This window comes from Tepidibacter formicigenes DSM 15518, from assembly GCF_900142235.1.
Taxonomy (GTDB): domain Bacteria; phylum Bacillota; class Clostridia; order Peptostreptococcales; family Peptostreptococcaceae; genus Tepidibacter; species Tepidibacter formicigenes.
The window spans coordinates 1-42,836 of sequence record NZ_FRAE01000018.1 but is presented as its reverse complement, the minus strand read 5'-3'; the positions used below and the strand labels follow the sequence as shown (position 1 = coordinate 42,836).

The window sequence follows — 42,836 nt, the reverse complement described above, 5'->3', positions numbered from 1 at the left end:
AATACAATGCAGCACTAAAAACAGCTATAGACAAAGCTAAAGCAAATAATATGCCTAATGATAATATAGAAAGAGCTATTAAAAAAGGTACAGGAGGGCTTGATGGAGATAATTATGAAGCTGTTGTATATGAAGGATATGGACCTGGTGGAGTTGCAGTTATTGTAGAAGCTTTAACTGATAATAAAAATAGAACAGCTGGAAATGTAAGATACTATTTTGATAAGAATGGTGGAAATCTAGGAACTTCAGGTTGTGTAGGATTTATGTTTGATAGAAAAGGTCAAATAATGATTGGAAATGAAGGTGTAGATGAAGAAGAATTAATGGATGTAGCACTTGAAGCTGGAGCAGAAGATTTTATAACAGAAGAAGATGGTTTTGAAATAATAACAGCTCCAGAAGATTTTAATGCAGTAAGAGATGCGTTAGCTGAAAAAGGATATGAATTTATATCAGCAGATGTAAAAATGCTTCCTCAAACTACAACTAAACTTGAATCTGAAGAGCAAGTTAAGGCTATGAATAAAATGATAGATATGATGGAAGATGACGATGATATACAAGAAGTGTATCACAACTGGGAAATGGAGTAGAAAATAAAAAATCACCTTTTTGTATAGACATATATTAAATATGACTATATAGGAGGGTGATTTTTTGTTAAAGTGATATTAAATATATAAATAATTAAAATGTATAATATAATAAAATATTTATAAAAGGGAGATATTTATATGGAATTAAACAAAAGGGAATTAGAATTAATATCACTTAGTTTATTTAGATTAACAATAGAGAAAAGAGCATTGCTAGGAGATAGAAAAGATGAATATTTAATAAAAATGATAGAAGAATTAGAAAAGCTAAATGTTAAAATTGATACAGAAAGACTTTCTAAATAATAAGAAAAAATATTATCAAGAATTATGTAAATAAGAGGTGTATCATGGAATTAGTATTATATTTACTAGGGATAATTATGTTAATATGGAGTTTTATTTATTATCAAAAGAAAATAAATTTAATTATAGAGAATAATGATATATTTTTTATAAATTATAAATTGAATAATATACATAAAATTATATATATTATTTTGGAGATTTTGTATATTACGATTCCTTTTTTATTTGGTTCAATAGATTGTATGAGAATACTAAGTATGTTTATTATTAACTACATATGTTTTTATAACAATAGATATATAGTTCATTCTAATGGCATTTTTATAGAAGGAAAAAATTATGAATATAAATATATAAAATTATATGATATTGTAAGATATTCTCAAAAATATTTCAAAGTTAGAATATTAATAAATGAAAACAATAAAAGAATATACAAAACTAAGATTTTTAATAATAAGCATCAAGATAAAGTAAGAAAAGCTCTTAAAGAAGGCATAAAGAATAAAGGAAACTATAGTGGTTTACAATGAAAATATATTTATTATAATAAAGATTATACAAGGATAATATAGTAATAAATTTTATTAAAAAGAAAATAATATATATCATAAGAGAGTTTAACATTAAACTTTCATTTTTCTTTTAGGAGGAAAAATTATGGATATATATATTTATTCAAAACTTTGGGCAAAATTTACAGAACTAAATAATAATTTGGGAAAATGTATTATTAAACTAATAGATAGTAAGTGGGAAAGTGAAGTGGTAGAAAAATTATTAGAATATGTTTTAGAATATTTTGAAGTAAAAAAACAAATTGATAATATTATACCAACTGAACCAAAAGATAATGTTGAAAAAATGTTTAGAAGCTATGTAGATGTTAACTTAGGTATACTAGCAATTGAGTTTAATAAAATGAAAGAAAATAATAATGAGTTATATAAACATATTATACGAGGGGTGGAAAATGAAGGTTATTTTAGAATAGAAGAATTATTAGAAAAATATCACGAAAAGCTTTTGGAAAATTATACTCCTCGTGATATTTATATAATGTCGGGAGGAAAGGAAGAAGATTATGATGGTTGGTATTAAAACTTATATCATTTCAAATACTGCTGTTACTTGAGCTTTTATTTCTATTAATCCACCTAGTATTGGAGTTTGAGAATCTTTAGCCATATAAGTTGTTAGATACTCTGCTTTTCCTTGAGAAAAAGTGGTTTCTTTAATACTGCTAGGGAGTTTTTTTACGTTGGTTTCTAATGTATTTGCAACCTTATTTGCCTTATCTATAGCATTTTCTACAGCTAATTCTAAAGCTTGATTATAATATTTTTCTGCGCTAGAAATGCTAAACTCAATCCCACCTTCAATATTAGCACCATTTTCAACAGCTATGTCATAAACATTACCTGCTTGATTTATATCTCTTACAGTAACCTGTAGAATATGTCTTACTTCATAATTTCTAAATTCTTGTTTTCCATCTATATAATCATAGTTTTTTCTTACTGTATAATTTATAGTTTGTATATCTTTTTCTTTTATTCCTATACCGGCAAGTGATTTTATAATTTGGTTTACTTTTAATGAATTTTCCCTTTGTGCTTTTTTAAGATCTTTATCCTCTGTAACAACTCCTATTGTAAGTGTTGCTGTATCAGGTTGTGTTTTTATAATACCTATTCCATTAACAGATATTATTCCTTTATTTTTATTGTTTTTTTCTTCATTTCTGTAGTTATTAAATTTATTTTTGTATGGAGTCATATAAGGAATCATTTTCTACCTCCTTGAATTTAGGTAATAAGTACATTAATAATAATATATGAATTTTTAAAAAATTTGTGTTCTAGATATATTTTACTATTAAAAATAAATATCTTTAAAAAATTAAGTTGTAAATATTTGCTATGCATGATATAATAAACAAGTTAGTGTATTATTTAGATGGATATGAGTAGTATATAACTAAATAATTTTTTACAATAATCTTATCATTATTTTCAAAATTATTATTAAAGATGCTTTTCATCCAGTATCTAAGTATTGCAAGTACTTAGATATCTTTCTTATTTATATAGTAGAAATTCTCAAAAATATTTATATGATTTAATAAAAGTAGATTTATTCTATTCTTAAATTCCCTATAAAAAATATTTAAATTAATAATTGTGTAATTTAAAATAACTGATGTTTACTAACTATAGTTGATATATTAGTTTTTTATAACGAATAGGAAATTATATTCCTATTTAAATTGTGGATAAATATAAATTCCGTTATGAGTTTTAAGCAACGGAATTCGTTAGAATTCGTTGGCGCTATGAAATTTTAAAAAAGTCTACATTGTAAAATCTTTAGAATAAAGACTTTTTTATTTTGCAATATATAATATAAATAGTATAGAGCGTCAAGGTAGATAATACACAAATAAATAAAGAATTTTAAAGGAGAGTGTTTTGATGACACAAAGTATAATATTTGCAGTTGTAGGTGTATTTCTAATAACGGCGTTTACTAATGTTTTAGCAACATTAAAAACTATATTGATATCAAAAAAAATTATGAATCCTGTTTATTTTTTAGTATTTGTAGATGCTATGATTTTTGCAACAATAGTTGCGAAAATGACGAATTCAAAGGGAATTCATTTTACAATTGCATATGCATTAGGAAAGGCAATGGGCGTTTTTATCGGTGGTAAAATAGAAGAACATTTAGCACTTGGTATTTTTGAAGTAGACATATTTTTAAACAATAAAAATAAGATGATTCAAGTAGCAGAAAAACTTAGAGAAACAGGCTATACTGTTAATAATTTTATAGCACGAGGAAATAATGGAGACAAAAGGTATAAAATTGAAGTTGTAATTAAGAGAAAAGAATTTAAAGTACTTGAGAAAATTATGGATGAATGTGGAGTTCATAATCCAACTTTAAAAGTTAAAAATCTCAATAAAGTAAATGGTAAAATCACTACAACAAAAATTAAAACAGTTTAATTTAGAGAAGGGGTTAAGCTTGAAGGAATTATTTTTTCAAAACTAGCTCCTTTTTGCATATAAATAACAAAGATAATTATATGGTTTTGTTATATTATTAGATTATGTTATAATTTGATTTTATGAAAAAGTGAACTTTTTTAATAAAAATTAGTCTAATAATTGAACTCTTTTTTCAATTTAGACAAAGGAGGATAGAATGTGGACTTTAATGAAAAAGAATTGATAAAAAAATGTATAAATGGAGATATTGATGCTTTTGAAGAGCTTATAAAAAAACATAAGCAAAAGGCATATAATATAGCTTTAGGTATGCTTAAAAATCCAGAAGATGCCATGGATGTCTCACAAGAAGCATTTATTAAAGTTTATAAATACATTAAAAATTTTAATCAAAAATCTTCTTTTTCAACATGGCTTTATAGAATTGTTATGAATACTTGTTTGGACTTTATAAAGAAAAATGAAAAGAACAAAGTTTACTCAATTAATGAAGCTATTAATAATAGAGAAAAAGAAATTAAAGATGATTATAATAATCCAGAATATGTGTTAGATAGAAAAATTCAGTCAGAAGAAATACATAAAGCTATAGAGCAGTTATCGCCTGTCCTTAAAACAGCTATTACTTTAAGAGATATACAAGGATTTAGTTATGATGAAATTGCAAATATAACAAATTGCTCTTTGGGAACCGTAAAATCAAGGATTAAAAGAGCGCGGGATAATCTAAAAAAAATAATTAAAGAAAGTATAAATATGAGCTACTTATAGAAAGGAGGGTAAAAATGGATTGTAATAAATTTAATGAAAATATTTCATATTATGTAGATGGAATATTAAATGATTCTGAAAAAAAAGAATTTGAAATACATTTAACTAATTGCATAGATTGTAAAAATAAATACAATGAAATGATTAATATTATACAAAGTTTAAATGATATAGAAGAAGTTCCTTTGCCTGATAATTACGATAAAATACTGCGAGAGAAATTAGAAAAAGAAAGAGATCAGAACAATAAAAAATCAAATTGGACAAAATATTTATTTATAGTAGCTTCTGTAACTATTATAGCATTTAGTGTGCATGTTTTTAATAATGCCCAAAAAATAGATAATATTGCACAAGAAAATATAGATATCAAAGAAGAAATAAGCATTGCAAGTAATGATGAATCTGAAGTAGTTGAAGATAAAAACCTAAATACAGAGCAGAAAATTGTAAAAAAATCTAATGTAAAGCAAAATAAAGATTATAAAAGAAATGAACAAGAGGTAAATAAAGATAAAAATGATATAAATATAGCTACATTTGAAGCTAAAGAATCTAAAATTAAAAATGAAAAAATTGAAAAGAATGTTAATCAAATAGGTTTACTACCAAATAATGTGGAACCAGCTGTATTTAGATTAAATACTAATTTAATTACAAGTGAAGAGAAAGTTGTAACTATTGGTGATATTATAACAGTAGATTTACCTCAAGCTAAAGGAACAGAATATAGTTTAATTTGTAATGATGAAAATAATATTGTTGAATTAATATCAGAAAGTATAGAAAAAAGGGATAATGATGAGATTCATACATGGAAATTTAAAACATTAAAAGAAGGAAAATTAACTATAGAATTTAAACAGTATAAAAAAGATAGTGCTGATGAAATATATAAAGTATATAGATACGATATAATTACTAAATAGATTTTATAAAAATTCTAAAGGATAAACATAACTATAGATATAATATATAAAAAAGAGGTGACAATAATGGGAAATCATTTTGGAAACTTACAAAAAATAATAGATGGGAAAAGAAGATTTGCAATAACCCCTCATATACCAGGAGGATTTGTAACTCCTGAAATATTAAAAAAAATAGCTGATGTTGCACAAAAGTATAATGGGGTATTAAAAATAACATCAGGTCAAAGAATAATGATAACTAATTTGAAGCAAGAAGATTTATCTAATATATGGGAAGAATTAGGGATGGAGCCAGCTGTTAAAAATCAGTATTCAGTTAAAAATGTAGAAATGTGTCCAGCAGGGTTTTGTAAAAGGTCAAAATATAATACAATAGGGATAGGAATGAAAATAAGTAAAAATTTCCATGGAGCTAGTATGCCAAACAGAACCAAAATAGGTGTTGCTGGATGTAGAAATGCTTGTACTAGTGTTTACTCAAAAGATGTGGGAGTAATAGCCGATACAGATGGATTTATAGTTACAGCAGGAGGAAGTGCTGGATTTCACCAGAGAATGTCTGATATAATCGCTAGTAAATTAAGTGAAGAAGATGCTTTTAATTTAGTAAAATGTATTTTAGAATACTATACAGAAAATGCAGAAATGGGAGAAAAACTGGGCTTTTTTATAGACAGAATAGGAATAGATAAGTTTAGAAATGATGTTTTAGATAAAGTAGATTTATCATTAAAGTAACATTTGTTACTGATAAATATATATAAATATGATAATATAATATTAGATAATAAAAAAGGAGGTTTTTAATTATGAAAATAACAAAGGATACGTTAATTTCTGAAGTTTTAAGAATTAACCCAAATGCAGCACCTATACTAATGGGATTTGGAATGGGATGTTTAGGATGCCCATCTGCTCAAATGGAAAGTTTAGAACAAGCTGCAGCAGTTCATGGAATAGATTTAGATGAACTATTAAATAAATTAAATGAGGGAATAGAATAATATTTCTTAGAAAATTTTGTATAAATAAAAAAATGTTGGATAAAATAACCTCTAAAAGGAGGTTATTTTTATGTTTGAGAAAAAAAGATCTTCTAAGATTCCTATTTTAATCATTGCTTTTATTATGCTTGTTGGAGGATTTTACATAGGAAAATTTCTTGAAAATAGAGAAAATGAGGATAAGCAGGTTATAAAACCTATTGTGGCAGATACTGACAGCAAAGAAAATGAAGTTATATTAAAGAAGGATTCTAAATTAAAGTTCACAATAAAATACACTAAATGTGAACATGTAAATGTAAAAGAAGAAAAAGTACCTGACGCTGTAGTTGGATTTAATGAAAAGAAATTAAAGGAGTATATAAAATTTAATTATCCTGATTGGAGATTAATAAGCTTTAGTGAAAAAGGAGTAGAGCTTGTTAAGGAAATAGACAGCTATTGTGATAAACATTACGAGATGATAGAAGAAAATGGATATATAATTATTTATAAGTATGACGAAAATGGAAATAAAAATCTTGTTGAAAAAACTGAGTTTACTGTAACGTCTCTGCCTTCAATAGATCAAGAACAAATTAAAGCAGGTTTGGTATTAGATTCTCTAGAAGAAGTAAATCAAAGGCTAGAGGATTTTGGAAGTTAATATTATTTTAATTATAAAAGTCTAATATTGTTTTTACTCTAATGAGACAAAAACAATATTAGACTTTTTAATTTTATAAATAAACTGTTGTTTAATTTAACTAGAACAAATGATTAAAGTATTATATAATTATGTGGAATATATGTTTGGGAGATGAGATAATGATAGTACTAGGAATTGACCCAGGAATTGCAATATTAGGTTATGGTATTGTAGAATATAAAGGAAATAAATTTAGAGTTATTGACTATGGCTCTGTGCAAACATCTTCAAAACTAAGCACTCTTCAAAGGCTAGAAAGAATTTATAAGGGAGTAGATACTTTAATTAAACAGTATAATGTAGATGAAATTGGAATAGAAGAATTGTTTTTTAACAAAAATGTAAAAACAGCTATAACTGTAGCACAAGCAAGAGGAGTTGCAATGCTTGCATGTGCTCATAATAATATTAAAACATATGAATACACCCCTCTTCAAGTAAAGCAAGGTGTTGTTGGCTATGGAAGAGCAGAGAAGTTTCAAGTTCAGAGTATGGTAAAATCATTACTTAATTTAGATAAAATTCCAAAGCCTGATGATGTTGCTGATGCTTTGGCTGTTGCAATATGCCATTGTCATTCAAATAAATTTGAAAAAATGATATTTTAGGAGGAACATATGTATAAGTATATAAAGGGTATATTAGAAGAAATTAATATAGATTATATTGTTGTAGAATGCTCTGGAATAGGATATAAAATAAATACTTCTCAAAATACTATATGTGATATAAAAAAAGGAGAAGAAGTGAAGGTATATACAAAGCTAGTAGTAAGAGAAGATGATATGAGTATTTATGGATTTAAGACTAAAGAAGAACTTAAAATGTATGAACTTTTAAATTCTGTTTCAAAAATTGGACCAAAAGTGGCTTTAGGAATTTTATCATTTGCAGAGCCTAAAAAATTAGGAGCTTATATATTAAGCGAGGATGTAAGTGCACTTTCTAAGGCACCTGGTGTTGGTAAAAAAACTGCAGAAAGATTGGTTCTTGAGTTAAAAGATAAAATAGATAAAAATAATGTTGAGTTTGAACCTACATTACTTACTAATATAAACAAAGTTCCTTTAAAAACTGAAGAAGCTGTACAGGCTTTAGTAGCTTTAGGCTATTCATTAGCAGAATCTAAGGAAGCAGTAAATAAGTGTAAGAAAAATTGCTTTGAAACAGAAGAACTTATTAAAAAATGTCTTGCATATTTGATGAAATAATTGGAAAGAGGGATATAGATGTTTATTGAAGAAGATAGAATTATAACATCTGGAATGAAAAATGAAGATATAGATATAGAAAGTAGTTTAAGGCCTAAAAATCTTGATGAATACTTAGGGCAAGAAAAAGCAAAGGAAAAGCTCAAAATATTCATTGAAGCTGCAAAAGTTAGAAATGAACAGCTTGATCATGTTCTTTTATATGGACCTCCTGGACTTGGAAAAACAACATTATCTACTATAATAGCAAATGAGATGGGAGTAAATGTTAGAATAACTTCAGGTCCTGCAATAGAGAGAGCTGGGGATTTAGCTGCTATTTTAACTAATTTAAATGAAAATGATGTTTTATTTATAGATGAGATTCATAGAATAAATAGAACTGTAGAGGAAGTGCTTTATCCTGCCATGGAGGATTTTTGTCTTGACATAATAATAGGGAAAGGCCCTTCTGCAAGATCTATAAGGTTAGATCTTCCTAAATTCACTTTAATTGGAGCTACAACAAGAGCGGGAATGTTAACATCTCCTTTAAGAGATAGGTTTGGAGTTATATGTAAATTAGACTTATATAAAATTGAGGAACTTTCTAGTATAGTAAAAAGATCTGCAAAAATATTAAATGCTCCTATAGATGAAAATGCAGCAATTGAAATAGGAAGAAGGTCTAGGGGAACCCCTAGAATTGCAAATAGACTACTAAAAAGGGTTAGAGATTACGCTCAGGTTAAAGGAGATGGAGTAATTACTAGTGAAATAGCAAAATCAGCACTTGAACTTTTAGAAATAGATAAGCTTGGGCTTGATTATGTAGATAAAAAGCTAATGCTAACTATTATACAAAAATTTAATGGTGGTCCTGTTGGGCTTGATACACTAGCTGCTGCAACAGGGGAAGATAGAAATACTATAGAGGATGTGTATGAACCTTATTTAATACAGCTTGGATTTATTAACAGAAGTCCAAGAGGAAGAGTAGCAACACCTAGTGCATATAAACACTTTGATATTCCTTATGAGAGGTAGGGAGTAAATATTTTTTCTAGATGATGGGGGACATAAAATGTGGAAATATAAACCTAAATTTGTTAATATAGTTATTGTGTTCTTTTTAACTACTTTATTTCCTTTTAATTCATTTGCAAGTGTTAGTATACCTGAGTATATAAAAATAGGACTTAAATATGGGAATTCAGCTCCTTCAAGTGTTGATTTAAAGTCTAGTAGTGGTTTTAAAATAGGTCTTATAATGGATGAACATATATACGATTTGATTCATATTAATGATAATTCTATTGAAATCAAAAATGAACAGGCTTTATATTACATAAAAATTGAAGATGAGTTTGATACAATAGAAGAGGCTTTAAACTTAAAAAATGATTTAGAAAATGAAGATTTAAATACATATATATTTTATGATGGTAAATTTAAAATATATTTAGGAAGTTATTTGGAAGAGGAAGAATGTTTAGAGGGAAAAGAAGAGCTTGAGGAAAGTTTTTCACACTACACCTTTGAAATAGTTAGTTCGGATGATAATTTAATTCAAATTTTAAATGAAGGTGGAGATACAATATTTTTGTATGATTCAAGTGAAGATATAGGTATATATAGTTTAGAAGATAATCCTATTTCTGTTGATGGAAAAAAATATAGAGGAAGTATTATATTTAAAAGAATAAATAACAGCAATATGACGGTTATTAATAGATTGAAGCTTGATGAGTATTTATATGGAGTTGTACCAAAGGAAATGTCAGGAAGTTGGCATATAGAAGCTCTAAAAGCTCAGGCGGTTGCTGCTAGAAATTATGCAATAATGAATATGGGAAAATATAAGAATTATGGTTTTGACTTAACTAATGATACATATAGTCAGGTTTATGGAGGATATGATGCAGAGCATCCTAACAGCAATAAAGCAGTAGATGAAACTAAAAATAAAATTATGGTTTATAATGGTAAAATCGTAGATGCTCTTTATCATTCAAATAGTGGAGGAAGAACTGAAAACTCTGAAAATATATGGTCTAATAAAGTACCATATTTAAGAGGCGTTGAGGATTCTTACTCTATAGGATATCCAAATGATAACTGGAGCGTATCGTTTACTAAAAACGATATACAAAATAAACTATCTCAAAATAAAGTAGATATAGGAGAACTTTTAGACATTAAGATAGAAAAATTATCTGAAAATGGAAGAGTTTTAAGCTTGAAATTCATAGGAACTGAAGGAGAAAAAGAGTATACTAAATCTTCTGCTAGAAGTATATTAGGGCTTAAAAGTAATTGGTTTGAGATTGTAAAAGAAGGAGATTCTAATGGAGGTAATAGTTTCTTTATATATTCATCTAAAGGAAGTGAAGAAATAAAAGATATATCAAATGCAAAAATTATAACTTCTGATGGAATAAAAGATATAGATGAAAATACTAATATATACTTAAAAGGATATAATAAGATTAAAGAAATTATTTTCTCTGAACAAAGTGTAAAAAGATATATTTTAAATGGACATGGGTGGGGCCATGGCCTTGGCATGAGCCAATGGGGTGCAAAAAAAATGGCTGAAAGTGGATTTTCCTATGAAGATATTTTAAGGCATTATTATACAGGTATTGAAATTCAAGATTAGAAAGGAAGTTTAATTTGAAGACAAGTGATTTTTATTTTAATTTGCCAGAAGAACTAATAGCTCAAAAACCTTTAGAAAAAAGAGATGAATCAAGACTTATGGTACTTGATAAGAATACAGGAGAAATTGAGCATAAAATATTTAAGGATGTACTTGATTATTTAAAAGAAGGAGATTGTTTAGTTTTAAACAATACAAGAGTACTTCCAGCAAGACTTATAGGTGAAAAGTTAGAGACAAAGGGTAAAATGGAATTTTTACTTTTAAAAAGAATAGATATAGATACTTGGGAGGTTCTTGTTAAACCTGGTAAAAGAGCCAAAATAGGTGCTAAATTTTCGTTTGGAAATAAATTAATTGCCCAAGTAATAGATATAGGAGAAGAAGGTGCAAGAATTGTAAAATTTAGTTATGATGGAGTGTTTGAAGAAATACTAGATGAACTTGGAAGTATGCCTCTTCCACCATATATAACTGAAAAGCTAGAAGATAAAGAACGATATCAAACAGTTTATTCTAAGCACGAAGGTTCAGCAGCGGCTCCTACTGCGGGGCTTCATTTTACAAAAGAACTTTTAGAGAAAATAAAGCAAAAAGGAGTAGAAATTGCTTTTGTTACACTTCATGTAGGGCTTGGAACATTTAGACCTGTGAAGGTAGAAAATATATTAGAGCATAAAATGCATTCTGAATTTTATACTATAGAGAAAGAAGAGGCAGATAAAATAAATAACTGCAAAAAGCAAGGTGGAAGAATAATACCAGTTGGAACTACAAGCTGTAGAACTTTAGAGTCAGTTGCTAATGAAGATGGAGTATTACAAGCAAAAAGTGGATGGACAGATATATTTATATATCCTGGATATGAATTTAAAGTAGTAGATGCATTAATAACTAACTTTCATCTTCCAGAATCAACTCTTATAATGCTTGTAGGAGCTTTAACTGGGAAAGAAAATATATTAAATGCTTATAATACAGCAGTTGATGAAAAGTATAGATTTTTTAGCTTTGGAGATGCAATGTTTATAAAATAAGATTTAAAGAGGTAAGTAGATGAATAAAAGCAAAATGAAAAATTTTATTTTAAAATTAAGTCATATTTTTGAAATAGCTTTAGCTATGGTAATATTATTAAAGGTTTTATTAGGAGCTTTTGATTTGTTTAGAGTTATATGGGATTCTTATGTAAGTAATATATCAAGTCCTGTTGCTTATTATGAATTTGAGGCATCATTAGGACATGCTCTTTTATTAGTCATAGGAGTAGAACTTGTTATAATGCTTACCCTACATACTCCAGAAAGTCTAATAGATGTTCTTTTATATGCTATAGCTAGAAAACTTTTATTAATACCTAAAGATAAAGGTATGATAGAAGTTTTAATAGGAATAACAGCTATAGCTGGATTATTTGCTATTAAAAAATATTTATTTATTAAAAAAGATTAACGAAAGGAAGAGAATTTTTATGTCAGCTATAAGATATGAACATATAAAAACTTGTAAACAAAGTGGAGCAAGACTTGGAAGAATACATACTCCACATGGTGTGATAGATACACCTATATTTATGCCTGTTGGAACTCAAGCAACAGTAAAGTCTATGACTCCAGAGGAGCTTAAAGAAATTAATGCTAAAATTATATTAAGTAATACATATCATTTATATATGAGACCAGGACATGAATTAGTTGAAAAAGCAGGTGGACTTCATAAATTCATGAATTGGGACAGAGCAATACTTACAGATAGTGGTGGATTTCAAGTATTTAGCTTAGGGCCACTTAGAAAAATTACAGAAGAAGGTGTTGAATTTAGATCACATTTAGATGGATCAAAACATTTTATAAGTCCTGAAAAGGCTATAGAAATAGAAAATGCTTTAGGTGCAGATATTATAATGGCCTTTGATGAATGTGCTCCTTATCCTGCTAGTAGAGATTATGTAAAAAATTCATTAGAGAGAACTACTAGATGGGCTAAAAGGTGTAAAGATGCTCATAAGTATCCAGATAGACAAGGACTATTTGGTATTGTTCAAGGTGGAATGTATAAAGATTTAAGAGAGCAGTCTGCATATGAGATAATGGAGCTTGATTTTCCTGGATATGCTGTAGGAGGTCTTAGTGTTGGAGAGCCAAAACCTCTCATGTATGAAGTATTAGAGTATACAACTCCGCTTCTTCCAAAGGATAAGCCAAGATATTTAATGGGAGTTGGAAGTCCAGACGCATTAATTGAAGGAGTTATAAGAGGGATAGATATGTTTGATTGTGTACTTCCTACAAGAATTGCTAGAAATGGTACAGCAATGACTAGCCATGGGAAAGTAGTAGTTAGAAATGCAAAGTATGCAGAAGATTTCTTACCACTTGATCCAGAATGTTCTTGCTATACTTGTAGAAATTATTCTAGAGCATATATAAGACATTTAGTTAAGGCAAATGAAATATTAGGCGCAAGACTTATAACTTATCATAATTTATATTTCTTACTTAAATTAATGGAAAATGTTAGACAAGCAATAAGAGAAGATAGACTTTTAGATTTTAGAAGAGAATTCTTTACAAAGTATGGATATGAGCTTTAAAAGAAGGAATTTAAAAATAAAAGTTGAATTTAATGTTGAATTTAATATTAAAAAATATATAGAGGAGGATTTGATATGCAGCAGTATGCAGGGTTAATAATGTCTATTGCCTTTATAGGGATATTTTATTTCTTGCTTATAAGACCTCAGCAAAAAAGAGATAAAGAGCTTAAAGAAATGAGAGCCAACTTAAAAGTTGGGGATGAAGTAGTTACAATAGGTGGACTTGTTGGAAAGATATTTAACGTAACAGAAGATATGGTTACAGTTGAAGTTGGAGGAGATAAAACAAGACTTCATGTTGAAAAATGGGCTATAGGAAAAATGAAAAATAAGTAATTTAAAAACCTTCCTGTGAATATAATTTTATAAAAACAGGGAGGTGTTTTTTATGAGTAAAGCTACTAAGCTATTAAAGGCTTTGGGATATTCTTACTTTGTCACAATAGTTCTTATATTAATCTATAATTTATTTTTAACGTATACTCCTTTAAAATCTTCAACTATACCAATTGTAACATCGTTAATAATTACACTAGGAGCTGCATGTGCTGGATTTTATATGGCATATAAAAATTCTTCAAAGGGATTTTTATATGGTATATTATCTGGTGCATTATATATTTTTTTCATAATAATTATATATTTTTTAGCTCAAGATAATTTTAAATTTGAAGGTAATATAATTTATAAAATTTTATTAGACATTATAGCAGGGGGAATAGGTGGAATTATTGGAGTAAATATGAAAAAAGATTGATTTATGCTAAATTTGTGGTATAATCAATAAGGAATCTTTTTATAGGAGGGAATACTTATGAAGCACGTAAAAACATTATCAAAAGCTACTTTAAAGAAAAGTGCAGAAAAAGGTGGATGTGGAGAATGTCAAACTTCATGCCAATCAGCTTGTAAAACTTCTTGTACAGTAGCTAATCAAGAGTGTGAAAGATAATTATACATATTTTAGCAGCATAACTTAAAAAGTTATGCTGCTTTTTCCTTTTATGTTTAATATTTGTAAGGTTTGATTATTTTTGAAAAATTTGATATTATGAAAAATGGACGTATTTGACTTAGGAGGTTTACATAGATGGAAATGATACATAAATTTTCTTTAAATGGAATTAATATAGTTGTGGATGTAAATAGTGGTGCAGTACATGTTGTTGATAATGAAGCATATGACTTATTAGATTATTACAAAGAGAAAAGCATAGATGAAATAACTAATATTTTAAAAGATAAGTATTCTAAAGAAAAAATAATAGAAGCTTATAATGAAATGAAAAAATTAGAAGAAGAAGGGCTTTTATATTCAAATGATGAATATGAATATCATCCAAGTTTTGTAAATAGAAAGCCAGTTGTTAAAGCTTTATGTTTGCATGTTGCTCATGATTGCAATTTAAAATGTAAATATTGTTTTGCATCTCAAGGAGATTTTGGTGGGGAAAGAAAGTTAATGAGCTATGAAGTAGGTAAAAAATCTTTAGATTTTTTAATTGAAAACTCAGGCAATAGAAGAAATTTAGAAGTAGATTTCTTTGGTGGAGAACCTTTAATGAACTGGGATGTTGTTAAAAAACTTGTAGAGTATGGAAATGAAAAAGCAAAAGATAAAGGTAAAAATTTTAGATTCACAATAACAACTAATGGAGTTTTATTAGATGATGAAAAAATTGAATATATAAATAAGAATATGCACAACGTAGTATTAAGCTTAGATGGAAGAAAAAAAGTACATAATGATATGAGACCTACATTAAATGATAAAGGAAGTTATGATTTGATAGTTCCTAAATTCAAAAAACTGGTAGATAATAGAAGTAAAAACAAGTATTATTATGTTAGAGGAACATTTACTAGGGAAAATTTAGATTTTTCAAAAGATGTGCTTCATTTTGCGGATTTAGGATTTGATATTACTTCAGTTGAACCGGTTGTAGATAGTGAAGAAAATCCTTATGCACTAAGAGAAGAAGATATTCCTAAAATATTTGAGGAATATGAAAAATTGGCAGTAGAGTATGTTAACAGAAAATTAAAAGGAGATAAATTTACGTTTTTCCACTTTATGATTGATTTAAACCAAGGACCTTGTGTAATAAAAAGACTTACTGGATGTGGAGCTGGATCTGAATATGTAGCTATAACTCCAGAAGGAGATTTATATCCTTGCCATCAGTTTGTTGGAAATGAAGAATTTAAACTAGGAAATATACTTGATGAAAATTTAATTATACCAAGGGATTTACAATTGAAATTCCAAAATGCTCATGTATATGCTAAAGAAGAATGTAGAAATTGCTGGGCAAAGTTTTATTGCTCAGGTGGTTGTCATGCAAACGCACATAATTTTAACAATGATATATTAAAGCCTTATGAACTTGGATGTCAGATGCAAAGAAAACGTACAGAATGCGCTCTTATGATTAAAGCAAAACTTATGTTGGAGGGAATGGAAGATGATTAAGGAGTATGATGGAAAAAAACCTCAAATTCATGATAGTTGTTTTATAGCTTATAGTGCAGACGTAATAGGAAAAGTTAAAATGGGGGAAAATACAAATATATGGTATAATTGTGTATTAAGAGGAGATGAAAATGAAATAATAATAGGTAGTAATACTAACATTCAAGATGGAACCGTGGTTCATATAAGCAAAGAAAATAAAACTGAAATAGGAAATTATGTGACAATAGGACATAAAGCTACAATACATGCTTGTAAAATAGGGAATTACAGCTTGATGGGTATGGGTGCAATAATACTTGATGGAGCAGAAATAGGAGATTATACTTTAATAGGAGCTGGAAGTTTGGTTCCTCCTAATAAAAAAATTCCGTCTGGAGTACTTGCTTATGGTAATCCTATCAAAATAATAAGAGAACTTACAGAAGAAGAAAAAAAATCTCTAGAAAAGTCTGCTATAGACTATGTTGAATATGCTAAAAAGCATAAATAGATTGGGGGGGAATTTATGAAATTTAAGAATTTATCAATATTCATGATTTTATTAATTGTTATCGTTTTTTTCTCTTATTCAGCGATTAATGGAGTTAATATTGGAAATTTTAAAATTGAACCTGTAAAAAATTCAGTAAAGCAAGGTTTAGACTTAAAAGGTGGAGTGTTTGTAGTTTATGAAGCTCAAACTAATGAAACAGGACAAGAACTAAATAAAATATTAGATCAAACTATAGAAGTTTTTAGAAAACGTATAGATAGTATGGGGGTTTCTGAGCCTGTTATAGTAAAAGAAGGAGAAAAAAGAATAAGAATTGAGCTACCAGGTGTAAAAGATGCTAAGGAAGCTATTGATACTATAGGTAAAACTGCACAACTTAAATTTATGAAAGAAGATGGAACTGTTGTAGTTACAGGAAAAGAAGTAAAAAAATCTGAAGTTGTATTTGATAAAAGAACTAATCAACCTATAGTTTCACTTGAATTTAACTCTAAGGGAGCTAAAAAATTTGCAGAGGCAACTAGAGAACTTGCACCTACTCATTCACCTATAGTAATAATACTTGATAATGAAGTTATTTCAAGTCCTAGAGTTAATGATGAGATTCCAGATGGACATGCTACAATAAGTGGTAATTTCACAGTGGAAAGTGCATCAGAGCTTGCTAACTTAATAAGAGCAGGAGCTCTTCCAGTTGAATTTAAAGAAGTTCAAACATCAACTGTTACTGCAACACTTGGAGTAAATGCTCTTAATAAGAGTATACAAGGAGCCGTAATAGGTATAGCTTTAGTAATGCTGTATATGCTTATATATTATAGATTGCCAGGATTTGTTGCAGATATAGCATTAATTTCATATATTCTTATAATAATGTATACTTATGTACAAATGAAAATTACATTAACACTTCCAGGTATTGCAGCTCTTATATTATCAGTTGGTATGGCTGTGGATGCTAATGTAATTATTTTTGAAAGAATAAAAGAGGAACTTAAAAATGGAAAATCTTTAAGAGCTTCTATAGATGCAGGTTTTTCAAAGGCATTAGGAACTATAATGGATTCAAATATAACAACATTCATAGCGGGGGCTGTTTTATTTAATTTTGGGACAGGTCCTATAAAAGGATTCTCCATTACTTTAATGATAGGTATATTGGCATCACTGTTTACAGCTATTGTAATTACTAAAACACTATTAAAATCATTAGTTCATGCTAATATAGTTAGAAATAAAAAGTTTTTTGGAGCTTAAGGGGGGGAAGAAATATGAAGATAATAGAAAAAACAAAATTATGGTTTGGACTATCCCTTGCAATTATAGCTATAGGACTTGTAATAATACTCACATCTGGGCTTAACTTTGGAATAGATTTTACTGGTGGAACATTAATGGAAATTGAACTACATAAAAGTGTTCCAACAGAAGAAATAAGAACAATAACTGATTCTGTTGATAAAGATATGGCTATAAATTTTTTAGGAGAAGAAAAAAGCATAGTTCAAATAAAAACTAAAAAAGATTTTAATTCTGATAAAAGACAAGAAGTATTTATAAAATTTAAAGAAAAATATAATTTAAAAAATGAGGACTTGCAAAAAGCAGAACAATTTGGAGCTACAGTAGGTAAAGAAATAAGAAACAAGGCTATAATTGCCACAGTTATTGCTGCAATAGGTATGCTTATTTATGTAAGTTTTAGATTTGAATTATCTTATGGTATAGCGGCAATAATTGCTCTTATTCACGATGTTTTAATTTTAATATGTGCATATGCGGTATTTAGAGTTCCTGTAGATAGCCCATTTGTAGCAGCTGTACTTACAGTAGTGGGTTATTCTATAAATGATACTATAGTAGTTTTTGATAGAATAAGAGAAAATATGAAGCATGCTAAAAAGAAAGATTATGCAAATGTAGCAAATCAAAGTATAAAACAAACTATTTCAAGATCTATTAATACATCTTTAACTACTTTAACTGCAATAGTAGCACTTTATGTACTTGGAGTAGAATCTATAAAAGATTTTACACTTCCTCTTATAGTAGGTATGGCAGCGGGAACTTACTCGTCCATATTTATAGCCAGTCCTACATGGGTATTACTTAAAAATAAGAGTAGTATATAATTATTGTTAAGTAATTTAAAGTCCCATACTATTTTTATTAGAATGAAAATAGTATCGGGACTTTTTAAAATATTATTTGAATATAAAATAGAGGTGCTAATATGATTAAAGTAACTTATAATAATTTAAGGAGATATAAGGAGATAGTACAAATTTTAATAAAATATGGTTTTAGTTTTTTAGTAGAAAAACTCAAAATAGATGGAATTGCTCATAAAATACCCTTAACTCCAAGTAAAGATATACAAGATATGTCAACTGGAGAAAGAATAAGAAGAGCATTAGAGGATTTGGGACCAACTTTTATTAAATTAGGACAAATATTAAGCACCAGAAATGATATATTAGAGCCTTCTATTATAGAAGAATTATCTAAGCTTCAAAATAATGTAACCCCTTTTGAATTTAAAGAAGCTAAAAAAATATTTAAAGAGGAAATAGGACTTGAATTTAATGAGATTTTTAAAGAACTCAATACAGTTCCTGTTGCTGCTGCATCAATAGGACAAGTATATGAAGGAAAATTAAAAGATGGTAAAAATGTAATTGTAAAAATACAAAGACCAAATATTGAAAATACTATTAAATCTGATTTAGAGTTATTATACAGGTTTGCTAAAGTAATAGATGAGTATTATAAGGATACTATAGTTGACTTTTCAGAAGTTGTTGAAGATTTTGCTGTGTCCATAATTAGAGAGCTTGATTATAATTTTGAAGCTAGAAACTGTGAAAAATTTAGAGAAATATTCAGTAAAGATAAAAATGTATATATACCAAAAGTACATTGGGATTTTACTTCTAAGAAAGTATTAACATTAGAAAAAATAAATGGAATTAATGTTTCTAGTATTGACGAAATAAAAAAAAGAAATTGGAATCCTAAAAATATTGCACGTATTGGTGCCATGGCATTTATGAAGCAAGTTTTTTTTCATGGATTTTTTCATGCTGATCCTCATCCAGGAAATATATTTGCTACAGGTAATAATGAAATAGCTTTTATAGATTTTGGAATAGTAGGACTTATAGATAATCAAACATTAGATTTTATAACAGAAATATTCTTTTCTAGTGTTAATAAAGATGTAGATAAAATTATAAATTCATTAATTGAGCTTGATGCCATAGACAAAAATACCAATCTAAGGAAATTAAGAGAAGAGATGGCGTTTTTCATACATTATTACTATGATATGCCAATTAAAAGAATAAACATATCTGAACTTTTAAATGAATTTATGAGATTTTGTAGAAAAAATAAAGTAAAACTTCCTTCTCAATTTGCACCACTTGCAAAAGCTATAATTACAATAGAAGGATGTGGAAAAATGCTAGATCCAGAATTTTCAGTATCTGTTATAGTTAAAGAATTTATAAAAGAATTTTATTTAAATAAATTTAAACCTGAAAATTTAATTTTTAAATCTAAAAATTATTTAGATCAAGTTTTTACTGACTTTAAAGTAATACCTAGACAAATTAAGCTCCTTCTTAGAAATTTTCAAAAAAATGAAATTAAATTTACTATAGATGAGATAAGATTTACAAATTTAGAAAAAGAAATAAGTAATATGACTAACAAGTTATCTGTAAGCTTAATCATATCTTCAACTATAGTAGGTTCATCGCTTATTATTACTACTACTAAAACTGGACCTAGCTTTAAAGGTTATCCCCTTCTTGGAATAGTAGGATTTATTATAGCAACTATTATGGGAATGTACTTAATAGTATCTATACTTATTTCAAATAGAAATAAGAGGTGAAAAAATGATTAATTATGATAAAAAATGGACTTTAAAACATTACTCAGATTTAAAAGAAGATGAATTTTGTAAAGAATTAAATATTTCCAAGGCAATAAGTCAAGTTATTAGAAATAGAGGAATTATAAATTTAGATGATATTAAAACATTTATAAATCCATCGCTTGAATATTTACATGACCCTTTTTTATTAAAAGATATGGATAAAGCAGTTAATAGAATTAAAAAAGCTATAAAAAACAATGAAAATATATGGATATACGGAGATTATGATGTAGATGGAGTCTCATCAACATCAATACTTTTAATATATTTTAAATCTATAGGTTATGAGGTTAATTACTATATACCTAATAGGTTAGAAGAGGGATATGGACTAAATATTGAAGCAATAGATTATATAAAAGAAAAAGATGCTAATCTTATAATAACTGTAGACTGTGGGATTACATCTGTTGATGAAGTGAATTATATAAATTCTTTAGGAATTGATGTAATAATTACAGATCATCATGAATGTAAAGAAGAGATTCCGAGTGCACTTGCAGTAGTTAATCCAAAAAGAGAAGATTGCAATTATCCTTTTGAAGTTTTATGTGGATGCGGAGTAGCTCTTAAATTAATACAGGCATTAACTCCAAAGGATGAATTTGAATATAGTATATACAATTACTTAGAAATAGTAACATTGGCAACTATATGCGATATAGTTCCCTTAATAGGAGAAAACAGAATATTAGTTAAAAATGGTCTAAAGGTTATGGAGAATAGTAGAAATATTGGGATTAAAAGCCTCATAAAAGTATGTGGTCTTGATGAAAAGAAAATAAATTCATCTCATATAGGATTTGGATTAGGGCCTAGAATTAATGCATCAGGAAGAATGGGATATTCAGATTTAGGTGTAAAGCTATTTACAGAAGAAGATGAAGATAAAGCTTTTGAAATAGCAAAAGTGTTAGAAGAAAAAAATATAGAAAGACAGCTTATTGAAAGTAAAATTTATAAAGAAGCTGAAGATATGATATTAAGTGATGAAAGGTATAAAAATGAAAAAGTATTAGTATTAGCTTCTCCTAAATGGCATCATGGAATAATAGGAATTGTTGCATCTAAAATTACGGAAAAATATTACAAGCCTACAATATTATTAGCTATAGAAGATGGTGAAGCTAAGGGTTCAGCAAGATCAATTGAAGGGTTTAATATTTTTGAGGCACTTCTTTTGAATGAAGATATATTAAATAAATTTGGAGGACACGAACAAGCAGCAGGTCTTTCTCTTGATGAAAACAAGATACCTATTTTAAGAGAAAAAATTAATAGCTGTGCAGATTTTAAATTATCGAGTGAAGATATGATAGAAAATATAAAAGTTGAATTTGAACTTCCTCAAGAAGATATAGATTTTAATTTAATAAATGAGCTTGATAATTTAGAGCCTTTTGGAATGAATAACCCTAGTCCTAAATTCTTAATTAGAAATTTAGAAATTATTGATATTAGAACTGTAGGAAGAGAAAGAGAACATTTGAAGTTAACATTAAGAGGAAAAACAAATTACGATTGTATAGGATTTAACATGGGACATTTTATAAATAAATTTATTAGTGGGGATAAAGTTGATGTTGTATTTGCATTAGATGAAAATGAATATAAGGGCAATAAGAAAATACAATTTATTTTGAAGGATACTAGACTTTTTTATCCTAAAAATATAACAAAAAATAATAATTTTATAAAGTTATTTAAATATATAAATCCTATAAATTTAGATTATTATAAAAATGAAAATATAAATATAATTCCTAAAAAAGAAATTAATTCATTAGAATATATAAAAGATAATACTCTAATACTAGTTAATTCTATACAGAATTTAGCAAAAGCAGTATCGGATATTTCTTTATTAGATATTGATTATAATATAAATTTTAATTATGAAATGGAAAAAGATAAAAGTACTCAAATTATATTGTTTCCCCATATTGATAAAATTAATTTTAAAAGATATAATAGTATTGTTCTTTATGACTTCTTATATACATTAGATGATTATTCTTTTATATATAAAAATGTAGATGAAAATACAAAAATAATAAAGAACTATAAAAAAGAAGATATTAACAATTTAGATTATATAGTAAATAATCTAATACCGAGTAGACAAGAGCTTGTAAATATATATAAGATTTTAAAGACACATAAACATTTAGATATAACTTTTGAAGATATAGAGTTTATATTTGGTTTAAATATAATTAAGGTTTTAAATGGATTAAAAATATTTAAAGATGTTAATCTTTTAGATTTCAAAATGGAAGATAAAATTAATATAACTCTTTTACCACAGCCTAAAGAGAAGGTTGATTTAAATACTAGTTTAACTTTAAATAATTTAAATAAATTTAAATCTAAATATTTAAAAATTAAAGAAATTATAGCTTTTAGGGAGGAATAAATAATGGATTTGAAGTCAAAAATAAGAGAAATCAATGATTTTCCAAAAGAAGGAATTAGTTTCAAGGATATAACTACTCTTTTAAAAGATGGAGAAGCTTTTAAATGTGCTGTAGATAAAATTATAGAAGATTTGAAAGAAAAAGATGTAGACATAATTGTTGGACCTGAGGCTAGAGGATTCTTAATGGGAACTCCTGTAGCTTATGGATTAGGAGTTGGCTTTGTTCCAGTTAGAAAACCAGGAAAGCTTCCAGGTGAAACTGCAAAATTCGAATATGATTTAGAGTATGGAACGGATTCTCTTGAAATACATAAAGATGCAATAAAGCCAGGACAAAGAGTTGCAATAGTAGATGATCTTCTTGCTACAGGAGGAACTATGGGAGCTACTGCAAAGCTTATTGAAAAATTAGGTGGAGAAGTAGTTGCTATGGAATTTTTAATAGAGCTTGAATTTTTGAATGGAAGAGAAAAATTAAACGATTATCATGTTAACTCTTTAATCAAATATTAATACACTCAGAATAGTTGGTAGTATTGCCAACTATTTTCATATATATAAAATATATAATTAAAATAGGGTGATTTTATGCTAGAAAAGTTATTGCTAAAAATACAAGAATATAGCCCAGATAGTGATTTGGATTTAATAATAAAATCTTATAATTTTGCTGAAAGTGCTCATGAAGGACAATATAGAAAATCTGGAGAAAAATACTTTATACATCCTGTAGAGGTTGCAAATATTTTAGCGGATTTAGAGCTTGATATATATACAATAGCGGCAGGGCTTATGCATGATGTTGTTGAAGACACTAAATATACTTATGAAGATATAGCTAATAAATTTGGAATCGAAATAGCAGATCTTGTTGAAGGAGTAACAAAGCTTGGACAAATAGAATATAAGTCAAAAGAAGAAACTCAAGCTGAAAACCTTAGAAAAATGTTCATGGCCATGGCAAAGGACATAAGGGTTATACTTATAAAACTTGCAGATAGACTTCATAATATGAGAACTTTAAAATTTATGACTCCCGAAAAAGCAAAAGAAAAGGCAAAAGAAACTGTCGAAATATATGCCCCAATTGCTCATAGATTAGGGATATCTAAAGTTAAGTGGGAACTTGAAGATATAGCACTTAGGTATTTAGATCCAGAAGGATATTATGAGCTTGTTGAAAAGGTATCTAAAAAGCGTAAAGAAAGAGAAGCGGATATAAAGAATGTTATAAATATACTAAAAGAAAAATTTGAAGGATCTAATATTGAATGTGATATATATGGAAGACCAAAGCACTTTTATAGCATATATAGAAAAATGAACTATCAAAATAAAAGTTTTGAAGAAATATATGATTTGATGGCAGTAAGAGCCATTGTTAATACTGTGAAAGATTGTTATGCTGTATTAGGAATAGTTCATACTATATGGAAGCCTATGCCAGGTAGATTTAAGGATTATATAGCAATGCCTAAGCCTAATATGTATCAATCTCTTCATACCACAGTAGTAGGTCCAGATGGTGAACCCCTTGAAATACAAATAAGAACTTGGGATATGCATAAAATTGCCGAATACGGGATTGCAGCCCATTGGAAATATAAAGAAGGAAATACGAGCACCAGTGAAGATGATATGGATATAAAGTTATCTTGGCTTAGACAAATGATGGAATGGCAAAAGGATTTAAATGATCCTAGAGAGTTTATGGAAGCTTTAAAAATAGATTTATTTACAAATCAAGTGTTTGTATTTACACCTAAAGGAGATGTAATAGAGCTTCCGGCTGGTTCAACTCCATTAGATTTTGCATATAGAGTTCATACTGGTGTTGGAAATAGTTGTATTGGAGCTAAAGTAGATGGAAGGATAGTTCCGCTTGATTATAAACTAAAGAATGGAAATATAGTTGAAGTTATAAGATCATCACAAAGTAATGGTCCAAGTAGAGATTGGATTAACGTAGTAAAAACATCTCATGCTAAAAACAAAATTAGACAATGGTTTAAAAAAGAAAGAAGAGAAGAAAATATTCAAAGAGGAAAAGATATTCTTGAAAAAGAATTAAAAAGACAAGGTTATAATATAAATGAAAAATTAAAACATAAATATGTAAGTGCTATATCTAAGAAATTAAATCAGTCTAGTGAAGAAGATTTATATGCAACACTTGGATATGGTGGTATAACTTTAGCTCAAGTTGTTCCAAAATTAAAAGAATTATATGAAAAAGATAATCAAAAACAAAAAATAGAAGTTAAAATTGAAGATTCAATACTTGATAAAGATTACAGAAGTAAGAGAAAAACTAGTAGTCAGGGGGTAGTTGTAAAAGGAGTGGACAATATACTAGTTAGATTTGCAAAATGCTGTAATCCTCTTCCAGGAGATGATATAACGGGGTATATAACTAAAGGTAGAGGTGTTTCTATTCATAGAAAAGATTGTCCTAATGTAACTGGAAATGATCCTGAAATATTAAATAGATTGCTTCAAGTTGAATGGGATGTAAATAAAAAGGGAAGATTTGAAGCGGAAATAAATATAAAAGCACATGATAGAAAGGGAATTCTTAGTGAAATAACTCATGTTTTTGCTGTAGAAAAGACTTCTTTAAATGGAATAAATGCTAGAACTAATAAAGAAAAAATTGTTAATATGAATTTATTACTAGAAGTAGACAGTATTAATGAGCTTAATAATTTGATGAATAAATTAAGAAGTATACCTGGTGTTATTGATGTATATAGGGTTATAAATTAAAGGAGATGTTAATATGAGAGCTGTAGTTCAAAGGGTATTATCTTCAAGTGTAACAGTAGATGAAAATGTAGTGGGAAATGTTCAAAAAGGTCTTATGGTGCTTTTAGGAGTAACTCATGATGATGACATAAAAGATGTTGAATATATGGTAGAAAAAATAGTAAATTTAAGAATATTTGAAGATGAAAACGATAAGATGAACTTATCTTTATTAGACATTAAAGGAGAACTTTTAGTAGTATCTCAATTTACTCTTTATGGAGATTGTAGAAAGGGAAGAAGACCTAATTTTACAGAAGCAGCAAAGCCTGATAAGGCTATACCGTTATATGAAGAATTTATAAATAAAGCTAAAGAACATGGTATAAAAGTAGAAAAAGGACAGTTTGGTGCTCATATGGCAGTTGATATAGTAAATGACGGGCCTGTTACTATTTTATTAGATTCTAAGAAAAATTTTTAAGGGGTGTTTTTATGTTTTTACAAAAAATTGTAGCTGGAGTATACGGTGTAAACTGTTATATATTAGGAGATGATGAAACTAAAAAATGTGCAGTTTTAGATCCAGGTGGAAGCTTAGATGAAATACTTGATACTATAAAGGATAATGGATTTGAAATTGATTATATAATATTAACTCATGGACATGCAGATCATATAGGGGCTGTTAAAGATTTAAAAGAAAAAACAAATGCAAAAATATTAGCACATGAAGAGGAAAAATTCATATTAAATAGCAGTGAAAATAATTTAAGTTATATGATGGGTGGAGCTGTAGAAATAGAAGCTGATGAATATTTAAAAGATGGACAAACTATAAAACTTGGAAATTTAGAATTAAAAATAATTCACACTCCAGGACATACTCCAGGGTGTGTATGTATAAAAGTAGATGACATATTATTTACAGGAGATACTTTGTTTGCAGGATCTATTGGAAGAACAGACCTTGTAGGAGGAAATTATGATACGATTTTAAGTTCCATTAAGAAGCTATCAAATTTTAATGATGAACTTAAAGTACTTCCAGGTCATGGCCCAGCAAGTAAAATTGGTATAGAAAAATCTAAAAATCCATTTATGTAAAAGTTAAGGAGAAGTGGTTAATGATTAATGTGTTTTTAAAAAATCACGACTATAAGTATGAGGTCGGAGAACTTTTGAAATTATTTACTTCACAATTCAATTTTGTAGATAATGACTTAAATAAAGGTAAGCTTTTAATAAATGATATCAGTATAGAAAATGATTTAGTAACATCTAAAACTTACTTTTATGAAAATAATAATTTAAAATTTACCTTAGAAGAAAGAGATACAATAGAAGGTTTAGATGAAAAAAAGATAAAAAAGGAAAGTAAAATTGTTATAAAAAGAAGTATTTTTAAAGTTTTAACTAAAATATATAAATCATACGTTCCTTGGGGAATATTAACAGGAATTAGACCAACTAAAATAGTTCATGAGCTTTTGGATGAAAATAAAAGTAAGAAAGAAATAGATAATATATTAAATAATAAGTATCAAATGGATGAGAGTAAAATAAATTTAGCTTATGATATAGCAAATGTAGAAAGAAAATTCATATATCCACCAGATAAAAATAAAATAGCACTTTATGTTAGTATACCCTTTTGCCCAACTAGATGTGTATACTGTTCTTTTCCATCAAATACAATAAAGCAGTGGGGACATCTTAAAGGGGATTATTTAAATGCATTGATAAAAGAGATAAAAGGTGTAGGAACTTTAGTTAAAAAACTTAATAAAGAAATAGAAAGTGTATATATAGGAGGAGGAACTCCTACAACTCTTGATGAAAAAGAGCTTAATATATTAATAGATAGTTTATACGAAAATTTTGATTTAACTAATATAAAAGAATTTACAGTAGAAGCAGGAAGGCCGGATACTATAACTAAAGAAAAATTGAAAGTGTTAAAAGATAAAAACATATCTAGAATAAGTATAAATCCTCAAACTATGAATGAAAGTACGTTACTAGAGATAGGAAGAAGTCATAAAGTGGAGGATATTGTAAACTGTTTTAATATGGCAAGAGCTTTAGGTTTTGATAATATAAATATGGATATAATACTAGGACTTCCAAAAGAAACTCCAAATATGGTTGAAAATACACTAAAACAAATATCAAAACTATCGCCTGAAAGCCTAACAGTTCATACCATGGCTATAAAAAGAGCATCAAAACTTAAGGAAAATATTCAAGAATACGAACTTAGTCAGTACATGGATATGGTTAAGATGATAGATATTTCCATGGATTATGCTCAAAAAATGGGTTTAAATCCATACTACATGTATAGACAAAAGCATATGTTAGGAAATCTTGAAAATATAGGATATTCCAAAAAAGGATTTGAATGTATATATAATATTCAAATAATGGAAGAAAAACAAAGTATATTTGCATTAGGAGCAGGAGCGAATTCTAAGATAGTATATTTAGATGAAAACAGAATAGAAAGAGTTCCTAACGTTAAGAATATAGAACATTATATAAAAAGAGTAGATGAAATGATTAAAAAGAAAGAAGAGGAGGTTTTATAATGGCTATTAAAGCCCCAAGGGGAACTAAAGATATATTACCAGGTGAGTCCTATAAATGGATTTATGTAGAAAATTTATTTAGAAAAGTATGCAGTTTATTTGGATATGAAGAAATTAGAACTCCAGTATTTGAGCACACAGAGCTTTTTAAAAGAGGAGTAGGTGAAACTACAGATATAGTTCAAAAGGAAATGTATTCTTTTGAAGATAATGGAGGAAGAGAAATTACTTTAAAGCCAGAAGGAACAGCAGGTGCTGTTAGAGCTTTTATTGAAAATAAACTATATGCTAATACTCAACCTACAAAGCTTTACTATATAACTCCTTGCTTTAGATATGAAAGACCTCAGGCAGGAAGACTTAGACAATTTCACCAATTTGGTATAGAAGCATTTGGAAGTGAATTACCATCAATAGATGCAGAGGTTATGGCTCTTGCCATGGAGTTTTTTAAAAGAGTAGGACTACAAAAATTAGAACTTAGAATAAATTCTATAGGATGTCCTAAGTGTAGAAGTGAATATAATAATAAATTAAGAGCTTATTTAGGTGAAAAGCTAGATAAATTATGCAAAACATGTCAGGGTAGATATGAAAAAAATCCTCTTAGAATATTAGATTGTAAAAATGAAGATTGTCAAAATGAAATAACAGACGCTCCTTTAATGATAGATAATATTTGTGGAGAATGTAAAGATCACTTTGAAAAGGTTAAAGTTTACTTAGAAAATATGGGAGTAGAGTATACTGTTGATCCTAAAATAGTTAGAGGGCTTGATTACTATACTAAAACTGCATTTGAAATAATTTCTAATGATATAGGGGCTCAAAGTACAGTATGTGGCGGAGGAAGATATGATGGTTTAGTTGAAGAACTTGGAGGACCTAAAACTTCTGGTATAGGTTTCGGTATGGGAATTGAAAGACTTCTTTTAACTATTGAAAACAATAATATAGAAATACCTAAAGATGATGGACTTGATATATTCATAGTTACAATTGGAGAAAAAGCAGAGAATGAAAGTTTTAAAATACTTAAAAGTTTAAGAGAAAATAATATATCTTGTGATAAAGATCATATAGGAAGAAGTGTTAAAGCTCAATTTAAGTACTCTAATAAAGTAAATGCTAAATTTACTATAGTACTTGGAGATGATGAAATAGATAAGGATGCAGCTGCACTTAAAAATATGGAAACATCAAATCAAATAGAAATAAAATTAAGTGAAATAGTAGATGTATTAAAAAATATGCTTTAAGGAGGAACGATATGGAAAAGTTAAATGGACTAAAAAGAACACATTATTGTGGAGATTTAAGAGAAGCTAATATAGGTGAAGAAGTAGTATTAATGGGATGGGTTCAAAAGAAGAGAAACTTAGGAGGATTAGTATTCGTCGATTTAAGAGATATAAAAGGAATATGCCAGATAGTATTTGATACAGAAGTATCTAAAGAAGCTTTTGAAAAAGCAGAAAAATTAGGATCTGAATATGTAATAGCTATAAAGGGAAAGGTATTTGAAAGACAATCTAAAAATCCAAATATTCCAACAGGAAATATAGAAGTTTTTGCAAATCAAATTAAAGTTTTAAATAAATCAGAAACTCCTCCTATTTACATAAAAGATGACGATGAAGTTTCAGAAAACTTAAGACTTAAATATAGATACTTAGACTTAAGAAAACCATCTATGCAAAAGAACTTGATTTTAAGACATAAAGTATCTAATATTGTTAGAAATTATCTTTCAGAAAATAACTTTTTAGAAATAGAAACTCCATTTTTAACAAAGCCAACACCAGAAGGAGCAAGAGATTATTTAGTTCCAAGTAGAGTTAATGAAGGAAAATTCTATGCACTTCCTCAATCTCCTCAATTATTTAAGCAGCTTTTAATGGTTTCTGGAATGGATAGATATTTCCAAATAGTAAAATGTTTTAGAGACGAAGATTTAAGAGCTGATAGACAGCCAGAGTTTACTCAAATAGACTGTGAAATGTCATTCGTTGAAATTGATGATGTTATAGATATAATGGAGAAAATGCTTCAAAGAATATTTAAAGAAACTTTAAATGTTGATATATCTCTTCCGTTCCCTAGAATGCCTTATAAAGAGGCTATGGAAAGATATGGATCTGACAAACCTGATATAAGATTTGGATTTGAACTTAAAAATATTTCTGAAATAGTTAAGGAATGTGACTTTAAAGTATTCAGCTCTACAGTAGAAAATGGTGGAAGCGTTAGAGGTATAAATGTAAAAGGTTATGCAGATAAATTCACTAGAAAAAATATAACATCACTTGAAGAATATGTTAAAACTTATGGAGCAAAAGGTCTTGCTTGGATGAAAGTAACAAATGAAGGAGTAACATCACCTATTGCTAAATTCTTTGGTGAAGAAAAGCTAAATCAAATTCTAGACAGAATGGATGCAAAAGAAGGAGATTTACTATTATTTGTAGCAGATAAAGATAAAGTAGTATTTGATTCATTAGGAAACTTAAGAAATGAAGTAGCTAAAAGACTTGAAATCCTTGATAAAAATGAATTTAAACTTTTATGGGTTACAGAATTTCCTTTATTTGAATATGATGAAGAAGAAGACAGATATGTAGCAATGCACCATCCATTTACATCACCAATGGATGAAGATATAGAAAAACTTGATAGTGATAAAGAAAATGTTAGAGCTAAAGCATATGATATAGTATTAAATGGATTTGAAATAGGTGGAGGAAGTATAAGAATATACAATGAAGAAATTCAAAAGAAAATGTTTAAAGCATTAGGATTTAGTGAAGAAGAAGCTTATGATAAATTTGGATTTTTACTTGATGCATTTAAATATGGAACTCCACCACATGGAGGAATTGCATTTGGATTTGATAGACTTATAATGCTTCTTGCAGGAGAAGATAACATAAGACAAGTAATAGCATTCCCTAAAACTCAAAATGCATCTTGTCCTATGACTAATGCTCCTGCAATAGCAGATGAAAAACAACTTGAAGAACTTAATATAAAACTTGATTTAAGTGAATAATAAAAATAGGCTGCTAAATTAGCAGTCTATTTTATTTGACATTATACTACATATAAAAGTATAATTAAAATTAATGATAAATATACATGTATAAGGTATCTTAAGGGGAGATGATTTTGAAAAGAATAATAGATGAATTCATAATATTTACAGTCGTTTTTCCTGGAATTCTATTAATAGCAAAATTCTTTTTTAAGGATTTAGAAATGCTATCTTATCATAATATATTATTAATATTTATATTGAGCTTTATAAATATTGTATTAAGACATGTATTAATTTATTTAAAGGATAAGTATAGAATAAGTCCTAGAAACTTTGAACTTATAAGAAGATTAGGATTACTTGCAATACTATCTGCTTACTTTTATTTTAAAAATTAATGAAAGGAAGTTTGTTTATGAATGAATTATCAGATAAAAGTAAACATGACAAAGAAGCTATAATTAAAAGGCTTAGAAGAATAGAAGGACAAGTAAAAGGAATTCAGAAAATGGTAAATGAAGAAAAGTATTGTGTAGATATACTGATACAAATAGCAGCTATACGTTCAGCAATAGACAAAGTTGGTGGAATAATACTTGAAAATCATGTAAAGAGATGTGTCAAGAAAACTATAGATAATTCAAATGGGGAAGAAACTGATAGAGTAATTGATGAATTAATAAAGACGATGCTTAAATTTATGAAGTAGGTGATAAATATGAGACAAACAGGTGTAATTATAGATAAAAATGAAAATATGGCTACTTTAAAAATGCAAAGACACTCTGCATGTGCAAGCTGTGGAGCATGTGAAATGGGAGATGAAAGCAAAGATATAACAATAGATGCATTAAATAAAGTAAATGCTCAGGTTGGAGATTTTGTTGAAGTAGATATTGAGACTACTAATGTCCTTAAAGCTGCTGCTATAGCTTATGTAATTCCACTATTTATGCTTTTGATGGGAATTATGTTTGGAAATAAAATTCTTAAAGTTATAAATTATAATGGAAATATAGAAACGATGAGTGCTATTATAGGACTTGGTTTAATGGTTATAACTTTTGTAATAATTAAGATAAATGAACCAAAATTTAAGAAAAGCGAAGAATATACTCCGGTTATAACTAATATTTTAAATCAAAAGTAATACAAAAGGTTGCTAAAATTTATTTAGCAACCTTTTGTATTTTTCTTTTTTTGATAACTTTAGCAATTGAAGATACAAGGATTATACCCATGGCTATAGCTCCTGCTACAAATATTGTATCACTACCAATTTTAGCTGCTTTATAAAAATCATTATTTATAATATTAATCATAGTTAAGTACATTCCATAACCTGGAACTAGTGGGACTATTCCAGGAATAACAAATACTGTAACAGGTTTTTTATCGATTCTTGCAAATATTTCTCCTAAAACTCCTACTATTGTTGCTGCTATAAAGTTTGCTAGAGGAGGAGAAGTGGTAATATAATTCATGTAAGTATACAAAGTCCAACCTATACTTCCTGTAATACTTGCATAAAATAGAGCTTTTTTAGGTACATTAAAAAGTATAGAAAAACCAATTGTAGCAATAAAAGAATATACAAAATGAAGATATAAAGGCATTTATAATACACCTCCAAATACATTTATCCATAATTTGAATATAACTCCTATTCCAACAGCTATACATATAGCAATAAAAACCGCTTCAAATATTTTTGCAAGCCCGGCAATTAAATCTCCAGATATAAAATCTCTAAGTCCATTAGTTAAAGATACACCAGGAACTAATGGCATAATAGCACCTACTATTATCATATCCAGACTTTTTCCAAAGCCTATTTTAGTAAATAGTATAGCAAGAAATCCTACTATTGAAGATGAAGCAATTGTTGTTAAAAATGGAGTTTCACTAATTTCTTCTATTTTATCTCCTGCAATTATAGAAATCATAGATATTACAAAAGCTGCAGCAAAATCAAGTAATTTTCCTCCAAACATTAAAGAGAAAAATCCAGCAATAACTCCTGTAAAAAATACTCTAGTTAACGGCGTATATTTATTTGCTTTATTTATTCTTTTTAGTTTGATTAAAGCGTCTTTTAATGACATTTCAGAGCTTACAAATTCCCTTGAAAAATCATTTACTTTAGAGACTTTGTTTAAATCTATACTTCTAGATTTTATTCTCTTTATAAAGCTTATACCATCCATTCTATCGTCTGATATAAATATTCCTGTTGGAGTTACAAAAGAATTAACATGATTTATGTTCTTGGATTTACATATTCTACTAATAGTATCTTCCACTCTGTATATTTCTGCTCCGTTTTTAAGCATTATTTCACCAGCATAAAGAGCAATTCTTAGTATTCCTTTTTTTTCAGATAATGTCATAATAAAATCACTCCCTTATATTTTGAATACTAAGAGATTATACCAAAATTTATATAAAAAAATCCTTAATTATATGTAAAAAATTTAAAAAAAGTTATTAATAAAAAATATAAGGTAATATTAGTAATAAAATTAGAATATATTTTTTATCATATAAAATTTTTTTAAAATAATGAAGGAGAATTGATAGAATACAAAGAATTTATAAACAATTGCCAAAATAGAATATTTTCGAAAAGGGGGATAAAATATGGATTTTAGTAACTTAATAAGTGCAGATAAGGATGTATATGAAGCTCTTCAAAGGGAAATTGAAAGACAAAATAGAAATATAGAGCTTATTGCATCTGAAAATTTTGTATCACTTGCAGTTATGGAGGCTATGGGAAGTCATCTTACAAACAAGTATGCAGAAGGATATCCAGGTAAAAGATATTATGGAGGTTGTGAACATATAGATGTAATTGAAAGTTTAGCAATAGAAAGACTTAAAAAAATATTTAAAGCAGAGCATGCAAATGTACAACCTCATTCAGGAGCAAATGCTAATTTAGGTGTTTATTTTGCAGTTTTAAATCCTGGAGATAAAGTTATGGGAATGAATTTATCTCAAGGAGGGCATTTAACACATGGATCACCTGTAAATATATCTGGAAAATATTTTGATTTTACTGAATATGGAGTATGTAAGGAAAATGGAAGAATAGATTATGAAGAGGTTAGAGAAATAGCTCATAGGGTTAAGCCGAAGCTTATTGTTTCAGGCGCTAGTGCATATCCAAGAGAGATTGACTTTAGAAAGTTTAAAGAAATAGCAGATGAGGTAGGAGCAATGCTTATGGTAGATATGGCTCATATAGCTGGACTTGTAGCTTGTGGACTTCATCAAAATCCATGTGAAGTAGCAGACTTTGTAACTAGTACTACCCATAAAACCCTAAGAGGTCCAAGAGGGGGAATTATATTATGTAAGAAAGAATATGCTCAAAAAATAGACAAGGCAATATTCCCTGGTATACAAGGAGGACCTCTTGAGCATATAATAGCTGCTAAGGCAGTTAGTTTTAAAGAAGCATTAAGTGAAGATTTTAAAGTTTATCAAGAGCAAATAGTTAAAAACAGTAAAGCTTTAGCTGATGAATTAATAAATAGAGGATTTAATCTAGTTACTGGAGGTACTGATAATCATTTAATGCTTTTAGATTTAAGAAATAAGAAAATAACTGGTAAAGAAGCAGAAAAAAGACTTGATGAGGCTCATATAACTGTTAATAAAAATACAATACCATTTGACCCTGAGAGTCCTTTTGTAACTAGTGGAATAAGAATAGGTACTCCTGCTGTTACAACAAGAGGTATGAAAGAAAGCGAAATGAAAGTAATAGCAGATGCTATAGATTTAGTTATAAGCAAGGGAGAAATTGAAAAAGCAGGAAATGTTGTAAAAGAGCTTACAGATGAATTTCCTCTATATTAATTTTTTATAAATTATATTATAAAATAAAGTTGGGTACTGTTATCCAACTTTATTTTTTTAAAAAAATTAGGGGGCGATGTATGAAAACTAAAGATTACTTAAAATTAATGCAAAAAATTTTGCATCATATAGATGATGGTATTCATGTTATAGATAAAGATGGAAACACTATAATTTACAATAAAGCCATGGCGAATCTTGAAGGAATGAATGAAAAAGATGTTTTAGATAAAAAATTATTAGATATATTTGACAGTTTAGATAAAGAAAGTAGCACTCTTTTAAAAGCATTAGAAAGTGGGGAAATTATAGAAAATAAAAAACAGACATATTTAAATAAATATGGAAAAGAGATTACAACTATAAACACTACAATACCAATATTAAATAATAAAGAAGTACTGGGAGCTATTGAAATATCAAAAAACATAACTAAAATAAAAGAACTTTCAGATACGATATTAAATCTACATAGACAAAAATCGGCACCCAAACAGACAATGGAAAATAAATTAAAAAAGTATACCTTTGACAATATTATAGGTGAAAGCAATAAATTAAAAAAAGCTATAAGTCTTGCAAGAAAAGCATCCAAAACACCAGCATCGGTTCTTATTTATGGAGAAACTGGAACTGGAAAAGAACTGTTTAGTCAAAGTATTCATTATGGAAGTGATAGAAAAGATAAGCCCTTTATAGCACAAAACTGTGCTGCACTTCCTGAAAGTCTTCTTGAAGGAATTTTGTTTGGGACATCAAAGGGAGGTTTTACAGGAGCTGTAGATAGGGCAGGGTTGTTTGAACAAGCAAATGGAGGAACACTTTTATTAGATGAAATAAATTCAATGCCAATAACTCTTCAAGCAAAGCTTTTAAGAGTACTTCAGGAAGGATATGTAAGAAGGATAGGAGGAGTAAAAGATATTCCAGTAGATGTCAGGATAATTGCAACAACAAATGAAGAGCCTTTAAAGCTTTTAGAAGAAAATAAATTTAGAAAAGATTTATATTATAGATTGAATGTAATATCTATAAATATACCTTCTCTTAAAGATAGAAAAGAAGATATACTTATTCTTGCTAAACATTTTATCGAAAAATACAACAAAAAGCTAAATAAAAACGTATGGATGCTATCTGAAAAGTCAAAAGAAATACTGTTAAATCATAATTGGCTTGGAAATATAAGAGAGCTGGAAAATGTGATATATTCTGCAATGAGTATGATTGATGATGAACATGTTTTATCTTATGATAATTTACCTATATATGATAGTGATACGGTTAACGATATACAAAATATAGAAATATCAGAAAAATCAGATTTGGATAAAACATTAAAGAGTATAGAAATTAAATTTATTAAAAAAGCGTTATATGATAATAATGGAAATATTACAAGAGCTGCAAAACAACTAGGAATTAAAAGGCAGACTCTTCAACATAAAATAAAAAAGTATACTATTAAATAAAAAAAGCAAAAATATTTGCATATTAATGCAAATATTTTTGCTTTTTTTTTAGCCTTAAAACAAAAAAGTAGCATAATAATATTTTGAAAATTTAGTATAAAAACATTATTTTTATAAATTAATAACTACTTAAGTAAGTAAAAATAATGTTTATAAAAAAATATAGAAAATTATACTATCTAAAAAATAAAATTTGGTATAAATGTTGCTTATATAATTTTGTGTATTAAATAAATTTAAAATTCTAAATATAGAAATAATTAAGGGGGGTTTAATAATGGAAAATATTAAAATTGGCATTTGGGGATTTGGAGCTATGGGAAGTGGAATGGCTAATATGCTTTTAACGAAAAAAGGAGTAGAAATAGTAGCTGTTTGTGATAGAAATGAGTCTAGAGTTGGAAAAAGTATGTATGAAGTTTTAGGAATAGAAAGAGGAGATAGAAAAGAAGTAATAATAAAATCAAATGAAGAAGAAGCTTTCACGCAAAAATGTGCAGATGTAGTTTTACTTGCTACTGATTCCTTTACTAAGGGAGCTTTTGACAAAATAAAATTTATTCTTGAAAGAAAAATGAATGTAATCTCAACTGCTGAAGAAATGGCTTATCCAAATGCTCAAGAGCCAGAGTTAGCTAAAAAAATAGATGAAATAGCGAAAGAAAATGAAGTTTCAGTACTTGGAACAGGAATTAACCCAGGATTTGTACTTGATTTATTAATACTTGCACTTACTGGAACATGTGAAAGGGTAGATCATATTAAAGCTGCAAGAGTAAATGATTTATCTCCATTTGGTCATGCTGTTATGGTAGAGCAAGGAGTTGGAGTAACAGTTGATGAGTTTAACAAGGGAGTAGAAGATGGTTCAATTGCTGGTCATGTAGGTTTCCCTGAATCTATAAAAATGATTACAGATGGGATTGGATGGAATTTAGAAAAAGTAGAGCAAACTAGAGAATCAATAGTATCAAATGTATATAGAGAAAGTAAATATGCTAAAGTAGAGGCTGGAAATGTTGCGGGTTGTCGTCAATGTGGATACGGGTATGTAAATGGAGAAGTTAAGATAGAAATGGAGCATCCACAACAAATACTTCCTCATCTTGAAGGAGTAGATACTGGAGATTATATATGGATTAAAGGAAATCCAGATATTTCACTTCAAATAAAGCCTGAAATTCCAGGTGGAATAGGTACTATAGCTATGTGTGTAAATAGTATTCCTCATGTTATAAATGCAAGACCAGGACTTAAGACAATGCTTGATATACCAGTTCCAAGAGCGATTATGGGAGATATGAGAGATTTAGTTGAAGAAAGAGAATGTAAGTGCTGCTGTGAGTAGGGGGGATTTGAATGAATGCAAAAAAAGGAGATTGGGTTTTAATTCATAATATTGTATTAAAGCCTGAAGAAAGAGCACCGCAAGTTCCTGATGATACAAAAGAAGTCCCACTTGAAATGTGGGTAAAAGGATTTATAAATCATGATGCATCAGTAGATGATGAAGTTGAAATTACTACTATGACAGGAAGAATTGTAAGGGGAAGACTTATTGATATAAACCCTTATTATAAGCACGATTATGGAAAATGTGTACCAGAGCTTTTAAAAATAGGTCTTCAGTTAAAAGATATTACATTTGGAGGTGAAGACCGTGAATAAAGATATGAGTTATCTTGGGGTAATGTCTAGAAGAAATAAAATAATGAAAAATGCAGTTGGAATAGATTATGAAGCATTTGAATCTGGAACAATTGCATTTGATTATGAAAAAATGATGAAAGAAATAGGATATACATTAGATGAGATGCAAAGTATACAAAAAAATGTATCTATTGGAAATACACCTATAATTGAACTTAAAAATTTAACTAAGCTATCAAGAAAAGTTTCTCCAAAAGGAAAAGGGGCAAGAATATTTATTAAAGATGAAGCATCTAATCCTTCAGGAAGTTTCAAAGCAAGACGTGCTGCTAATGCTGTATATCATGCTAAAAGATTAGGATATAAGGGAGTAATTGCTGCAACTAGTGGTAATTATGGTGCAGCTGTTGCATCTCAGGCAGCAATGCATGGACTTAAATGTATAATTGTTCAAGAATGTTATGACAGTAAAGGAAAAGGTCAGCCTGAAATTATAGAAAAAGCTAGAAAATGTGAAGCATATGGTGCTGAAGTTGTTCAGCTTACAGTAGGTCCTGAGCTTTTTTATACATTTTTAAGATTACTTGAAGAAACAGGATATTTTAATGCATCACTTTATACTCCATTTGGTATTGCTGGAGTTGAAACTCTTGGATATGAACTTGCTATGCAGTTTAGAGAAAAAGAAGGAAGAGACCCTGATGTTGTTGTTTGTACAAATGCAGGAGGAGGTAATCTAACCGGTACTGCAAGAGGACTTATAAAAGCTGGGGCGTTTGATACAAAGGTAATAGGGGCTAGTGTTAATTTAAAAGGGCTTCATATGGCTTCTGATTCTCAATTTAATAAGAAATCATTTACAACAGGACATACTGGATTTGGAATACCATTTTCTACATGGCCAGATAGATCGGATGTTCCAAGATCAGCAGGAAGACCTCTTAGATATATGGATAGATATGTAACTATAAATCAAGGTGAAGTATTTTATATAACTGAAGCACTAGCTCAGCTTGAAGGACTTGAAAGAGGTCCTGCTGGAAATACATCACTTGCTGCTGCTTTTTCTATAGCTCAAGAACTTGATGAAGATAAGATAATTGTTGTTCAAGAAACTGAATATACAGGTGCAGGAAAACATATTCAACCGCAGCTTACATTTGCAAGAGAAAATGGAATCGAAATAAAATTTGGAAATCCACAAGATGAGATACCTGGAGAAAATATAATATTTCCAGAACATCCATCTTATATAAAAGCTAGAGATATTGATTTAAATAAAATAAAAAAATCTTATATAAAAAACTGCATAGAAAAAACAAATGTAACTAATGTTAGCAGTGAAGATTTAGAGTTTTTAATTAAAGACACTAAATCAAGTGAAGAGTTTGTAAAAAAAGTATTGGATGAACTAAATATAAAATATTTACAAGAAAATTTGGGGGTGTAAGTTTTGAAAAGAGCAGATGATTTTAATGAAAGAAGAAAACATTTAGCAAATTTATCAGATGAAGAATTGTATAAAAGATTTTGGGAACTTGCAGAAAAAATTGTAGAACCAATGCTAGAACTTGCTAAAAATAACACAACACCATCAGTAGAGCGTTCTATACTTCTTAGAATGGGATTTTCAAGTTTAGAAGCAAAGCCTTTAGTTGAAGGAGCAATAGATAGAGGGTTAATAAGCAAGGGTGTAGGCCATATTGTTTATAGAGTTTCTAGAGATAAAAATATACCTATAAGACAGGCTGGTCTTGAGATGATAGAAGGAAATCATTGGGATTATGCAATGGAAATATTTAAAAAAGAAAATGCTGATATGACAGTATAAAAATTTTAAAAGGGGGGAAAGAAAAATGGAAAAATTAAATCCAAACGAAAAGTTAGACATAAGAAATATACTTAATGATTTAGAAAACTATAGACCTAAAAGAAAAGGATGGACTTGGAGAGAAAATAAGGAAATTGAAATGGGAGGACATAAATATTCAGATTGTTCTACACCACTTAAAAACTCTGTGGGTATTCCATCTGCTGTTCAGTATTTTGAAAATTTAGATCCTCAACCTAAAGAAACGATTACTACAGAAATTGCTTCAGGTAGATTTGAAGATGATATTAGAAGAATGAGAATGGCTGCATGGCATGGAGCGGATCATATAATGGTTATTAGAACTGCAGGACAGTCTCATTATGATGGTCTTATAGAAGGGAGTCCTCAAGGTATAGGTGGTATTCCTGTAACAAGAAAACAAGTTAGAGCTCAAAGAAAAGCATTAGATTTTATTGAAGAAGAAATAGGAAGGCCAATAAATTACCATTCATATGTATCAGGAGTAGCAGGTCCTGATATAGCTGTAATGTTTGCTGAAGAAGGAGTGAATGGTGCTCATCAGGATCCTCAATATAACGTTTTATATAGAAACATTAACATGGTAAGATCATTTGTTGATGCAGCAGAATCTAAAAAGGTTATGGTATGGGCAGACATTGCTCAAATAGATGGTGCTCATAATGCAAATGCAACTGCAAGAGATGCATGGAAGGTTATGCCAGAACTTATGGTTCAACATGCTATAAATTCAATTTTTTCATATAAAGTTGGCATGAAAAAGGAAAATATTTGTCTTTCGACAGTACCACCTTCAGCAGCACCTGTACCATGTGTAAAATATGATCTTCCATATGCTGTTGCACTTAGAGATTTATTTGATGAATATAAAATGAGAGCACAACAAAATACAAAATATATAACATCTTCATCAAGAGAAGCTACAGTAACTCATGTTATGAACATGATGATTTCAAAATTAACAAGAGCTGATATTCAATCAACTATTACTCCTGACGAAGGAAGAAATGTGCCATGGCATATGTATAATATAGAGGCTTGTGATACAGCTAAACAAACATTAGTAGGACTTGATGGATTGCTTGAAATGGTTGAACTTAAAAAAGACGGTTATTTACCAGAAAAAGTTAGAGAATTGAAAGAAAGAGCAGTTCTTTATATGGAAGAAATGCTTGAAGCAGGAGGATACTTTGAAGCAGTAGAAAAAGGATTCTTTGTAGATTCTGGTATGTATCCAGAAAGAAATGGAGACGGTATAGTAAGGAAAATAAATGGTGGTATAGGTGCAGGTACAGTATTTGAAAGAGATGAAGATTATATGGCACCTGTAACTGCTCACTATGGATACAATAATATTGCTCAATATGATGAAAATGCTGTAGATAATCCATCGAGTTTAATTGGAGGATGTACATTTGAAAAACCTGAAAAGATAGTTTACATAGATGAACTTGATGAAAATGATAATGTATTTAATCGTTTAGATGAAAGCGAAAAGTACAGAAATTCAAATCTTATTAAACCAGAGGTAGAATGGCTTGCTGATGGAACTGTTCAAGTTGAATTGTTCCTTCCAACAAGTAAAAGGGTAGCTGAATTTGCAGCTATAGAATTTGCTAAGAAAATGAACCTTAAAGATTCAGAAGTTATACATCTTGAAATTATGCATCCATCTGAAGGAACAAGAGTACAAATAAAAGGTAAACTTGATGCAGATATTGATATAAGTAAATTAGAAATACCTCCAGAGCCTGAAATAATGAGTGATGAAGAACTTTGGGAAGAAATTGAGAAAAGGCCTATGAAGGTTGTTGCAGCAACAGTTGGAGAAGATGAGCATTCAGTAGGACTTCGTGAAGTTATAGATATTAAGCATGGTGGTATAGAAAAATGGGGTATAGAAGTTGAGTATCTTGGAACTTCTTGTCCGGTAGAGAAACTGGTAGATGCAGCTATAGAATTAAATGCTGATGCTATACTTGCATCAACTATCATAAGTCATGATGACATTCACTATAAAAATATGAAGAGATTACATGAGTATGCTGTAGAAAAAGGGGTTAGAGATAAAATTATGATTGCTTGTGGAGGAACACAAGTCACACCAGAAATTGCAGTAAAACAAGGTGTTGACGCAGGTTTTGGTAGAGGAAGTAAAGGTATTCATGTGGCTACATTCTTAGTAAATAAAAGAAGAGAAATGTTAGCTAAGGAAAATAGTTAAGGTTATTTTATAAAAGTTCATATTAAGAATTTTCTTAAAGGTAACCTTTTAAGAAAATTCTTTAATATGAACTAAATTTTTATAATGAATAGGAAATTATAATCCTTTTGAATTGTGGATAAATATAATTTTCGTTATGAATTTCAAAAAAGCCTACATTTAAAATCTTTAGAATAAAGACTTTTTTATATTAAGTAGGAAATTATAAAATTTCAAAATCTGTGGAAAACTTGCTAAAATATATGTATAAGTATTGAAAAAAGAGAGATGAAGAGATGACTAAAGTAACATTAAAAAAA

The 42,836-nt window shown here is 28.3% G+C and carries 46 protein-coding genes; 43 read left to right on the top strand and 3 right to left on the bottom strand.

Annotated features, from left to right (window positions below; translation table 11 throughout):
* From BUA77_RS05290 to BUA77_RS05280, 4 genes are all read left to right on the top strand, one after another.
* A partial coding sequence (locus tag BUA77_RS05290) for a YebC/PmpR family DNA-binding transcriptional regulator (protein ID WP_072888036.1) occupies positions 1–596 on the top strand: 596 nt, incomplete at its 5' end.
* A gap of 141 nt (positions 597–737) precedes the next feature.
* Complete coding sequence (locus BUA77_RS13755; protein WP_159428952.1) at positions 738–905, top strand: hypothetical protein; 168 nt, start codon at positions 738–740, stop codon at positions 903–905.
* Positions 906–949: 44 nt separating this feature from the next.
* Complete coding sequence (locus BUA77_RS05285) at positions 950–1,441, top strand: hypothetical protein (RefSeq protein WP_072888035.1); 492 nt, start codon at positions 950–952, stop codon at positions 1,439–1,441.
* 127 nt (positions 1,442–1,568) lie between these two features.
* Complete coding sequence (locus BUA77_RS05280; RefSeq protein WP_072888034.1) at positions 1,569–2,009, top strand: hypothetical protein; 441 nt, start codon at positions 1,569–1,571, stop codon at positions 2,007–2,009.
* Between the two features lie 3 nt (positions 2,010–2,012).
* On the opposite strand, the gene BUA77_RS05275 is transcribed toward BUA77_RS05280, so the two are convergent.
* On the bottom strand, positions 2,013–2,699 hold the full coding sequence (locus tag BUA77_RS05275; protein WP_084605524.1) for an SIMPL domain-containing protein: 687 nt from the start codon (positions 2,697–2,699) through the stop codon (positions 2,013–2,015).
* Positions 2,700–3,382: 683 nt separating this feature from the next.
* Here BUA77_RS05275 and BUA77_RS05270 point away from each other — a divergent pair.
* The 32 genes from BUA77_RS05270 to BUA77_RS05115 all read left to right on the top strand — a co-directional run bounded on the left by BUA77_RS05270 (position 3,383) and on the right by BUA77_RS05115 (position 32,622).
* Positions 3,383–3,922 carry a DUF5698 domain-containing protein gene (locus BUA77_RS05270; protein ID WP_072888033.1) on the top strand — a complete coding sequence of 180 codons (540 nt, stop codon included), beginning with the start codon at positions 3,383–3,385 and terminating at the stop codon, positions 3,920–3,922.
* A gap of 201 nt (positions 3,923–4,123) precedes the next feature.
* Positions 4,124–4,696 carry an RNA polymerase sigma factor gene (locus BUA77_RS05265; RefSeq protein ID WP_072888032.1) on the top strand — a complete coding sequence of 191 codons (573 nt, stop codon included), beginning with the start codon at positions 4,124–4,126 and terminating at the stop codon, positions 4,694–4,696.
* A 14-nt stretch (positions 4,697–4,710) separates the two neighbouring features.
* The gene (locus BUA77_RS05260; protein WP_072888031.1) at positions 4,711–5,625 is read left to right on the top strand and encodes a zf-HC2 domain-containing protein; all 915 of its coding nucleotides are present in this window, start codon (positions 4,711–4,713) and stop codon (positions 5,623–5,625) included.
* 66 nt (positions 5,626–5,691) lie between these two features.
* Positions 5,692–6,366 (top strand): nitrite/sulfite reductase domain-containing protein, encoded by a 675-nt coding sequence (locus tag BUA77_RS05255; protein ID WP_072888030.1) that lies wholly within the window; start codon positions 5,692–5,694, stop codon positions 6,364–6,366.
* Positions 6,367–6,437: 71 nt separating this feature from the next.
* On the top strand, positions 6,438–6,632 hold the full coding sequence (locus BUA77_RS05250; RefSeq protein ID WP_200773923.1) for a DUF1858 domain-containing protein: 195 nt from the start codon (positions 6,438–6,440) through the stop codon (positions 6,630–6,632).
* A 70-nt stretch (positions 6,633–6,702) separates the two neighbouring features.
* On the top strand, positions 6,703–7,278 hold the full coding sequence (locus tag BUA77_RS05245) for a hypothetical protein (RefSeq protein WP_072888027.1): 576 nt from the start codon (positions 6,703–6,705) through the stop codon (positions 7,276–7,278).
* A 161-nt stretch (positions 7,279–7,439) separates the two neighbouring features.
* The gene (gene ruvC, locus BUA77_RS05240) at positions 7,440–7,928 is read left to right on the top strand and encodes a crossover junction endodeoxyribonuclease RuvC (RefSeq protein ID WP_072888024.1); all 489 of its coding nucleotides are present in this window, start codon (positions 7,440–7,442) and stop codon (positions 7,926–7,928) included.
* A gap of 9 nt (positions 7,929–7,937) precedes the next feature.
* A complete protein-coding gene (ruvA, locus tag BUA77_RS05235) occupies positions 7,938–8,531 on the top strand; it encodes a Holliday junction branch migration protein RuvA (RefSeq protein ID WP_072888022.1) in 594 nt (197 codons plus the stop codon).
* An 18-nt stretch (positions 8,532–8,549) separates the two neighbouring features.
* A complete protein-coding gene (gene ruvB, locus BUA77_RS05230) occupies positions 8,550–9,557 on the top strand; it encodes a Holliday junction branch migration DNA helicase RuvB (RefSeq protein WP_143151303.1) in 1,008 nt (335 codons plus the stop codon).
* A 37-nt stretch (positions 9,558–9,594) separates the two neighbouring features.
* The gene (locus BUA77_RS05225) at positions 9,595–11,172 is read left to right on the top strand and encodes a SpoIID/LytB domain-containing protein (RefSeq protein ID WP_072888021.1); all 1,578 of its coding nucleotides are present in this window, start codon (positions 9,595–9,597) and stop codon (positions 11,170–11,172) included.
* A gap of 14 nt (positions 11,173–11,186) precedes the next feature.
* A complete protein-coding gene (queA, locus tag BUA77_RS05220) occupies positions 11,187–12,209 on the top strand; it encodes a tRNA preQ1(34) S-adenosylmethionine ribosyltransferase-isomerase QueA (RefSeq protein ID WP_072888020.1) in 1,023 nt (340 codons plus the stop codon).
* 19 nt (positions 12,210–12,228) lie between these two features.
* The gene (locus tag BUA77_RS05215; protein ID WP_072888019.1) at positions 12,229–12,624 is read left to right on the top strand and encodes a phosphate-starvation-inducible PsiE family protein; all 396 of its coding nucleotides are present in this window, start codon (positions 12,229–12,231) and stop codon (positions 12,622–12,624) included.
* 19 nt (positions 12,625–12,643) lie between these two features.
* Positions 12,644–13,765 carry a tRNA guanosine(34) transglycosylase Tgt gene (tgt, locus tag BUA77_RS05210; RefSeq protein WP_072888039.1) on the top strand — a complete coding sequence of 374 codons (1,122 nt, stop codon included), beginning with the start codon at positions 12,644–12,646 and terminating at the stop codon, positions 13,763–13,765.
* 75 nt (positions 13,766–13,840) lie between these two features.
* A complete protein-coding gene (gene yajC, locus BUA77_RS05205; RefSeq protein WP_072888018.1) occupies positions 13,841–14,104 on the top strand; it encodes a preprotein translocase subunit YajC in 264 nt (87 codons plus the stop codon).
* A gap of 52 nt (positions 14,105–14,156) precedes the next feature.
* Entirely contained in the window at positions 14,157–14,525 is a 369-nt protein-coding gene (locus tag BUA77_RS05200; protein ID WP_072888017.1) for a TIGR04086 family membrane protein, read from the top strand.
* A gap of 57 nt (positions 14,526–14,582) precedes the next feature.
* Entirely contained in the window at positions 14,583–14,720 is a 138-nt protein-coding gene (gene scfA / locus BUA77_RS05195) for a six-cysteine ranthipeptide SCIFF (protein ID WP_072888016.1), read from the top strand.
* Between the two features lie 138 nt (positions 14,721–14,858).
* Positions 14,859–16,241 (top strand): thioether cross-link-forming SCIFF peptide maturase, encoded by a 1,383-nt coding sequence (gene scfB, locus BUA77_RS05190; protein WP_084605522.1) that lies wholly within the window; start codon positions 14,859–14,861, stop codon positions 16,239–16,241.
* On the top strand, positions 16,234–16,734 hold the full coding sequence (locus tag BUA77_RS05185) for a gamma carbonic anhydrase family protein (protein WP_072888015.1): 501 nt from the start codon (positions 16,234–16,236) through the stop codon (positions 16,732–16,734). Before scfB ends, BUA77_RS05185 begins: the two co-directional genes overlap by 8 nt.
* A 15-nt stretch (positions 16,735–16,749) precedes the next feature.
* Entirely contained in the window at positions 16,750–17,994 is a 1,245-nt protein-coding gene (gene secD / locus BUA77_RS14370; RefSeq protein WP_072888014.1) for a protein translocase subunit SecD, read from the top strand.
* Between the two features lie 14 nt (positions 17,995–18,008).
* Positions 18,009–18,869: a protein translocase subunit SecF gene (gene secF / locus BUA77_RS14365; RefSeq protein WP_072888011.1), complete on the top strand. Its 861-nt coding sequence runs from the start codon at positions 18,009–18,011 to the stop codon at positions 18,867–18,869.
* A gap of 101 nt (positions 18,870–18,970) precedes the next feature.
* The gene (locus BUA77_RS05170; protein WP_084605520.1) at positions 18,971–20,638 is read left to right on the top strand and encodes an ABC1 kinase family protein; all 1,668 of its coding nucleotides are present in this window, start codon (positions 18,971–18,973) and stop codon (positions 20,636–20,638) included.
* A 4-nt stretch (positions 20,639–20,642) separates the two neighbouring features.
* Positions 20,643–23,099, top strand: a complete 2,457-nt coding sequence (gene recJ, locus BUA77_RS05165; RefSeq protein WP_072888009.1) for a single-stranded-DNA-specific exonuclease RecJ — start codon at positions 20,643–20,645, stop codon at positions 23,097–23,099.
* A 3-nt stretch (positions 23,100–23,102) separates the two neighbouring features.
* The gene (locus tag BUA77_RS05160; protein ID WP_072888007.1) at positions 23,103–23,615 is read left to right on the top strand and encodes an adenine phosphoribosyltransferase; all 513 of its coding nucleotides are present in this window, start codon (positions 23,103–23,105) and stop codon (positions 23,613–23,615) included.
* Positions 23,616–23,690: 75 nt separating this feature from the next.
* Entirely contained in the window at positions 23,691–25,868 is a 2,178-nt protein-coding gene (locus BUA77_RS05155; RefSeq protein ID WP_072888004.1) for a RelA/SpoT family protein, read from the top strand.
* A gap of 13 nt (positions 25,869–25,881) precedes the next feature.
* Positions 25,882–26,331: a D-aminoacyl-tRNA deacylase gene (gene dtd, locus BUA77_RS05150; RefSeq protein WP_072888002.1), complete on the top strand. Its 450-nt coding sequence runs from the start codon at positions 25,882–25,884 to the stop codon at positions 26,329–26,331.
* An 11-nt stretch (positions 26,332–26,342) separates the two neighbouring features.
* Positions 26,343–26,954: an MBL fold metallo-hydrolase gene (locus BUA77_RS05145; RefSeq protein WP_072887999.1), complete on the top strand. Its 612-nt coding sequence runs from the start codon at positions 26,343–26,345 to the stop codon at positions 26,952–26,954.
* Positions 26,955–26,974: 20 nt separating this feature from the next.
* Positions 26,975–28,438 (top strand): coproporphyrinogen dehydrogenase HemZ, encoded by a 1,464-nt coding sequence (hemZ, locus tag BUA77_RS05140; protein WP_072887997.1) that lies wholly within the window; start codon positions 26,975–26,977, stop codon positions 28,436–28,438.
* Positions 28,438–29,697, top strand: coding sequence for a histidine--tRNA ligase (gene hisS / locus BUA77_RS05135; RefSeq protein WP_072887994.1), 1,260 nt, complete (start codon positions 28,438–28,440; stop codon positions 29,695–29,697). Before hemZ ends, hisS begins: the two co-directional genes overlap by 1 nt.
* Positions 29,698–29,708: 11 nt before the next feature.
* On the top strand, positions 29,709–31,487 hold the full coding sequence (aspS, locus tag BUA77_RS05130; protein ID WP_072887992.1) for an aspartate--tRNA ligase: 1,779 nt from the start codon (positions 29,709–29,711) through the stop codon (positions 31,485–31,487).
* A gap of 116 nt (positions 31,488–31,603) precedes the next feature.
* Positions 31,604–31,870 (top strand): hypothetical protein, encoded by a 267-nt coding sequence (locus BUA77_RS05125; protein ID WP_072887990.1) that lies wholly within the window; start codon positions 31,604–31,606, stop codon positions 31,868–31,870.
* A 17-nt stretch (positions 31,871–31,887) separates the two neighbouring features.
* The gene (locus tag BUA77_RS05120; protein ID WP_072887988.1) at positions 31,888–32,181 is read left to right on the top strand and encodes a metal-sensitive transcriptional regulator; all 294 of its coding nucleotides are present in this window, start codon (positions 31,888–31,890) and stop codon (positions 32,179–32,181) included.
* 9 nt (positions 32,182–32,190) lie between these two features.
* Positions 32,191–32,622 (top strand): SoxR reducing system RseC family protein, encoded by a 432-nt coding sequence (locus BUA77_RS05115; RefSeq protein WP_072887986.1) that lies wholly within the window; start codon positions 32,191–32,193, stop codon positions 32,620–32,622.
* Positions 32,623–32,641: 19 nt separating this feature from the next.
* Here BUA77_RS05115 and BUA77_RS05110 read toward each other — a convergent pair whose 3' ends face one another.
* Positions 32,642–33,088: a threonine/serine exporter family protein gene (locus BUA77_RS05110; protein WP_072887984.1), complete on the bottom strand. Its 447-nt coding sequence runs from the start codon at positions 33,086–33,088 to the stop codon at positions 32,642–32,644.
* On the bottom strand, positions 33,089–33,862 hold the full coding sequence (locus tag BUA77_RS05105; protein WP_072887982.1) for a threonine/serine exporter family protein: 774 nt from the start codon (positions 33,860–33,862) through the stop codon (positions 33,089–33,091).
* Between the two features lie 250 nt (positions 33,863–34,112).
* Between BUA77_RS05105 and BUA77_RS05100 the strand changes: the two genes are divergently transcribed.
* The 7 genes from BUA77_RS05100 (at position 34,113) to oraE (ending at position 42,537) form a co-directional block, all read left to right on the top strand.
* Entirely contained in the window at positions 34,113–35,339 is a 1,227-nt protein-coding gene (locus BUA77_RS05100) for a serine hydroxymethyltransferase (RefSeq protein WP_072887980.1), read from the top strand.
* Between the two features lie 80 nt (positions 35,340–35,419).
* Positions 35,420–36,811 (top strand): sigma-54 interaction domain-containing protein, encoded by a 1,392-nt coding sequence (locus tag BUA77_RS05095; protein ID WP_072887977.1) that lies wholly within the window; start codon positions 35,420–35,422, stop codon positions 36,809–36,811.
* Positions 36,812–37,088: 277 nt separating this feature from the next.
* Positions 37,089–38,159, top strand: a complete 1,071-nt coding sequence (gene ord, locus BUA77_RS05090) for a 2,4-diaminopentanoate dehydrogenase (protein ID WP_072887975.1) — start codon at positions 37,089–37,091, stop codon at positions 38,157–38,159.
* Positions 38,160–38,170: 11 nt separating this feature from the next.
* Positions 38,171–38,479 carry a 2-amino-4-oxopentanoate thiolase subunit OrtA gene (gene ortA, locus BUA77_RS05085; RefSeq protein ID WP_072887973.1) on the top strand — a complete coding sequence of 103 codons (309 nt, stop codon included), beginning with the start codon at positions 38,171–38,173 and terminating at the stop codon, positions 38,477–38,479.
* A 4-nt stretch (positions 38,480–38,483) separates the two neighbouring features.
* Positions 38,484–39,911 carry a 2-amino-4-oxopentanoate thiolase subunit OrtB gene (ortB, locus tag BUA77_RS05080; protein WP_143151304.1) on the top strand — a complete coding sequence of 476 codons (1,428 nt, stop codon included), beginning with the start codon at positions 38,484–38,486 and terminating at the stop codon, positions 39,909–39,911.
* A gap of 3 nt (positions 39,912–39,914) precedes the next feature.
* On the top strand, positions 39,915–40,292 hold the full coding sequence (locus BUA77_RS05075) for an ornithine aminomutase subunit alpha (RefSeq protein WP_072887970.1): 378 nt from the start codon (positions 39,915–39,917) through the stop codon (positions 40,290–40,292).
* Between the two features lie 25 nt (positions 40,293–40,317).
* Positions 40,318–42,537 (top strand): D-ornithine 4,5-aminomutase subunit OraE, encoded by a 2,220-nt coding sequence (gene oraE / locus BUA77_RS05070; protein WP_072887968.1) that lies wholly within the window; start codon positions 40,318–40,320, stop codon positions 42,535–42,537.
* The last annotated feature ends 299 nt before the right edge of the window (positions 42,538–42,836 follow it).

Excerpts from the sequence above, each read along its gene's own strand:
- BUA77_RS05185 (WP_072888015.1), top strand. The coding sequence starts at position 16,234 with ATGATTAAGGAGTATGATGGAAAAAAACCTCAAATTCATGATAGTTGT.
- BUA77_RS05215 (WP_072888019.1), top strand. The coding sequence starts at position 12,229 with ATGAATAAAAGCAAAATGAAAAATTTTATTTTAAAATTAAGTCATATT.
- secF (WP_072888011.1), top strand. The coding sequence starts at position 18,009 with ATGAAGATAATAGAAAAAACAAAATTATGGTTTGGACTATCCCTTGCA.
- dtd (WP_072888002.1), top strand. The coding sequence starts at position 25,882 with ATGAGAGCTGTAGTTCAAAGGGTATTATCTTCAAGTGTAACAGTAGAT.
- BUA77_RS05225 (WP_072888021.1), top strand. The coding sequence starts at position 9,595 with ATGTGGAAATATAAACCTAAATTTGTTAATATAGTTATTGTGTTCTTT.
- BUA77_RS05115 (WP_072887986.1), top strand. The coding sequence starts at position 32,191 with ATGAGACAAACAGGTGTAATTATAGATAAAAATGAAAATATGGCTACT.
- BUA77_RS05100 (WP_072887980.1), top strand. The coding sequence starts at position 34,113 with ATGGATTTTAGTAACTTAATAAGTGCAGATAAGGATGTATATGAAGCT.
- recJ (WP_072888009.1), top strand. The coding sequence starts at position 20,643 with ATGATTAATTATGATAAAAAATGGACTTTAAAACATTACTCAGATTTA.
- BUA77_RS05095 (WP_072887977.1), top strand. The coding sequence starts at position 35,420 with ATGAAAACTAAAGATTACTTAAAATTAATGCAAAAAATTTTGCATCAT.
- BUA77_RS05280 (WP_072888034.1), top strand. The coding sequence starts at position 1,569 with ATGGATATATATATTTATTCAAAACTTTGGGCAAAATTTACAGAACTA.
- BUA77_RS05120 (WP_072887988.1), top strand. The coding sequence starts at position 31,888 with ATGAATGAATTATCAGATAAAAGTAAACATGACAAAGAAGCTATAATT.
- tgt (WP_072888039.1), top strand. The coding sequence starts at position 12,644 with ATGTCAGCTATAAGATATGAACATATAAAAACTTGTAAACAAAGTGGA.
- BUA77_RS05275 (WP_084605524.1), bottom strand. The coding sequence starts at position 2,699 with ATGATTCCTTATATGACTCCATACAAAAATAAATTTAATAACTACAGA.
- ruvB (WP_143151303.1), top strand. The coding sequence starts at position 8,550 with ATGTTTATTGAAGAAGATAGAATTATAACATCTGGAATGAAAAATGAA.
- ortA (WP_072887973.1), top strand. The coding sequence starts at position 38,171 with ATGAATGCAAAAAAAGGAGATTGGGTTTTAATTCATAATATTGTATTA.
- BUA77_RS05245 (WP_072888027.1), top strand. The coding sequence starts at position 6,703 with ATGTTTGAGAAAAAAAGATCTTCTAAGATTCCTATTTTAATCATTGCT.
- BUA77_RS05145 (WP_072887999.1), top strand. The coding sequence starts at position 26,343 with ATGTTTTTACAAAAAATTGTAGCTGGAGTATACGGTGTAAACTGTTAT.
- ord (WP_072887975.1), top strand. The coding sequence starts at position 37,089 with ATGGAAAATATTAAAATTGGCATTTGGGGATTTGGAGCTATGGGAAGT.
- yajC (WP_072888018.1), top strand. The coding sequence starts at position 13,841 with ATGCAGCAGTATGCAGGGTTAATAATGTCTATTGCCTTTATAGGGATA.
- secD (WP_072888014.1), top strand. The coding sequence starts at position 16,750 with ATGAAATTTAAGAATTTATCAATATTCATGATTTTATTAATTGTTATC.
- hisS (WP_072887994.1), top strand. The coding sequence starts at position 28,438 with ATGGCTATTAAAGCCCCAAGGGGAACTAAAGATATATTACCAGGTGAG.
- BUA77_RS05260 (WP_072888031.1), top strand. The coding sequence starts at position 4,711 with ATGGATTGTAATAAATTTAATGAAAATATTTCATATTATGTAGATGGA.
- BUA77_RS05110 (WP_072887984.1), bottom strand. The coding sequence starts at position 33,088 with ATGCCTTTATATCTTCATTTTGTATATTCTTTTATTGCTACAATTGGT.
- scfA (WP_072888016.1), top strand. The coding sequence starts at position 14,583 with ATGAAGCACGTAAAAACATTATCAAAAGCTACTTTAAAGAAAAGTGCA.
- BUA77_RS05255 (WP_072888030.1), top strand. The coding sequence starts at position 5,692 with ATGGGAAATCATTTTGGAAACTTACAAAAAATAATAGATGGGAAAAGA.
- ruvA (WP_072888022.1), top strand. The coding sequence starts at position 7,938 with ATGTATAAGTATATAAAGGGTATATTAGAAGAAATTAATATAGATTAT.
- oraE (WP_072887968.1), top strand. The coding sequence starts at position 40,318 with ATGGAAAAATTAAATCCAAACGAAAAGTTAGACATAAGAAATATACTT.
- BUA77_RS13755 (WP_159428952.1), top strand. The coding sequence starts at position 738 with ATGGAATTAAACAAAAGGGAATTAGAATTAATATCACTTAGTTTATTT.
- BUA77_RS05105 (WP_072887982.1), bottom strand. The coding sequence starts at position 33,862 with ATGACATTATCTGAAAAAAAAGGAATACTAAGAATTGCTCTTTATGCT.
- BUA77_RS05285 (WP_072888035.1), top strand. The coding sequence starts at position 950 with ATGGAATTAGTATTATATTTACTAGGGATAATTATGTTAATATGGAGT.
- hemZ (WP_072887997.1), top strand. The coding sequence starts at position 26,975 with ATGATTAATGTGTTTTTAAAAAATCACGACTATAAGTATGAGGTCGGA.
- BUA77_RS05155 (WP_072888004.1), top strand. The coding sequence starts at position 23,691 with ATGCTAGAAAAGTTATTGCTAAAAATACAAGAATATAGCCCAGATAGT.
- BUA77_RS05270 (WP_072888033.1), top strand. The coding sequence starts at position 3,383 with ATGACACAAAGTATAATATTTGCAGTTGTAGGTGTATTTCTAATAACG.
- ruvC (WP_072888024.1), top strand. The coding sequence starts at position 7,440 with ATGATAGTACTAGGAATTGACCCAGGAATTGCAATATTAGGTTATGGT.
- BUA77_RS05200 (WP_072888017.1), top strand. The coding sequence starts at position 14,157 with ATGAGTAAAGCTACTAAGCTATTAAAGGCTTTGGGATATTCTTACTTT.
- BUA77_RS05250 (WP_200773923.1), top strand. The coding sequence starts at position 6,438 with ATGAAAATAACAAAGGATACGTTAATTTCTGAAGTTTTAAGAATTAAC.
- BUA77_RS05160 (WP_072888007.1), top strand. The coding sequence starts at position 23,103 with ATGGATTTGAAGTCAAAAATAAGAGAAATCAATGATTTTCCAAAAGAA.
- aspS (WP_072887992.1), top strand. The coding sequence starts at position 29,709 with ATGGAAAAGTTAAATGGACTAAAAAGAACACATTATTGTGGAGATTTA.
- scfB (WP_084605522.1), top strand. The coding sequence starts at position 14,859 with ATGGAAATGATACATAAATTTTCTTTAAATGGAATTAATATAGTTGTG.
- BUA77_RS05170 (WP_084605520.1), top strand. The coding sequence starts at position 18,971 with ATGATTAAAGTAACTTATAATAATTTAAGGAGATATAAGGAGATAGTA.
- ortB (WP_143151304.1), top strand. The coding sequence starts at position 38,484 with ATGAGTTATCTTGGGGTAATGTCTAGAAGAAATAAAATAATGAAAAAT.